The sequence below is a fragment of the Nakamurella sp. A5-74 genome, assembly GCF_040438885.1.
Lineage (GTDB): Bacteria > Actinomycetota > Actinomycetes > Mycobacteriales > Nakamurellaceae > Nakamurella.
Genome location: NZ_CP159218.1, coordinates 3,214,329 through 3,271,999, shown reverse-complemented (window position 1 = coordinate 3,271,999; position 57,671 = coordinate 3,214,329). Strand labels below are relative to the sequence as shown.

Annotated in this window: 47 protein-coding genes and 3 rRNA genes (2 of these 50 cut by a window edge); 42 read left to right on the top strand and 8 right to left on the bottom strand. The window is 68.4% G+C overall.

Going from position 1 to position 57,671, the window contains the following annotated elements; all coding sequences use genetic code 11:
- From pheT to ABLG96_RS15005, 11 genes are all read left to right on the top strand, one after another.
- On the top strand, positions 1-1,285 hold the 3' portion of the coding sequence (gene pheT / locus ABLG96_RS15055; protein ID WP_353648167.1) for a phenylalanine--tRNA ligase subunit beta. It extends 1,214 nt beyond the left edge of the window; 1,285 of the gene's 2,499 nt are visible here — the last part of the coding sequence; the start codon falls outside the window, past its left edge; the stop codon is at positions 1,283-1,285.
- 40 nt (positions 1,286-1,325) lie between these two features.
- Complete coding sequence (locus tag ABLG96_RS15050) at positions 1,326-1,922, top strand: DUF5998 family protein (protein WP_353648166.1); 597 nt, start codon at positions 1,326-1,328, stop codon at positions 1,920-1,922.
- A 7-nt stretch (positions 1,923-1,929) separates the two neighbouring features.
- A complete protein-coding gene (locus ABLG96_RS15045) occupies positions 1,930-3,093 on the top strand; it encodes a nucleotide pyrophosphatase/phosphodiesterase family protein (RefSeq protein ID WP_353648165.1) in 1,164 nt (387 codons plus the stop codon).
- 518 nt (positions 3,094-3,611) lie between these two features.
- Positions 3,612-4,652: an N-acetyl-gamma-glutamyl-phosphate reductase gene (gene argC / locus ABLG96_RS15040; protein WP_353648164.1), complete on the top strand. Its 1,041-nt coding sequence runs from the start codon at positions 3,612-3,614 to the stop codon at positions 4,650-4,652.
- Complete coding sequence (gene argJ, locus ABLG96_RS15035) at positions 4,649-5,809, top strand: bifunctional glutamate N-acetyltransferase/amino-acid acetyltransferase ArgJ (RefSeq protein ID WP_353648163.1); 1,161 nt, start codon at positions 4,649-4,651, stop codon at positions 5,807-5,809. Before argC ends, argJ begins: the two co-directional genes overlap by 4 nt.
- Complete coding sequence (gene argB / locus ABLG96_RS15030) at positions 5,806-6,798, top strand: acetylglutamate kinase (protein ID WP_353648162.1); 993 nt, start codon at positions 5,806-5,808, stop codon at positions 6,796-6,798. The genes argJ and argB overlap by 4 nt, the downstream gene beginning before the upstream one ends.
- Positions 6,795-8,033: an acetylornithine transaminase gene (locus ABLG96_RS15025; protein ID WP_353648161.1), complete on the top strand. Its 1,239-nt coding sequence runs from the start codon at positions 6,795-6,797 to the stop codon at positions 8,031-8,033. The genes argB and ABLG96_RS15025 overlap by 4 nt, the downstream gene beginning before the upstream one ends.
- A 55-nt stretch (positions 8,034-8,088) precedes the next feature.
- Positions 8,089-9,048, top strand: a complete 960-nt coding sequence (argF, locus tag ABLG96_RS15020; protein WP_353648160.1) for an ornithine carbamoyltransferase — start codon at positions 8,089-8,091, stop codon at positions 9,046-9,048.
- 2 nt (positions 9,049-9,050) lie between these two features.
- Positions 9,051-9,596 carry an arginine repressor gene (locus ABLG96_RS15015; RefSeq protein ID WP_353651527.1) on the top strand — a complete coding sequence of 182 codons (546 nt, stop codon included), beginning with the start codon at positions 9,051-9,053 and terminating at the stop codon, positions 9,594-9,596.
- A gap of 14 nt (positions 9,597-9,610) precedes the next feature.
- Complete coding sequence (gene argH, locus ABLG96_RS15010; RefSeq protein WP_353651526.1) at positions 9,611-11,053, top strand: argininosuccinate lyase; 1,443 nt, start codon at positions 9,611-9,613, stop codon at positions 11,051-11,053.
- Between the two features lie 10 nt (positions 11,054-11,063).
- Entirely contained in the window at positions 11,064-11,672 is a 609-nt protein-coding gene (locus tag ABLG96_RS15005) for a DNA-3-methyladenine glycosylase (RefSeq protein WP_353648159.1), read from the top strand.
- Here the strand turns inward: ABLG96_RS15005 and ABLG96_RS15000 are convergent, their stop codons facing one another.
- Both ABLG96_RS15000 and ABLG96_RS14995 read right to left on the bottom strand, forming a co-directional pair.
- Complete coding sequence (locus ABLG96_RS15000) at positions 11,673-12,941, bottom strand: MFS transporter (protein ID WP_353648158.1); 1,269 nt, start codon at positions 12,939-12,941, stop codon at positions 11,673-11,675. It abuts the gene before it with no gap.
- Between the two features lie 58 nt (positions 12,942-12,999).
- Positions 13,000-13,554, bottom strand: coding sequence for a DUF402 domain-containing protein (locus ABLG96_RS14995; protein WP_353648157.1), 555 nt, complete (start codon positions 13,552-13,554; stop codon positions 13,000-13,002).
- A gap of 42 nt (positions 13,555-13,596) precedes the next feature.
- Here ABLG96_RS14995 and tyrS point away from each other — a divergent pair, with 42 nt between their 5' ends.
- The 4 genes from tyrS (at position 13,597) to rrf (ending at position 20,931) form a co-directional block, all read left to right on the top strand.
- Positions 13,597-14,916: a tyrosine--tRNA ligase gene (gene tyrS / locus ABLG96_RS14990; protein ID WP_353648156.1), complete on the top strand. Its 1,320-nt coding sequence runs from the start codon at positions 13,597-13,599 to the stop codon at positions 14,914-14,916.
- A gap of 840 nt (positions 14,917-15,756) precedes the next feature.
- Positions 15,757-17,272: ribosomal RNA gene (locus tag ABLG96_RS14985) — 16S ribosomal RNA — on the top strand.
- Positions 17,273-17,612: 340 nt separating this feature from the next.
- Positions 17,613-20,715 (top strand): 23S ribosomal RNA (locus ABLG96_RS14980).
- A gap of 99 nt (positions 20,716-20,814) precedes the next feature.
- Positions 20,815-20,931 (top strand): 5S ribosomal RNA (gene rrf / locus ABLG96_RS14975).
- Together the 16S, 23S and 5S rRNA genes form the textbook arrangement of a ribosomal RNA operon.
- A gap of 649 nt (positions 20,932-21,580) precedes the next feature.
- Here rrf and ABLG96_RS14970 read toward each other — a convergent pair.
- Positions 21,581-22,339, bottom strand: coding sequence for a hypothetical protein (locus ABLG96_RS14970; RefSeq protein ID WP_353648155.1), 759 nt, complete (start codon positions 22,337-22,339; stop codon positions 21,581-21,583).
- 102 nt (positions 22,340-22,441) lie between these two features.
- Between ABLG96_RS14970 and ABLG96_RS14965 the strand changes: the two genes are divergently transcribed.
- The 19 genes from ABLG96_RS14965 to der all read left to right on the top strand — a co-directional run bounded on the left by ABLG96_RS14965 (position 22,442) and on the right by der (position 42,456).
- Positions 22,442-23,908, top strand: a complete 1,467-nt coding sequence (locus ABLG96_RS14965; protein WP_353648154.1) for a hypothetical protein — start codon at positions 22,442-22,444, stop codon at positions 23,906-23,908.
- Positions 23,905-24,972, top strand: a complete 1,068-nt coding sequence (locus ABLG96_RS14960; protein ID WP_353648153.1) for an HAD hydrolase-like protein — start codon at positions 23,905-23,907, stop codon at positions 24,970-24,972. The genes ABLG96_RS14965 and ABLG96_RS14960 overlap by 4 nt, the downstream gene beginning before the upstream one ends.
- 324 nt (positions 24,973-25,296) lie before the next feature.
- Positions 25,297-25,491, top strand: a complete 195-nt coding sequence (locus tag ABLG96_RS14955; protein WP_353648152.1) for a hypothetical protein — start codon at positions 25,297-25,299, stop codon at positions 25,489-25,491.
- A 1-nt stretch (position 25,492) separates the two neighbouring features.
- Entirely contained in the window at positions 25,493-26,314 is an 822-nt protein-coding gene (locus ABLG96_RS14950) for a TlyA family RNA methyltransferase (RefSeq protein WP_353648151.1), read from the top strand.
- Positions 26,311-27,246 carry an NAD kinase gene (locus ABLG96_RS14945; protein ID WP_353648150.1) on the top strand — a complete coding sequence of 312 codons (936 nt, stop codon included), beginning with the start codon at positions 26,311-26,313 and terminating at the stop codon, positions 27,244-27,246. Before ABLG96_RS14950 ends, ABLG96_RS14945 begins: the two co-directional genes overlap by 4 nt.
- 9 nt (positions 27,247-27,255) lie before the next feature.
- Positions 27,256-28,995, top strand: coding sequence for a DNA repair protein RecN (gene recN / locus ABLG96_RS14940; protein ID WP_353648149.1), 1,740 nt, complete (start codon positions 27,256-27,258; stop codon positions 28,993-28,995).
- A 282-nt stretch (positions 28,996-29,277) separates the two neighbouring features.
- A complete protein-coding gene (gene steA, locus ABLG96_RS14935; protein ID WP_353648148.1) occupies positions 29,278-30,447 on the top strand; it encodes a putative cytokinetic ring protein SteA in 1,170 nt (389 codons plus the stop codon).
- Positions 30,448-31,386: a copper transporter gene (locus ABLG96_RS14930; RefSeq protein WP_353648147.1), complete on the top strand. Its 939-nt coding sequence runs from the start codon at positions 30,448-30,450 to the stop codon at positions 31,384-31,386. It abuts the gene before it with no gap.
- A 288-nt stretch (positions 31,387-31,674) separates the two neighbouring features.
- The gene (locus ABLG96_RS14925) at positions 31,675-33,432 is read left to right on the top strand and encodes a CTP synthase (RefSeq protein WP_353648146.1); all 1,758 of its coding nucleotides are present in this window, start codon (positions 31,675-31,677) and stop codon (positions 33,430-33,432) included.
- Between the two features lie 8 nt (positions 33,433-33,440).
- Positions 33,441-34,070, top strand: a complete 630-nt coding sequence (locus ABLG96_RS14920; protein WP_353648145.1) for an NUDIX hydrolase — start codon at positions 33,441-33,443, stop codon at positions 34,068-34,070.
- Positions 34,071-34,155: 85 nt separating this feature from the next.
- A complete protein-coding gene (gene xerD, locus ABLG96_RS14915) occupies positions 34,156-35,076 on the top strand; it encodes a site-specific tyrosine recombinase XerD (protein WP_353651525.1) in 921 nt (306 codons plus the stop codon).
- Positions 35,077-35,210: 134 nt separating this feature from the next.
- Positions 35,211-35,942 carry a hypothetical protein gene (locus ABLG96_RS14910; protein WP_353648144.1) on the top strand — a complete coding sequence of 244 codons (732 nt, stop codon included), beginning with the start codon at positions 35,211-35,213 and terminating at the stop codon, positions 35,940-35,942.
- A gap of 259 nt (positions 35,943-36,201) precedes the next feature.
- The gene (locus ABLG96_RS14905; RefSeq protein WP_353651524.1) at positions 36,202-37,026 is read left to right on the top strand and encodes an AAA family ATPase; all 825 of its coding nucleotides are present in this window, start codon (positions 36,202-36,204) and stop codon (positions 37,024-37,026) included.
- A gap of 92 nt (positions 37,027-37,118) precedes the next feature.
- On the top strand, positions 37,119-37,925 hold the full coding sequence (locus tag ABLG96_RS14900; RefSeq protein WP_353651523.1) for a segregation/condensation protein A: 807 nt from the start codon (positions 37,119-37,121) through the stop codon (positions 37,923-37,925).
- Complete coding sequence (gene scpB / locus ABLG96_RS14895) at positions 37,922-38,671, top strand: SMC-Scp complex subunit ScpB (RefSeq protein WP_353648143.1); 750 nt, start codon at positions 37,922-37,924, stop codon at positions 38,669-38,671. The genes ABLG96_RS14900 and scpB overlap by 4 nt, the downstream gene beginning before the upstream one ends.
- Positions 38,664-39,482 carry a pseudouridine synthase gene (locus ABLG96_RS14890; RefSeq protein ID WP_353648142.1) on the top strand — a complete coding sequence of 273 codons (819 nt, stop codon included), beginning with the start codon at positions 38,664-38,666 and terminating at the stop codon, positions 39,480-39,482. Before scpB ends, ABLG96_RS14890 begins: the two co-directional genes overlap by 8 nt.
- Positions 39,479-40,186: a (d)CMP kinase gene (gene cmk / locus ABLG96_RS14885; protein ID WP_353648141.1), complete on the top strand. Its 708-nt coding sequence runs from the start codon at positions 39,479-39,481 to the stop codon at positions 40,184-40,186. Before ABLG96_RS14890 ends, cmk begins: the two co-directional genes overlap by 4 nt.
- A 125-nt stretch (positions 40,187-40,311) precedes the next feature.
- Entirely contained in the window at positions 40,312-40,857 is a 546-nt protein-coding gene (locus ABLG96_RS14880) for a lysophospholipid acyltransferase family protein (RefSeq protein ID WP_353648140.1), read from the top strand.
- A 108-nt stretch (positions 40,858-40,965) separates the two neighbouring features.
- The gene (der, locus tag ABLG96_RS14875) at positions 40,966-42,456 is read left to right on the top strand and encodes a ribosome biogenesis GTPase Der (RefSeq protein ID WP_353648139.1); all 1,491 of its coding nucleotides are present in this window, start codon (positions 40,966-40,968) and stop codon (positions 42,454-42,456) included.
- A gap of 127 nt (positions 42,457-42,583) precedes the next feature.
- On the opposite strand, the gene ABLG96_RS14870 is transcribed toward der, so the two are convergent.
- The gene (locus ABLG96_RS14870) at positions 42,584-44,110 is read right to left on the bottom strand and encodes a diguanylate cyclase (protein ID WP_353648138.1); all 1,527 of its coding nucleotides are present in this window, start codon (positions 44,108-44,110) and stop codon (positions 42,584-42,586) included.
- Positions 44,111-44,271: 161 nt separating this feature from the next.
- Here ABLG96_RS14870 and ABLG96_RS14865 point away from each other — a divergent pair, with 161 nt between their 5' ends.
- The 3 genes from ABLG96_RS14865 to ABLG96_RS14855 are packed head-to-tail and all read left to right on the top strand — an operon-like array spanning position 44,272 to position 47,404.
- Positions 44,272-45,384, top strand: a complete 1,113-nt coding sequence (locus tag ABLG96_RS14865; protein ID WP_353648137.1) for a glycosyltransferase family 1 protein — start codon at positions 44,272-44,274, stop codon at positions 45,382-45,384.
- Complete coding sequence (locus ABLG96_RS14860; protein WP_353648136.1) at positions 45,381-46,511, top strand: glycosyltransferase; 1,131 nt, start codon at positions 45,381-45,383, stop codon at positions 46,509-46,511. The genes ABLG96_RS14865 and ABLG96_RS14860 overlap by 4 nt, the downstream gene beginning before the upstream one ends.
- Positions 46,508-47,404 (top strand): SGNH/GDSL hydrolase family protein, encoded by an 897-nt coding sequence (locus tag ABLG96_RS14855; RefSeq protein WP_353648135.1) that lies wholly within the window; start codon positions 46,508-46,510, stop codon positions 47,402-47,404. The genes ABLG96_RS14860 and ABLG96_RS14855 overlap by 4 nt, the downstream gene beginning before the upstream one ends.
- Positions 47,405-47,456: 52 nt before the next feature.
- Here ABLG96_RS14855 and ABLG96_RS14850 read toward each other — a convergent pair whose 3' ends face one another.
- The 3 genes from ABLG96_RS14850 to kduI are packed head-to-tail and all read right to left on the bottom strand — an operon-like array spanning position 47,457 to position 49,930.
- Entirely contained in the window at positions 47,457-48,257 is an 801-nt protein-coding gene (locus ABLG96_RS14850; protein ID WP_353648134.1) for an IclR family transcriptional regulator, read from the bottom strand.
- A 5-nt stretch (positions 48,258-48,262) separates the two neighbouring features.
- Entirely contained in the window at positions 48,263-49,051 is a 789-nt protein-coding gene (locus ABLG96_RS14845; protein ID WP_353648133.1) for an SDR family oxidoreductase, read from the bottom strand.
- Between the two features lie 3 nt (positions 49,052-49,054).
- Positions 49,055-49,930, bottom strand: coding sequence for a 5-dehydro-4-deoxy-D-glucuronate isomerase (kduI, locus tag ABLG96_RS14840; protein WP_353648132.1), 876 nt, complete (start codon positions 49,928-49,930; stop codon positions 49,055-49,057).
- A gap of 240 nt (positions 49,931-50,170) precedes the next feature.
- Here kduI and ABLG96_RS14835 point away from each other — a divergent pair, with 240 nt between their 5' ends.
- From ABLG96_RS14835 to ABLG96_RS14815, 5 genes are all read left to right on the top strand, one after another.
- Positions 50,171-51,511, top strand: coding sequence for an extracellular solute-binding protein (locus ABLG96_RS14835; protein ID WP_353648131.1), 1,341 nt, complete (start codon positions 50,171-50,173; stop codon positions 51,509-51,511).
- Positions 51,512-51,522: 11 nt separating this feature from the next.
- Positions 51,523-52,446, top strand: a complete 924-nt coding sequence (locus ABLG96_RS14830; RefSeq protein ID WP_353648130.1) for a sugar ABC transporter permease — start codon at positions 51,523-51,525, stop codon at positions 52,444-52,446.
- A complete protein-coding gene (locus ABLG96_RS14825; RefSeq protein ID WP_353648129.1) occupies positions 52,446-53,426 on the top strand; it encodes a carbohydrate ABC transporter permease in 981 nt (326 codons plus the stop codon). Before ABLG96_RS14830 ends, ABLG96_RS14825 begins: the two co-directional genes overlap by 1 nt.
- 65 nt (positions 53,427-53,491) lie before the next feature.
- On the top strand, positions 53,492-56,242 hold the full coding sequence (locus ABLG96_RS14820) for a hypothetical protein (protein ID WP_353648128.1): 2,751 nt from the start codon (positions 53,492-53,494) through the stop codon (positions 56,240-56,242).
- The gene (locus ABLG96_RS14815) at positions 56,232-57,335 is read left to right on the top strand and encodes a glycoside hydrolase family 88 protein (protein ID WP_353648127.1); all 1,104 of its coding nucleotides are present in this window, start codon (positions 56,232-56,234) and stop codon (positions 57,333-57,335) included. Before ABLG96_RS14820 ends, ABLG96_RS14815 begins: the two co-directional genes overlap by 11 nt.
- 101 nt (positions 57,336-57,436) lie before the next feature.
- On the opposite strand, the gene ABLG96_RS14810 is transcribed toward ABLG96_RS14815, so the two are convergent.
- Positions 57,437-57,671, bottom strand: the final stretch of a protein-coding gene (locus ABLG96_RS14810) for an aminoglycoside phosphotransferase family protein (protein WP_353648126.1). Its footprint extends 593 nt past the window's final position; the window shows 235 of its 828 coding nt (coding positions 594-828); its start codon lies off the right edge, out of view — the gene reads right to left on this strand; its stop codon occupies positions 57,437-57,439.

The following is a 57,671-nucleotide window of genomic DNA, read 5'->3' as shown; positions in this document are numbered from 1 at the left end:
CCGGACCGAGGTCGGCACGGTTGTCGCCCCCGAGCCGGTCCGGATGAGCTTGTCCGAGCCGGAACGTCTGGTGGGACGGCCCTTCTCGGGCGAGACCGTGCAGCGCCGGTTGGAGCAGGTCGGCTGCACCGTCGAACTCGACACTGCGCCGGGATCCGTGGTGGCCACCCCACCCACCTGGCGGCCGGACCTGCTGCGTCCCGCCGATCTCGTCGAAGAGGTGGCCAGGCTCGAGGGCTTCGACACCATCCCCTCGGTGCTCCCCGGTGCGCCGGCCGGATCGGGGTTCACCCCTCGACAACGGCGGGCCAGGGCAGTGGCCGATCTGCTGGCCGACCGCGGGTTGGTGGAGTCGCAGTCGTTCCCGTTCATCGGGACCGCAGACCTCGACGCGCTGAACATCCCCGCGGGCGATACCCGGCGGCGCCTGGTGACGCTCGCGAACCCGCTGGACGCGGGCCGGCCGTACCTGCGGACGTCACTGTTGCCGGGCCTGCTGGAGGTCGTTCGTCGCAACCTGGCCAGGGGCGCGAAGTCGTTGGCGCTGTTCGAGATCGGGCAGGTGTTCCTGCCGCGGCACGGCGCACCGTCGATGCCGGATCTGCCGGTCGACCGTCGCCCGACGGCGCCCGAACTGGCCGTCGCCGAGGCTGCGCTTCCCGACCAGCCTCGTCGGCTGGGTGCCGTCCTGGTCGGCGACTGGGACCGCGCCGGTTGGTGGGGTCCTGGTCGCGCTGCCGACTTCTCGGACGCGATCGAGATCGCCCGGGTGGTCGCAGCGGCCTGCGGCCATGCCGTGCGGGTGGTCGCCTCAGATCTGGCGCCGTTCCATCCCGGCCGGGCCGGCGAGTTGCGGGTCGGCGACTGGCCGATCGGTGTTGCCGGTGAACTGCACCCAGCCGTCGTGGAGCGCCTCGGTCTGCCGCGTCGCGCGGTGGCGCTGGAGCTGACCCTCGACGCGATCCCCGACGCACCGCCACCGACGGCGCCTGCGGTCTCGCCGTTCCCGCCCGCCCTGGTCGACGTGGCACTCGTGGTTCCGGCGGGGGTGGCGGCCGCCGACCTGGCGCAGGCGCTCAGGGCCGGCGGTGGTGAGTTGCTGGAGTCCGTGCGGCTGTTCGACGTGTACACCGGTGGCCAGGTGGCGGCCGGTCATCGCTCGCTGGCCTTCGCCCTCTCGGTGCGCGCGATCGATCACACTCTGACGGCTGCGGAGGCCAATGCCGTTCGGGATGCGGCGATCCGGGCTGCGGCTGACGCCTTCGGCGCCTCGGTGCGCGAGTGATGCGCCATCGGCATGCCGCGGGGGATGAGAGGGTGAAGCGATGACCATCCAGTCCACCGGAGCGTCACCGCTCCCGACCGATCTCGTCGCCCGCATCCAGGCCGGCGGGTACTACCCGGATCTGGTGATCGACACCCTGGATGTCGCGGTGGCCGGGGAGGCCGTTCGCGCGCACCTCGTCCACGGGGAGACCACCTTCGACTCCGACACCGTGCGGCGTCATCTGTCGGTGATCGTGCTGACCGGCACCCGATTGATCTTCGTGCACGCGGACGACCACGGCGGTGACGAGGAGCACGGTAGCGCGCCGCACGGGTTCTCCACGTCCGAATCCGTTGCCCTGTCAGCGGTGCGCAGTGTGGCGGTGACCCATGTCGTGCCGGATCCGGTCACTTACGTCAGTGGAAGCCTCGGTCGGGAGATCACCCTTGGCATCAACTGGGGTGGTGCATCCCGGCTGGATCTCGAGCCCGCCGGGTGCCCCGACCCGGCGTGTGAAGCCGATCACGGGTACACGGGATCGATGCTGGCCGACGACCTCGCGCTGCGGATCAGCGCCGACGCCGAGGGCACCGATGCGGTGGGGGACGCGATCCGCTTCGCGCGGATGCTGTCCGCGGTGACGGCCGGGCTGTGAGCCACCGGTGACCCGGTCCGCTGAGCTCCCGGAGTCTGCCGGCTCTCCGGTGTCCGCCGAACTTCCGCTGCTCGCCGACTACGCCGGTGGATGGTTGGGTGCGGTGCTGCCCGGCGCTGCAGCTGCGCTGGGCGAGGACGTCGGTCTTCCGGGGGTGGACCTGCCCCGAGCGAGGAAGGTCTGCGTGGTGCTCGTCGACGGGCTCGGCGAGCATCAGTTGGCAGCCTCGGCGCGGCACGCCGGGTTCCTGTCCGGTCTCGACCGACGAATCCTGCGGGCCGGTGCGCCGACCACCACGGCCACCTCGATGGGCTCCTTCGGAACGGGGCTGCCTCCCGGCACCCACGGGCTGGCCGGCTACTCGGTGCTCGACCCGGATCGCGGTGTGCTGCTCAACGAGCTGAAGTGGCATCCGGACACCGACCCGCTCGCCTGGCAACCGGAGCAGACGGTCTTCGAGCGGCTGTCGGCACTGGGCCGCCGGACGGTGTCGATCGGCAATCCCGAGTTCGCCGGATCCGGGCTGACCCTCGCGGCACATCGGGGTGCGGAGTTCGTCGGCGTCCGCCGGTTGCACAAGCGGGTCGACACGGCGGTCGCGGCATTGACCGTCGATGACGGGCCGGACCTGGTCTACCTGTACTGGGGCGAGGTCGACGCTGCCGGTCATCGGCGCGGGTGGCAGAGCTCGCAGTGGCGCCGCTGCGTCCGTCATGTGGATCGCGAACTGCGCCGGTTGGCTGCAGCCCTGCCCACCGGCACCCTGCTGCTGGTCACCTCGGACCACGGGATGGTGGACACCGCGGCCGCCGACCGGGTCGACCTCGCCGAACACCCCGAGCTGACCGAGGGGATCCAGCTGATCGGCGGTGAACCGCGAATGGTGCAGCTCTACACCGAACCCGGTGCTGCGCCGGAGGTCGCTGCCCGTCTGAGCACCGCACTCGGCGACCGGGCCTGGGTGCGCCTTCGCGAGGAGGCCGACGACTGGTTCGGCACCATCGAGGAGCGGACCCGCGGACGGTTCGGCAACGTCGTGGTCGCCGCCCGGCGACTGTTCACCCTGGTCGACTCGGCGTCCATGAGCGCCGCCGAGCTGGGGCTGGTCGGCTACCACGGCTCGCTCACCGCAGCCGAGCAGGAGATCCCGCTCGCGATCCACCTCGTCTGACGTTGATGGTGAGGCCCGCCGCGGCTGTGCCCCGGGTCCCGCCCGGCGGGATCCGCGGGTTCGCAGGCTCTCCCGGCGGATGCCCGCCCATGCCCGAGCCACTCCCTGACCCGGGGCACCGCCGCGTCCTCCCGGCCGTGGTCGACAAGGAGGAAGAAACTCGCGCACCCGAGTCGTGGTCCCTCCATCACCCCGGCGATCACTGCGCGACTTTCTCGGTGATCGAGCAGCGAGGAACGAGCGTGTCGAGATCCCGTCACCTCGTCCGCCACACGGTGATCGAGTAGCGAGGAACGAGCGTGACGAGATTCCGCCAGGTTCTCGACCAGCGGAAGGTCACGGTGATCGAGCAGCGAGGAACGAGCGTGTCGAGATCCCGTCACCTCGTCCGCCACACGGTGATCGAGCAGCGAGGAAGGAGCGCGACGAGATCCCGTCACCCGCATCAATCGGACTCACCGTGGATGACTATGCAGCGACATGTATAGTATCCAGGTGCACACTTCGCAGGACAGTTCATGACCGCCCGGATCGCCGTCGCCGGCGCCACCGGCTATGCGGGCGGTGAGTTGCTGCGCCTGCTGCTGGCGCATCCCGGCGTGGAGATCGGCGCACTGACCGCCCACAGCAACGCAGGCAGCACTCTGGGTGAGCACCAACCCCACCTGTGGCCACTGGCCGACCGGGTGCTGGCTGCCACCGAGGTCGAGGTGCTGCTCGGACACGACGTGGTCTTCCTGGCGCTGCCGCACGGCCAGTCGCACGCCATCGCTGCCGCGCTGGAATCCGCAGCGCCCGACACCATCGTCATCGACTGCGGCGCGGACCACCGTCTCGTCGATCCCGCGCAGTGGACGAAGTTCTACGGCTCCGATCACGCCGGTACCTGGCCCTACGGCCTTCCCGAACTCCCCGGCCATCGCGAGGCGCTCCGCGGTGCGAAGCGGGTGGCCGTTCCCGGCTGCTACCCGACCGTCGGCTCGCTCACCATCGCTCCGGCGATCGCTGCCGGCCTCGTCACCGATCAGCTCACCGTCGTCGCGGCCTCGGGTACCTCCGGAGCCGGGAAGGCACCCAAGGTCGGTCTGCTGGGCTCCGAGGTCATGGGTTCCGCGTCTGCCTACGGTCTGGGCGGCGCACACCGGCACAACCCGGAGTTCCACCAGAACCTGGAACCCCTTGCCGGACATCCGCTCTCGATCTCCTTCACGCCGGTGCTCGTCCCCATGTCCCGCGGCATCCTGGCCACGGTGAGCGCTCCGCTCGCTGACCCGACGCTCACCGCAGAGCAGGCCCACGAGGTGTTCTCCGCGTTCTATGCCGACGAGAAGTTCGTGCGCGTATTGCCGATCGGCCAGTTCCCGGTGACGGCCGCAACCCTGGGCGCGAACACCTGCCTGATCGGGGTGACCGTCGACGCGGAAGCCGGCCGGCTGGTGGCCGTCGGCGCGATCGACAACCTCACCAAGGGAACGGCGGGCGCCGCTGTGCAGTGCCTCAACCTGGCGCTGGGTCTCGAGGAGACCCTTGGCCTACCGATGACGGGAGTGGCGCCATGAGTGTGACTGCGGCGCAAGGATTCCGGGCTGCCGGAGTGACGGCGGGCCTGAAGGCGTCCGGCACCCCGGACGTCGCGGTGGTGGTCAACGACGGACCGAACTTCGCAGCAGCCGGCGTGTTCACCACCAACCGCGTCACGGCGGCGCCGGTGCGCTGGACCGCCGCCGGCATTGCCGGAGCAGGTGCCGCGCGTGCGATCGTGCTCAATTCCGGCGGTGCGAATGCGTGCACCGGTCCGGCCGGCTACGACGACACCGTCGCCACGGCAACACATCTCGGGGCGACGCTCGCTGTGGCTCCCGAGCTCGTGGCGATCTGCTCGACCGGGCTCATCGGTGAGCGGCTGCCGATGGGTGCCCTGCTCGCAGGTGTTGACGCGGCAGTGGCAGCACTGTCCGGCGGCGTAGCGGCGGGGATCGCCGCGGCGACCGCGATCATGACCACCGACACCGTGCCGAAGACGTCGGTCGCCGACCTGGGCGGGTTCACCGTCGGGGGAATGGCCAAGGGCGCCGGCATGTTGGCGCCCGGCCTGGCCACCATGCTGGTGGTGCTGACCACCGACGCGATGGCCGATTCGGACGCGCTGGACGCCGCTCTGCGGCAGGCCACCAGGACGACCTTCGACCGACTCGACTCCGACGGGGCGATGTCGACCAATGACACGGTGCTGCTGCTCGCCTCCGGTGCCTCCGGGATCACGCCGGAGCAGGACCTGCTCGACGCTGCGGTCACGCAGGTCTGCGCCGATCTGGCTCACCAACTGATGGCCGATGCGGAGGGCGCCACCAAGGAGATCACCATCGAGGTGCGGCACGCCGCTTCCGAGGACGACGCCGTCGAGGTCGGCCGGGCGGTGGCCCGCAACAACCTGGTGAAGACCGCCTTCTTCGGTCAGGACCCCAACTGGGGACGGATCCTCGCGGCGGTCGGCACCACCGCGGCCGTCTTCGATCCCGACGAGCTGGACGTCGCGATCAACGGTGTCTGGATCTGTCGCAGCGGAGCGCCGGGTGAGGACCGCAGTGCCGTCGACCTCACCGGGCGGGCTGCACACGTCACCATCGACCTGCACGCCGGTGACGAGACCGCCACCATCCTCACCAACGACCTCTCGCATGCCTACGTGCACGAGAACTCGGCGTACTCCACATGAGCACCAGGACCGGACGTGACCCCGACTCGATCGGCGAGATCACCGCTCGCGCAGGTGTTCTCGCCGATGCGCTGCCCTGGCTGCAGCGGTTCGCCGGCCGGATCGTGGTGGTCAAGTACGGCGGCAACGCGATGACGGACGACTCCCTCAAGGCCGCGTTCGCCGCCGACATGGTGTTCCTGCGAACCGTCGGTGTGCTGCCCGTCGTCGTGCACGGCGGCGGACCGCAGATCAGTGCCATGTTGGCCAGGCTGGGGATCGCCGGCGAGTTCAAGGGCGGCTTCCGGGTCACCACCCCGGAGACCCTCGAGGTCGTCCGGATGGTGTTGCTGGGTCAGGTCGGGCGTGAGCTGGTCGGCCTGATCAACGCCCATGGGCCCTACGCCGTCGGGATGTCCGGTGAGGACGCGTCACTGTTCACCGCCGCTCGTCGTTCGGTGACGGTCGACGGCGCCGAGCACGACATCGGTCTTGTCGGCGACGTCGTCCGGGTGAACACCGACGCAGTACGGGATCTGCTGGCAGCCGGTCGCATTCCGGTGATCGCCACCGTCGCTCCGGACACGGACGGGGTGGTGCACAACGTGAACGCAGACACCGCCGCCGCGGCGCTCGCGATCGCTCTGCAGGCCGCCAAGCTGGTCGTGCTCACCGATGTCGAGGGGCTGTACGAGAACTGGCCGGATCGCGACAGCCTGCTGTCCACGATCAGTACCGCGGAGTTGCGAGAGTTGTTGCCGCGGTTGGAGTCCGGGATGGTACCGAAGATGGAGGGTGCGCTGCGGGCCGTTGAGGGTGGTGTCGCGGCGGCGCACGTCATCGACGGCCGGATCGCCCACTCCGTCCTGCTGGAGATCGTGACCAGCCAGGGCATCGGCACGATGGTCGTCCCCGACGACAGTCGCGGTCCCGAACCCGCACCACCACCCACCGTCCAGACCGTGCAGACCGAGACCGTGCAGACCGAGACCGTGGAGATGACGTCATGAGTACCGATCCCGACTCCGGGAACACCACCAACGCCGCGGCGGTCTCGCAGTACGGCCGCCTGTTCATGGACAACTACGGTGCGCCGCCCATCGAACTGGTCAGTGGCCGCGGCGCCGAGGTGGTCGACGTCGAGGGGAAGCGGTACCTCGATTTGCTGGGCGGTATCGCGGTCAACGCGCTCGGGCACGCCCATCCCGCAGTCGTCCGGGCGGTCAGCGACCAGATCGCGACGCTGGGCCACGTGTCGAACTACTTCACCCACCCGCGGGTGCTCGAGCTTGCCCGCCGCCTGCTCGAGATCTCCGGTGCAGCAGCGGATCCCGAGGGTGGTCGGGTGCTGTTCTGCAATTCCGGGACCGAGGCCAACGAGGCCGCATTCAAGATCGCCCGGCTGACCGGACGGCCGCGCATCATCTCGACCCACGGCGGGTTCCACGGCCGCACCATGGGCTCGCTGGCCCTCACCGGGCAGCCGGCCAAGCAAGCACCGTTCGGCCCGATGGTGCCCGGCGTGGAGTTCGTCGACTACGGCGACCTGGCGGCTCTCGAGGCAGTGCTCGACGACTCGGTCGCCGCGGTGTTCCTGGAGCCGATCCAGGGTGAGAACGGCGTGGTGGTGCCGCCGGACGGGTACCTCGCCGGCGTGCGTGAAGCGACCCGGCGCACGGGAACCCTGTTGGTACTGGACGAGATCCAGACCGGCATCGGCCGGACCGGGGCCTGGTTCGCCCACCAGCGGGACGGGATCACACCGGACGTCCTGACCTTGGCCAAAGGCCTGGGCGGCGGTCTGCCGATCGGCGCGGTCGTGGCCTTCGGGGCGGCCGGCGCGTTGCTGACCCCCGGCCTGCACGGTTCCACCTTCGCCGGCAACCCGGTCTGCGCCGCCGCAGCCCTCGCGGTGCTGCGCACGATCGAGCAGGATCACCTGCTGGATCACGTCCAGCTCATCGGCAAGCACCTCGCCGAGGCGATCGAGCAGCTCGGTCACCCGCTGGTGTCGCACGTCCGGGGGGCCGGCCTGTTGCTCGGCGTGGTCCTGACCGGCACTGCGGGCCCGGCCGTCGTCGCGGCGGCCAGGGACGCGGGCTTCCTGATCAACGCCCCCGCCGGGGACGTCCTGCGACTGGCCCCGCCGCTGATCCTGTCCCGCGACCAGGCCGACGCGTTCGTGGCGGCACTCGGCGGGATCCTCGACACAGCGACCAGGACACTCGACGCAGTGCCGTCCTGAATCCGCAGCGGCACATGACTTTTCCCCGTACCTTCCGCATCCGAGGAGTTCCCCGATGATCAGGCACTATCTGCGTGACGACGACGTCCAACCCGACGAACTGACCGAGATCCTCGACCTGGCCGACACCCTGGCCGCCGACCGCACCGGTCAACGGCCGCTGGAGGGCCGTGCGGTCGCCGTGGTGTTCGAGAAGAACTCCACCAGGACGAGGATCTCCTTCGAGGTCGGTATCCGTCAGCTGGGTGCGCAGCCGGTCATCATCGATGCCCGCACGTCACAGTTGGGACGCGAGGAGACCATCGAGGACACCTCCCGCGTGCTGTCGCGGTACGTGGACGCGGTGGCGATCAGAACCTTCGCCCAGCGGCGCATCGACGCGTTGGCCAGTGTTTCGAGCGTGCCGGTGATCAATGCGCTGACGGACGAGTTCCATCCGTGTCAGGTGCTGGCCGACCTCCAGACGGTCCGGCGTCGGCGGGGGAGCCTGGCCGGGACGGTGCTGACCTACCTCGGCGACGGCGCGAACAACATGTCGCACTCGTTGATGCTGGGTGGGGCCAATGCCGGAATGCACGTGCGGGTGGCTGCGCCGCAAGGTTTCGCGCCCGACCCGCAGATCCTGCTGGACGCCAAGGAACGGGCAGCGCAGACCGGTGGCTCGGTCGAGTTGATCACCGACCCCCACGCAGCCGTCGACGGCGCACACGTCCTGGCCACCGACACCTGGACGTCGATGGGACAGGAGAACGACGGTCTCGACCGGGTGGGACCCTTCCGGCCCTACCAGGTGAACGCCGACCTGCTGGCCCGTTCGGCGCCGGACGCGATCGTCCTGCACTGTCTGCCGGCCCATCGCGGCTGGGAGATCACCGACGACGTCATCGACGGCCCGCAGTCGGCGATCTGGGACGAGGCGGAGAACCGGCTGCACGCGCAGAAGGCGCTGCTGGTGTGGTTGGCGCAGCGGGCCGGCATCGAACCCGCGGTCGCGGGGGAGTCGGGCCGAGGGTGACCATTCCGTCGACGAAGGCTGCCCGGCTGGCCAGGATCACCTCGTTGATCAGCGATGCGGCCATCAGGTCGCAGACCGAACTGCTCGGACTGCTGGAGGCGGACGGGATCCAGGCCACCCAGGCCACCCTGTCCAGAGACCTGGACGAGCTGGGTGCGATGAAGCTGCGTGGAGTGGACGGGGGTGCCCCGATCTACCGGATCCCCGAGGACGGTGGTCCGCGTCCGATGACCGGGGGCACCGGACGGGTGGGGCGACTGGTCGGTGAACTGCTGGTGTCCTGGACCGCCTCGGGCAACCTCGCCGTGTTGCGGACCCCACCGGGGGCTGCACAGTTCCTGGCCTCGGCGATCGACCGGGCGGGTTTCGACGAGGTCGCGGGCACCATCGCGGGCGACGACACGATCCTGGTCGTGGCCCGGGAGGGAACCACCGGGGCTGACGTGGGACAGTTTTTGCTGGCTGCCGTGGCGCAGGACGCTGTCGGCCATGGCAGCGACCACCCGGGTACTTCCGGACGATCCGCACAGGTGGAGGAGCAGCAGTGACCGAGTCGGGCGATGTGCCCCAGAACGGCAGCCCCCAGGGCAGCATCCAACTGTGGGGCGGCCGGTTCACCTCGGGGCCTGCTCCCGAGATGGTCGCGTTGAGCGAGTCCACCCACTTCGACTGGCGGTTGGCGCCCTACGACATCGCCGGGTCGCAGGCGCACGCCCAGGCCCTGTACGCCGCAGGGCTGCTCACCGACGACGAGCTGGACCGCATGCGTGCTGCGTTGTCCCAGCTCGCGACCGATGTCGCAGCAGGCACCTTCACCGCCCGCCCCGGTGACGAGGACGTGCACACTGCGCTCGAGCGGGGGCTGCTCGATCGGGCCGGTGCTGAGCTCGGCGGCAAGCTGCGGGCCGGCCGCTCCCGCAACGACCAGGTCGCAACCCTGTACCGGCTGTACCTGCGTGATGCTGCTCGCCGGGTCGCCGGCCTGGTGCTCGACCTGCAGCAGGTGCTGCTCGAGCAGGCTGATCTGGTCGGTGACGCCGCGATGCCCGGCCGCACGCATTTCCAGCACGCCCAGCCGGTGCTGTTGGCCCACCACCTCGGAGCGCATGTCACGGCCCTCACGCGGGACGTCGAGCGGATCCGTGACTGGGACGCCCGGCACGCCTACTCGCCGTACGGCTCGGGCGCGCTCGCCGGCTCCTCGCTCGGCCTCGACCCGGCACTGGTCGCGAAGGAGCTGGGTCTCGACCGTCCGGCGGGCAACTCGATCGACGCGACGTCGGCGCGGGACTTCGCCGCTGAACTTGCATTCGTGCTGGCGATGATCGGCGTCGACCTGTCCCGCTGGGCGGAGGAGGTGGTGGTCTTCACCACCGCCGAGTTCGGCTACGCCCGCCTGCACGATGCTTTCGCCACCGGCTCGTCGATCATGCCGCAGAAGAAGAACCCGGACATCGCGGAGCTGGCCAGGGGCAAGAGCGGTCGGCTGATCGGCAACCTGACCGGCCTGCTGGCCACCCTGAAAGCGTTGCCGCTGGCCTACAACCGGGATCTCCAGGAGGACAAGGAACCGCTGATCGACTCGGTCGAGCAGCTGGAGTTGTTGCTGCCGGCGCTGACCGGGATGACGGCGACCCTGTCGTGGAACCTGCCGCGACTGCACGAGATGGCCTCGGCGGGGTTCTCGTTGGCCACCGACATCGCCGAATGGCTGGTGCGCCAAGGGATTCCATTCCGGGTTGCCCACGAGGTGGCGGGTGAATGCGTGGCAGCGGCGGAGGCCAGGGATGCGGAACTGCACGAGCTGACCGATCAGGAGTTCGCCGGGATCCACCCGGCCCTCACACCGGCTGTGCGCGAGGTGCTGACCGTCGAGGGATCGCTCGCCTCGCGGGACGGTGTCGGCGGGACGGCGCCGGTGCGGGTGGCCGAGCAGCTGTCGGCACTGGCGGCGACGGTGGCCACCGATCGTGCCTGGGCCTTGTCGGCGAACCAGGCGCGCTGAGCGGACCGTTGTGGGCACCCCGCTGCTGCCGCGCTCCTTCTTCGCCCGCCCGGTGCTCGAGGTGGCTCCGGAGTTGTTGGGCTGCTTGCTGATCGGGCGGACCGGGGTCACGGTCCGGGTCACCGAGGTCGAGGCCTACGAGGGACCTCTCGATCCCGCATCCCATGCGTTCCGGCGAACGCCGCGTAGCGAGGTGATGTTCGGTCCGCCCGGGCACCTGTACGTGTACCTGATCTACGGGATGCACTGGTGCGCCAACGTGGTGACGGGACCGGCAGGCACGGCCTCGGCCGTGCTGCTGCGGGCCGGCGAGGTGATCGGAGGGCAGCAGGCGGCGCGACTGCTCCGCCCTGCCTCGCGTGCTGACTCCCAGCTCGCACGCGGGCCTGCATCGCTGACGACGCTGCTCGGCCTCGACGGCGCGAACTCGGGTGACGACCTGTGCCGCGCCGGCCGACCGCTGCAGCTCAGGGCGGGGAGCCCGCCGGATCGGATCTCGTCCGGTCCACGGGTCGGCATCACCCGCGCTGCCGAACGCCCGTGGCGGTTCTGGCAGACCGGGTCCCCGACCGTGACGGCGTTCCGGGCGGGGGCCCCCCGTCGCACCGCAGCGTCCTGATCAGGGTTCGGGAAGCGGCGTCGGTTGGTCGTCGGCGTGCGCGATGTGGCGCAGCTGCCGCCAGATCAGCACCACGAACACGGCCGACCCGGCGAAGGCGAACCAGAACGGGGCGGTGAGGCCGGAGTGCTGGGCGAGCAGACCTCCGATGCCCGACCCGATCACCAGCCCGCCGAAGACGCCGACCAGGTTGACGCTGCCCACCCGACCCTGCAATGCCGCCGGGACAGCCCGCTGGCGCACCGTCACCGACGTCGTGCCCCAGATGAACGCGTGCGCGCCGAACACGAAGAAGATCGGCATCGCCACCCACGGGGAGGTGGTCAGGGCGAGCGCGAGATGGGTGAGCGTCTCGACGATCAGGCCGATCCGCATCAGGTTGCCCAGGCTGATCCGCCGGGTGATCCAGCCGTACGCGAGGGTCCCGATCAGGCCCCCGACGGCGCTGACCGTCGTCACCAGACCGAAGCCGATGGCGCCCAGCCCCAGTCGTTGCGTCGCGTACAGCACGAGGACCGACCAGGCCGCACCGAAGGTGATGTTGAAGGTGAAGATCGTCAGCACGAGCGTGCGTACCGCCGCGTGGTGGCGGACCCACCGGAAACCTTCGGCGATGTCGCGGTGGACCGATTTCTGCTCAGCGCCGCGATCGCGCGGGTGGGGAGGCATCACGACGCGGCTGATCAGCAGCAGTGCCGCCAGCACCAGCAGCGTCTGAGCGGCGAACGGCCAGGCCATGCCGGTGGCAAACAGGGCAGCCCCGACCGGGGGGCCGGCGAGCTGGTTGACAGTGACGAACCCGGTCTGCAGCCGGGCGTTGGCGATGGCCAGGTCGTCACGGTGCACAAGCATCGGCAGAATCGTCGCGGACGAGTTGTCCGCGAAGACCTCCGTGGTCCCCAACAGGAACAGCGCGACCAGGACCAGGCCGATGGAGATCCGGTCGACAGCGATGGCGATCGCCAGCGCGGCGATGATCAGCCCGCGCAGTGAGTCGACGGTGATGACGATCAATCGCCGATCGACCCGGTCGGTGAGCGCCCCGGCCCACAGCCCGAACAGCAGCGGCGGCGCCCACTGCAACAGGGACGCCAGAGCGACGAGGAATGCCTGGTCGGTGAGGGAGGCCACCAGGAGCGGACCGGCCGCCAGCGCGATCCCGTCACCGAGGTTGCTGACCCAGGACGACCCCACCAACCAGCGGAAGGGAACACCCAACCGGCGGGGGAGGACGATCTCGACGGTGCGGTTGAGGATCGGGCGGCTCACAAGCGCTGGACCCTAGTGCCCCGCCCGAGGACGGGACACCGGATATGGCCGCTTGCCGTCATCCCGGGGATCTCAGGGCAGCCTCGTGCCACCGACGCCAGACGCCGTCGAACGGTCCCTGCCGGCCGTTCATCATCGCCTCGATCGCGGCCGCCGTCCGGAGCGCCTGCTCGACGACCGGCTCCGGGTAACCGAGGTGGACCCTGCGCTCGTCGAATTCGTCCCGGTCCAGCACCTGCACTTCTCGATCGTCGAGCCGCTCGACGTCCAGGTCGAGATCGACGAACTCGATGAGGTGCGGGCCGTGGGCGGCCGGCGTGGTGATGTCGACGTACTCCTGCTGCGGGCGAGAAGTGGGTGTGCGACGGGGCACGAAGAACGCCGACCACCACGCGTCATCCGGCGGGAAGAGCCGGAGACCGCCGCTGGCGCACCAGAGCTCGTCACCACTGAGCACCGGCTCACCGTCCTGCATCCACAGCCAACGACCGTGTTCGTCGTTGCCCAGCTCGGTGGCCAGGTTGTCGCGGTGCGGCGAGCCGTCCCACTTCCGCGACCGGATCCGCACCCGTCCGTCGTCGCGCCGATCGCCGGATCCGGTGTTCGGAGTCATCCACCGATCATCTCGCTCGCGGCCGGATGGGAGGATCGGGAGGTGCCTTCCGAGACCGTGACGCCAGCCGCCGATTCTGATGACGCGGTCGCTCCGCGACCCACCTCCGTGCTGGACGAGCTGCAGTGGCGCGGCCTGGTCGCACTGAGCACCGACGAACGCGCACTCGCCACGACTTTGGCAGACGGGCCCGTGACGCTCTACTGCGGGTTCGATCCGACGGCGCCGAGTCTGCACTTCGGCAACCTGGTCCAGTTGATCGTGCTGCGGATCATGCAACGCGCAGGTCATCGGGTGATCTGCCTGGTCGGCGGATCGACCGGGCTGATCGGCGATCCGAAGCCGACGTCCGAGCGGGTGCTGAAGAGCAGGGAGCAGACAGCCGAGTGGGTCGCGGGGATCGAGCGCCAGGTGCGTCCGTTCCTGGACTTCGAGGGTGAGAACCCCGCGATCCTGGTGAACAACCTCGACTGGACGGAGCCGATCAGCGCCCTGGACTTCCTGCGCGACATCGGCAAGTACTTCAGGGTCAACACGATGTTGCGCAAGGACGCGGTTGCGGCCCGACTGAACAGCGACGAGGGGATCAGCTACACCGAGTTCAGCTACCAGATCCTGCAGGGGTTGGACTACCTGGAACTGTTCAGGTCCTATGGCTGCACGCTGCAGACGGGTGGTCAGGACCAGTGGGGGAACCTCGTGGCCGGTGTCGACCTGATCCGCAAGGCGGAGGGCGCATCGGTGCATGTCCTGGCGACGCCGCTGATCACCGACTCGCACGGGGTCAAGTTCGGCAAGTCCGAGGGGAACGCCGTCTGGCTGTCGGCGGAGCTGACGTCCCCGTACGCCTTCTTCCAGTACTGGCTCAACGTGGAGGACGCGTCGGTGATCCAACTGCTCCGGGTCTTCACCGACCGTGGGGCGCGGGAGGTCGAGGCGCTGGAACGGGCGACCCGGGAGCGCCCGCAGGCACGGGAAGCACATCGGGTGCTCGCCGCCGACGTGACGACGTTGGTGCACGGTGCTGCCGCGGCCGAGGCGGCGGCCACCGCGTCGGCTGCGCTGTTCGGCCGGGCCGAGATCGAGCAGGTGGACGAGCCGACCCTGGTTGCAGCGCTGTCGGAGGCCGGTCTGGTGGACGCCGCCCCGGGCACCTCGATCGCCGAACTGCTGCTCCAAAGCGGGCTGACGACGTCGCTGTCCGAAGCACGCAGGACCGTGAACGAGGGTGGCGCCAACGTCAACAACCGGCGTGTCTCGGATCCGAACTGGAGCCCGGACAGCGCTGACCTGCTGCACGGTCGGTACCTGGTGCTGCGTCGCGGCAAGCGCCAGGTCGCCGGCGTCCGCCTCACGGGATGACGCGTCCCGGGTGACGACCGCACGGCCCGTCACCACACGGCCCGTCACGACAGAGGTCCCCGCAAGGCTCCGGCCGGCGGGGACCTCTGTCGTTGCGCCGCAGTACGACGTCGTCGAACCCGGACGGGCGCCGCTGCGACGAGCGCCGAACGCGTTCTGCAACGAAAGGAGGACGCGTGTGGTCGGCGTCACTCCGTCCCGGTGGGAGCGGACCAGTCTGAACCAGGGCACCGTGACCATGCGTGACCTGCGTGAATGTCTCCACGACGGGTAGCTGACCTGCGGATTTGCGTTGGGCGTCATCCGCCCGTAACTTTATCGATGCCCCCGGGGAACCGGACAGGGAGCAGGACGAAGAGCCGAAAGGCTGGACGGAAAGCTTCTGGTCGGCCCAGGGTGCCACCCAGCAGTGATGACACTGTAGTCAGGCTGTCAGTCTGACGGACCAGTGCGATGGCCCTCGCCCAATGGCGGATGAGGGAGCCGGCAGGAGATCCCGATGGGGTCCACGCAGGACTGAATGGGCCGGGACGAGCGGGTTTGACACCGCGAATCGGACCGGGTAGCGTTGGTCAGGTTGCCCCCGAGAAGGCCGAGAGGCTGGATCAGGTGCGCATCCGCTCCTTGAGAACTCAACAGCGTACCGAAAGTCAGTGCCAAGTATTAACCCCTGGCCTGCTAGGACATCAGTCCGACATGCAGGCAAGGATTTCCTTTGGTACACAAAAACGAGCAAGCTAGCTCGGTCTTGTGAACCAGCGATCAGGTTCCCGCAGGGGAGCCGATCTTCATTTAGTCGATCGAGCCGCGCCTCTCGGGGCCGGCACGTTCATATGACATTCAATGGAGAGTTTGATCCTGGCTCAGGACGAACGCTGGCGGCGTGCTTAACACATGCAAGTCGAACGGAAAGGCCCTTCGGGGTACTCGAGTGGCGAACGGGTGAGTAACACGTGGGCAACCTGCCCCTAGCTCTGGGATAACTCCGGGAAACCGGTGCTAATACCGGATACACACTTTTTGAGGCATCTCAGGAAGTGGAAAGTTTTTCGGCTAGGGATGGGCCCGCGGCCTATCAGCTTGTTGGTGGGGTAATGGCCTACCAAGGCGACGACGGGTAGCCGGCCTGAGAGGGCGACCGGCCACACTGGGACTGAGACACGGCCCAGACTCCTACGGGAGGCAGCAGTGGGGAATATTGCGCAATGGGCGAAAGCCTGACGCAGCGACGCCGCGTGAGGGATGACGGCCTTCGGGTTGTAAACCTCTTTCAGCTCTGACGAAGCGCAAGTGACGGTAGGAGCAGAAGAAGCACCGGCCAACTACGTGCCAGCAGCCGCGGTAATACGTAGGGTGCAAGCGTTGTCCGGAATTATTGGGCGTAAAGAGCTCGTAGGCGGTCTGTCGCGTCGAATGTGAAAACACGAGGCTCAACTTCGTGCCTGCATTCGATACGGGCAGACTAGAGTTCGGTAGGGGAGTCTGGAATTCCTGGTGTAGCGGTGAAATGCGCAGATATCAGGAGGAACACCGGTGGCGAAGGCGGGACTCTGGGCCGATACTGACGCTGAGGAGCGAAAGCGTGGGGAGCAAACAGGATTAGATACCCTGGTAGTCCACGCCGTAAACGTTGGGCGCTAGGTGTGGGGGTCCTTCCACGACCTCCGTGCCGCAGCTAACGCATTAAGCGCCCCGCCTGGGGAGTACGGCCGCAAGGCTAAAACTCAAAGGAATTGACGGGGGCCCGCACAAGCGGCGGAGCATGCGGATTAATTCGATGCAACGCGAAGAACCTTACCAAGGCTTGACATGTAGAGGAAAGTTCCAGAGATGGTTCCCCCGCAAGGTCTCTACACAGGTGGTGCATGGTTGTCGTCAGCTCGTGTCGTGAGATGTTGGGTTAAGTCCCGCAACGAGCGCAACCCTCGTCCTATGTTGCCAGCACGTAATGGTGGGGACTCATTGGAGACTGCCGGGGTCAACTCGGAGGAAGGTGGGGATGACGTCAAATCATCATGCCCCTTATGTCTTGGGCTTCACGCATGCTACAATGGCCGGTACAAAGGGCTGCGATACCGCGAGGTGGAGCGAATCCCAAAAAGCCGGTCTCAGTTCGGATTGGGGTCTGCAACTCGACCCCATGAAGTCGGAGTCGCTAGTAATCGCAGATCAGCAACGCTGCGGTGAATACGTTCCCGGGCCTTGTACACACCGCCCGTCACGTCATGAAAGTCGGTAACACCCGAAGCCGGTGGCCTAACCCTTGTGGAAGGAGCCGTCGAAGGTGGGATCGGCGATTAGGACGAAGTCGTAACAAGGTAGCCGTACCGGAAGGTGCGGCTGGATCACCTCCTTTCTAAGGAGCATTTGGCCGGTCGGAGCAATTCGATCCGGTCCAATACCTGTTTCGCAGACGTTCGTTCTGCGGCAGGGAGCTCATGGGTGGAACACTGACCAGTTCGGATCTAGACAAGACGGTGGCGTTCAGTACAGCTCTCAGGAGCCGGAAAGAGTCACGCGCCAGGTCGATGGTCCGTAGGTACGCTGTTGGGTCCTGAGGGAGCGGGAACGCTTCTTCACCGGGCTCATCCATCACCGAACGGCCGGCACACACAATCGTGCCGGTGTCGCGGTGACCAAATGGATGAGATACGCCCGTACCTTGAGAACTGCACAGTGGACGCGAGCATCTTTGTAACTAAGTTATTAAGTGCACACGGTGGATGCCTAGGCACCAGGAGCCGATGAAGGTCGTAGGAGGCTGCGAAAAGCCTCGGGGAGCTGCCAACCGAGCTGAGATCCGAGGATTACCGAATGGGGAAACCCGGCAGGAGTCATGTCCTGTCACCCATGCCTGAACACATAGGGCATGCGGAGGGAACGTGGGGAAGTGAAACATCTCAGTACCCACAGGAAGAGAAAGCAACCGCGATTCCGTTAGTAGTGGCGAGCGAAAGCGGAAGAGGCTAAACCGATCGCGCGTGATAGCCGGCAGGCGTTGCGCGATCGGGGTCGTGGGATCATTCAGGAGAGACTGCCGTCTCCCCAGGGAGTAAGAAAATCTTGTGTTAGACGAAGGACATTGGAAAAATCCGGCACAGAGGGTGACACCCCCGTAGTCGAAAACACGAGATCTCCCGAGTGACATCCCAAGTAGCAGCGAGCCCGTGAAATTCGCTGTGAATCTGGCGGGACCACCCGCTAAGCCTAAATACTACCTGGTGACCGATAGCGGACTAGTACCGTGAGGGAAAGGTGAAAAGTACCCCGGGAGGGGAGTGAAATAGTACCTGAAACCGTGTGCATACAATCCGTCGGAGCGGTCCTCGTGGCTGTGACGGCGTGCCTTTTGAAGAATGAGCCTGCGAGTTAGTGGTACGTGGCAAGGTTAACCCGTGTGGGGAAGCCGTAGCGAAAGCGAGTCCGAATAGGGCGATTGAGTCGCGTGCTCTAGACCCGAAGCGAAGTGATCTACCCATGGCCAGGATGAAGCGACGGTAAGACGTCGTGGAGGTCCGAACCCACTTAGGTTGAAAACTGAGGGGATGAGCTGTGGGTAGGGGTGAAAGGCCAATCAAACTTCGTGATAGCTGGTTCTCCCCGAAATGCATTTAGGTGCAGCGTCGCGTGTTTCTTACCGGAGGTAGAGCACTGGATGGTCTAGGGGGCCCACAAGCTTACCGAAATCAACCAAACTCCGAATGCCGGTAAGTGAGAGCGCGGCAGTGAGACTGTGGGGGCTAAGCTTCATAGTCGAGAGGGAAACAGCCCAGATCGCCGGTTAAGGTCCCTAAGCGTGTGCTAAGTGGGAAAGGATGTGGAGTCGCAGAGACAGCCAGGAGGTTGGCTTAGAAGCAGCCACCCTTTAAAGAGTGCGTAATAGCTCACTGGTCAAGTGATTCCGCGCCGACAATGTAGCGGGGCTCAAGCACACCACCGAAACCGCGGCATTCGTATAGTGATCGGCCCTTCGGGGTCCAGTCGTACGGATGGGTAGGGGAGCGTCGTGTGGCGAGTGAAGCGGCGGTGTAAACCAGCCGTGGACGCCACACGAGTGAGAATGCAGGCATGAGTAGCGAATGAAGAGTGAGAAACTCTTCCACCGAATGACCAAGGGTTCCTGGGCCAGGTTAATCCGCCCAGGGTGAGTCGGGACCTAAGACGAGGCCGACAGGCGTAGCCGATGGACAACGGGTTGATATTCCCGTACCCGCGAAAGAGCGCCCATGACGAGCCCGGTGATGCTAAGCGCCCGAGCCGGCACTCTCCTTCGGGAGAGGCGCCGGGGAGCGCGCAACCCGAACCGGCAGTAGTCAAGCGATGGGGTGACACAGGAAGGTAGCTCCGCCAGTCAGTGGTAATACTGGTGTAAGGGTGTAGGTAGTTCCGATAGGCAAATCCGTCGGGATGTTGATCTGAGACCTGATGCATAGCCGATTGAGGCGAAGTAGAGTGATCCTATGCTGTCGAGAAAAGCCTCTAGCGAGCTCTGAGCGGCCCGTACCCCAAACCGACACAGGTGGTCAGGTAGAGAATACCAAGGTGATCGAGCGAACTATGGTTAAGGAACTCGGCAAAATACCCCCGTAACTTCGGGAGAAGGGGGACCGAGGTGTGTGAAGCCCCTTGCGGGCTAGCGCGTTTTGGTCGCAGAGACCAGGGAGAAGCGACTGTTTACTAAAAACACAGGTCCATGCTAAGTCGCAAGACGACGTATATGGACTGACGCCTGCCCGGTGCTGGAAGGTTAAGAGGACCGGTTAGTTCTTCGGAGCGAAGCTGAGAATTTAAGCCCCAGTAAACGGCGGTGGTAACTATAACCATCCTAAGGTAGCGAAATTCCTTGTCGGGTAAGTTCCGACCTGCACGAATGGCGTAACGACTTCTCTACTGTCTCAACCATAGGCTCGGCGAAATTGCACTACGAGTAAAGATGCTCGTTACGCGCGGCAGGACGGAAAGACCCCGGGACCTTTACTATAGCTTGGTATTGGTGTTCGGTTCGATTTGTGTAGGATAGGTGGGAGACTTTGAAGCGATCACGCCAGTGTTCGTGGAGTCAACGTTGAAATACCACTCTGATCGAATTGGATATCTAACCTAGGTCCGTAATCCGGATCAGGGACAGTGCCTGGTGGGTAGTTTAACTGGGGCGGTTGCCTCCCAAAGAGTAACGGAGGCGCCCAAAGGTTCCCTCAGCCTGGTTGGCAATCAGGTTTCGAGTGTAAGTGCACAAGGGAGCTTGACTGCGAGATCGACGGATCGAGCAGGGACGAAAGTCGGGACTAGTGATCCGGCACCACCTTGTGGAAGGGGTGTCGCTCAACGGATAAAAGGTACCCCGGGGATAACAGGCTGATCTTGCCCAAGAGTCCATATCGACGGCATGGTTTGGCACCTCGATGTCGGCTCGTCGCATCCTGGGGCCGGAGTAGGTCCCAAGGGTTGGGCTGTTCGCCCATTAAAGCGGCACGCGAGCTGGGTTTAGAACGTCGTGAGACAGTTCGGTCCCTATCCGCCGCGCGCGTAGGAGTTTTGAGGAAGGCTGTCCCTAGTACGAGAGGACCGGGACGGACGAACCTCTGGTGTGCCAGTTGTTCCACCAGGAGCACGGCTGGTTGGCTACGTTCGGAAGGGATAACCGCTGAAAGCATCTAAGCGGGAAGCTCGTTCCAAGATGAGAACTCCCACCCTTGATGGGGTAAGGCCCCCGGCTAGACCACCGGGTTGATAGGCCGGAAGTGGAAGCACGGCAACGTGTGCAGCTGACCGGTACTAATAGGCCGAGGACTTACTACAAAAATGCTACGCGTCCACTGTGCAGCTCTGGAGATACGGGACAATCGTATTGCCGGCCGAAAGGCCACCAGGCAATGCGACCCATGAACTCCATAGAGTTTCGGCGGTCATAGCGTTGGGGAAACGCCCGGTCCCATTCCGAACCCGGAAGCTAAGCCCTTCAGCGCCGATGGTACTGCACAGGCCACTGTGTGGGAGAGTAGGTCGCCGCCGGACAACCATTCCCAAAAGGGGGACCCATCAGGGTCCCCCTTTTGGCGTTTCCGGGTCCGAGCGCAGGTCGGTGCACCACCGATCTGTGGCACAGTGACCTGCAGCAATGCTCACAAGGAGAACAGTGATGGCCAGCCAGGACGACCGCCCCGACCGCACCAATCGAAGCAACGACGGCGAACGGCGCGGGCCGTTCCGTGGCGCGGCTGATCGTCGAGAAGGCAGCCGAGGTGGACAGACCGATCGGCCCGCGGCCCGTGGCCGAGGGGATCGGGACAGTGCAGCCGGCCGTGGCGCTTCGTCCTCGGGTGACAGGTCCAAGCCCTGGCAGGGATCGCGTGACAGCTCGTCCTCCCAGGAACGGTCGTCCCGCGACTCACGGGGTGCATCTTCATTCGGGCAGCGGCCCACCGATTCGCCGAGCTCGGGAGACCGTCGGCCGTGGACGCCACGAGAGGATCGCGCGACGGGTGGCGACCGTGACGGGCGTCGTGCGGGGCGTGGGGAGCGGCCCAACGACCGTGACGATCGAACCGGTGGTGATCGTCCGCAGCGCCCGTACCAGCGTGATGACCGCGTGCCCCGTACCGGCGGCGCCCGCGAAGACCGGCCGGATCGTGCAGGCGGCTCCCGCGATGATCGCCCGGCCAGGTCATTCGATCGGGACAGTCGTCAAGATCGTCGTCCGTCCGACCGCTCGGGTGGTGATCGTCCGCAGCGCCCGTACCAGCGGGATGACCGCGCGCCGCGTGCCGGCGGTGGGCGTGATGAACGTCCGGCCCGTTCGTTCGAGAGGGACGGCCGCAATGATCGTCCGGCTCGGTCGTTCGACCGGGACAACCGCGACGATCGGCGTCCCACCGATCGGTCGGGTGGGGACCGTCCGCAGCGCCCGTACCAGCGTGACGACCGGGCGCCCCGTACCGGCGGTCGCGATGATCGGCCGGCCCGCTCGTTCGATCGGGACAATCGTGATGACAGGCGTCCCTCCGATCGCTCGGGTGGCGATCGTCCGCAGCGTCCCTACCAGCGCGACGATCGGGCGCCCCGTACCGGCGGTCGTGATGATCGCCCGGCCCGGTCCTTCGATCGGGACAACCGGGATGACCGGCGGCCCGCTGCCGGCGGTGATCGTCCGCAGCGCCCGTACCAGCGTGACGATCGGGCGCCCCGTACCGGTGGCCGTGATGATCGCCCGGCCCGGTCCTTCGATCGGGACAACCGGGATGACCGGCGGCCCGCTGCGGGTGGAGACCGTCCGCAGCGCCCGTATCAACGTGACGACCGACCCGCGCGCTCCTTCGACGGCGCTGATCGGCCGCCTCGCTCCTTCGACCGTTCGGATCGTCCCGACCGGGGCGATCGGCCGCAGCGCAGCTTCGGGGGCGGGGACAAGCGGGACGACGGGCATCCGCCGCGGCGGGAGTTCCGCAGCGATGATCGGGGCAACGACCGCCGGGGTTCGGGATCCGGTGGGTACCAGTCCGGTCCGCGCCGGGATGACGACCGACCGGTGCGCCGTGAGCCCGACCGAGGTTCACGCGTCCGTGAGGAGGATCTCGGCGAGAGCTGGCCGGAGATTCCCGAATGGGCCTCGGTCGACGAGCTCGCCCCGGATGTGAAGCGTGATCTGCGCGGCTTGAGCAAGGAGGGCGCCGAATTCGTCGCGCTGCACCTCGTCGCCGCCGGCACCCTCGCCGAGGAGGAGCCCGAGCTTGCCTGGCGGCACGCTCGCGCCGCACGTTCCAAGGGAGGTCGAATCGCTGTTGTCCGAGAGACGGTCGGGCTCGTGGCCTATCGCGCGGGCGAGTGGGCGGAGACCATCGCCGAGCTGCGTGCCGCGCGACGGATGGGCGGTGGACCCGGTCATCTGGCCGTGATGGCGGACAGCGAACGGGCGCTCGGCAATCCGGAGAAGGCCATCGAGATGTCACGCTCCACCGAGGCGGCAGAACTCGACGACGACGGCAAGCTCGAGCTGACCATCGTGGTGGCCGGCGCGCGCGCCGACCTGGGCCAGATCGACACGGCTCTGGTCGTGCTCGAGGGCTCGGGTGTGCTCGAGGACGATGCCGACGCCCGGCTGCTGTACGCCTACGCCGATCTGCTGGCCGCGTCCGAGCGCACCGAAGAGGCGCTGGACTGGTTCATGAAGGCCCATGATGCCGACGAGGACGACGAGACCGACGCGGCAGAACGCATCGCGGAGCTCGCGGGCGGCGGCGACGCCGACGATGACGATGACGATGATGACGATGATGGCGACGACGACGACGACGACGACGATGACGACGACCACGACGACGACGACGACGACGATGACGACGACCACGACGACGACGACGCTGAAGTCGGTTCTGACCACGAGGCCCACGAAGTCGGTTCTGACGACACCGCGGGCTCGGACGAGTCCGCGGACTCCGCTGAGGGTTCGGAAGCCTCTGCCCTTGATTCCGTGGATGCCGATGATGAGACAGGCGCGGACGGTGGGTCGGAAGTCGAGGCCGACGACGAACAGGGTCTTACCGACGAGATCGATGCTGATTCCGATGCTGAGGACTCCGTCGACACGGAGTCCGACTCCTCCTCCTCTGATGGTGACGTCGCGGACGCGGACGACAACTCGGATGACGAGGAGTCGAATTCGGACGATGACGACTCGGATGACGACTCGGATGACGACTCGGATGACGACTCGGATGACGACTCGGACGACGACTCGGCGGACGACGACTCGGATGACGACGATTCGGCTGACGACGATTCGGCTGAGGACGATTCGGCTGAGGACGACTCGGCTGAGGACGTACTGGACGGCGACCATGATGGCGATGAGCCGGACGAGGCCGCAGCCGTGACGGATGAGGACTCACCCGGGCTCACCACGGACCCGGCTGCAGGTGCCATGGACCTTCCGTTGTTCAGCGACGACCCGAAGGATCCCCCGCTGTTCAGCGACGATCCGAACGAGCACCGATGATTCCTGCCGCACCGGAGGCAGCCCAGCCACTGTCGCGGCAGTTCGATGCAGCATTGCTCGATCTGGACGGCACGGTGTATCTGGGTGGCGTCGTCATCCCCGAGGTTCCGGCTGCTCTCGAGCGGGCCAGGACCGACGGGATGAAGTGTGTCTTCGTCACCAACAACGCATCGCGTCCTCCCGCTGTCGTCGCCGACATCCTCACCGCGATGGGGGTCCCGGCGACGGCGGAAGCAGTGCTCACCTCACCGGAGGCGGCGGCCGACATGCTGGCCGCCGCTCATCCGGCGGGGTCACGGGTGCTGATCCTCGGGACGCAACACCTGGTCGACTGCGTGCGTGCGGTCGGGCTGGAGCCGGTGCACACCGCCGCTGATGCCCCGGTCGCCGTGGTCCAGGGCCTCTCGCAGGAGCTCGGCTGGCCGCAGCTGGCCGAGGCGTGCATCGCACTCCGCACCGGGGCCGACTGGGTGGCGACCAACATCGACGCGACGCTGCCCACCGACCGGGGCATGCTGCCGGGCAACGGGTCGCTCGTCGCTGCGCTCGTCACCGCCACCGGTCTGCACCCGCGGGTGGCGGGCAAGCCCGAACGTCCTCTCCTCGACACCGCCATCTCCCGGGTCTCCTCGCAGCGTCCGTTGGTGGTCGGCGATCGGTTGGACACCGACATCGAAGCGGCCGTCACCGCGGGGATCCCCTCGCTGATGCCGCTGACCGGTGTCAACTCCGCCGCCGACGTCGTGACCGCACCTGCCGCCCGGCGTCCGACCCATGTCAGCTTCGATCTGCGTGGCCTCGTCGACCCGACCCGTGCGGTGGAGCTGGCGGCGACCTCGCCCGCACCGGGTTCCTGGTCGTTCGACACCGATCCCGCAGGCACCCGCGTCCACTCCTCGCCCGGGGCGCCGGAGCAACCGCACGAGGACGCCGTCGCGTTGTCGCTGCTCGCTGCTGTGACCCAGCGGGCCTGGCAGTCGGACGAGCCGGCAGCGCTTCAGATCTTCGTGGCCGGCGACGATCGGGCACGCGCCGCGCTCGTCCGCCTGGGACTCGGCGGCTGACGGACTTCGGACCCCCGACGAACCACACTCCCGACGAACCGCGCTGCCGACGAACCGCGCTGCCGACGAACCGCGCTGCCGACGAATCGCACGCACGACGAACCGCGCTGCCGACGAACCGCACGCACGACGAACCGCACGCACGACGAATCGCACGCACGACGAACCGCACGCACGACGAATCGCACGCACGACGAATCGCACGCCCGACCAACCACACGGGCGGACTCGGCAGCTGCCGGATCCGCGGCTGGGCTAGCGTGGAGTCGACGACCTGCGGCGCGCCCGGCGCCGCGTTTCCCTGCACCGGCACCGAGAGGCCCCATGGACCCCCGTCCGACGATCACCGATCCACTCGCTGCGGCGAAGGCCGACCTCGATGCGCTCGAGGGCGGGGAGTTCGGCCCGCCGCAGGACGAGGTCGAGATCTACGGGCGCGTCCATGCAGGTCTGGCAGCTGCGCTCGCCGGCGCGGCAGCCGAGCGCACCGGTCCGTCCGGGCCGGCACCCGGACGTTGAGATGCGCCGTGCACGTCTGGATGCCGAACTGGTGCGCCGTGGTCTGGCCCGCTCCCGCGAACATGCCTCCGAGCTGATCGCCGCCTCCCGGGTGACGGTGTCCGGGCAGCTGGCCGCCAAGGCGGCCACCGCCATCACTCCCGATACCCCGGTGCTGGTGCGCGGAGACCGGGCCGACGAGAACTGGGCGTCGCGCGGTGCACACAAGTTGATCGGCGCGCTCGATGCGTTCCCCGCCGTGAATGTGCAGGACCGCCGCATCCTCGACGCCGGCGCGTCCACCGGTGGTTTCACCGATGTGCTGCTGCGCCGAGGAGCGCGCGAGGTGGTCGCTGTCGACGTCGGCTACGGCCAACTCATCTGGCGGCTGCAGAACGACGAGCGGGTTCGCGTCCACGACCGCACCAACGTCCGCACGCTCACCCCGGAGGCGATCGACGGTCAGGTGGAGGTCACCGTGTCCGATCTCTCGTTCATTTCACTGCGACTGGTGCTGCCCGCGCTGACGACCTGCACCCGGGCCGACGGCGACCTCGTGCTGATGGTCAAACCGCAGTTCGAAGTAGGCAAGGACCGGATCGGCAGCGGCGGGGTGGTCCGCGATCTCGGGCACCGGGCCGATGCGGTCGCCGGCGTCGTCGATGCGGCTGCCGGTCTCGGCTGGGGGATGGCCGGGGTGGCTGCCTCGCCGCTCCCCGGTCCGAGCGGCAATGTCGAGTTCTTCGTCCACCTGCGCGCCGACCCCGCCGCCGCGCGCACCGACACTGCCGACAGCCCGTTGCGTCGGGCGATCGACACCGCCGTCCAGGAGGGACCACGATGACCGATCCCGAACCCGATCCCGATGTCCAGCCCGACGTCGTTCCCGATGTCACCCTCGAGGACGGGCCCCGACGTGTGCTGCTGGTCGCGCACACCGGCCGGACCGACATCGACCAGATCGTCAGCAGCGCGGGGTCCCGGCTTGCCGCTGCCGGCATCGAACTGGTGGCGCTGCCCGAGGAGGGTCCGGATCTGGACCTGACCGTCCACCGGGAGGAGTTCCCGGTGGAGATGGTGCTGGCGCTGGGCGGCGACGGGACCTTGCTGCGAGGTGCGGAGCACGCGAGACCACGCGGTATCGGAGTGCTCGGCATCAACCTCGGGAGGGTCGGGTTCCTGGCTGAGGCCGATGCAGACGGGATCGATGACGCGTTGGAGGCGATCATCGCCCGCCGGTACCGGTTGGTGGACCGGATGACCGTCGACGCCTTCCTGGAGACCCCCGAAGGCGGTGAGCAGTTCGTCGGCTGGGCGCTGAACGAGATCAGTATCGAGAAGGGCAGTCGCGAGCGCATCCTGGACGTGGTGGTGGAGGTCGACGGCCGCGGACTGTCCGCCTACGGCTGCGACGGCGTGCTGGTCGCGACGCCGACCGGTTCCACTGCCTACGCGTTCTCTGCGGGGGGGCCCGTGGTCTGGCCCGGTGTCCAGTCGCTGCTCGTCGTCCCGCTGAACGCCCATGCGCTGTTCGCCCGCCCGGCGATGGTCGGACCGGATTCAACCGTCACCATCCATCTGGACCCCGACGGCCCGCCCGCTCTGCTCGCCTGCGACGGGCGTCGCAGCGTGGCGCTGCCCGCCGGCACTCGGGTGCACGTGCGACGCGGGGCCCACCCGGTACGCCTCGTCCGGCTGGCGGACCAACCGTTCACCGATCGGCTGGTCCGGAAGTTCTCACTCCCGGTGCACGGGTGGCGGGACAAGCGGCACTAGCCTGGGGGCGTGCTGAGCGAACTGCGGATCACCGGGCTGGGGGTGATCCTCGACGCCGTGATCGAACCGGCGGCTGGGTTCACCGCAGTCACCGGTGAGACCGGCGCCGGCAAGACGATGGTGGTGACCGCACTCGGCCTGGCCGGCGGCGGTCGAGCCGATGTGGCCCGCGTCCGCACCGGCGCGGAGCGGGCCGTTGTGGAGTCCCGCTGGGAGGTGCCGCCCGGTCCGGCAGGGGAGCCGATCCTGGGTGCGGTGGCAGCAGCCGGCGGCAGCGTCGACGACGACGGCTCGGTGATCTGCGTCCGTACGGTGTCCGCGGAGGGCCGGTCGAGGGCGCATGTCGGCGGCCGTTCCGTCCCGTTGTCGGTGCTCACCGAGATCACCGAACCTCTGTTGGCAGTGCACGGGCAGTCGGAAGCGATCTCGTTGCTCCGTCCCGCGGCGCAGCGCGACGTGCTCGATGCTTTCGCCGGTGCCGGCGTCCCGCTCGAGCGCTACCGCTCCCTGAGGACGCAGTGGCAGAGCTGCGTCGCCGATCTCGCCGACCGGACTCATCGAGCCCGGGAGCGCGCCGAACGCGAGCAGGTGCTGCGGATGGGGCTGGCCGAGATCGATACGTTGGGGCCGCGTCCCGGGGAGGACGTCGCGCTGGTCGCGACAGTCCGGCGCTTGGAGAACACCGATGCCGTGCGGTCTGCCGCCCAGGGCGCGCTGTCGGCGCTGAGTTTCTCCATGGAAGCAGGACAGGACGCGCCGAACGTCAGCGCCTTGCTCGCCGAGGCGCGCAGGGACCTCGCCGGCAGTGGTGACCCCGACCTGACCCGCTGGGATACCACCCTGGCCGAGGCCGCGGCGGCGGTGAATGAGGTGGGATCGGAACTGTCCGCCTATCTCGACGGGCTGGACGCTGATCCGGCAGCGCTGGAGACCGCCCTCACGCGGCAGTCGGCGCTGCGCGCGCTGGGGCGCAGGTTCGGCGCTGATGCCGATGCCATCCTGGCCTGGGCCGACGACGCGCGCCGCGAACTCGAGCGCCTCGACTCCTCCGAAGGCACGATCGCGGCTCTCCGCGCCGAAGCGGAACGCCTCGCCGGTGAGGTGACGACCGCGGCGAAAGTGTTGTCCCGCAAGCGCATGGTGGCCGCGAAGAAGCTGGGAGCCGCGGCCACGGCCGAACTGGAACACCTGGCGATGGGACGAGCACGGATCAGGGTCGCCGTCACGGCTCGCGAAGCCGGCTCCGCCGACCCCGCCGATCTGCTGGTGGTGGACGGTACCCGGCTGCACGCAGGACCCGACGGCATCGACCACGTCGAGGTGCTGCTCACCGCACACCAGGGGGCACCCGAGCTGCCGCTGCAGCGCGGTGCCTCTGGCGGCGAGCTCTCCCGCGTCATGCTCGCCCTCGAGGTGGTGCTGGCCGGCGCCGACACGGTGGGGACGCTGGTCTTCGACGAGGTGGACGCCGGCGTGGGTGGCCGGGCCGCGACCGAGATCGGGCGCCGGTTGGCCGCCCTCGCCGCCACCCATCAGGTGATCGTGGTGACCCACCTGGCGCAGGTGGCGGCCTTCGCCGACGCGCACTTCGTGGTCGATGCGGGTGACGACGGCAGCGTCGGATCCTCCAGCGTCAGCCGCGTGCAGGACGACCGTCGGGTGGCTGAGCTCGCCCGGATGCTCGGCGGTACCGACACCGATTCCGCGATCGCCCACGCCGCCGATCTGTTGACCGCCGCGAGCCACTGAGCTGCGCCGCGCAGCAGGTCGGCCGGCGAACCTGGCGTCACAAACGACCGCTGGGTCCGCGAACCTGGCGTCACGAACGACCGCTGGGTCCGCGAACCTGGTGTCGTGGCGACCGCTGAGGCCGCGAACCTGAGGTCACAAACGACCGCTGGGTCCGCGAACCTGGTGTCGTGGCGACCGCTGGGTCCGCGAACCTGAGGGGCTGTTCGCAGCGACGAATCGCCGCAGGCCACACGCCGCGCCTCCATGAATATGACGCTGCGTGCTGACACGATGCGACTCATGAAACTTCTGTCCCGCCAGTCCCAGGCGTTGCCAGGTGTCACAGGAGTCGCCCGCGTCGCCCGACGCAGCGACGCCCTGTTGGGACGCGTCGGCCACGGGGACGTCGTCGTCTTCGAGCATCCCGACATCGATCGTGACACCGCTGATGCCCTGGTCAGAGCCGACGTGCGGGCCGTCGTCAACGCTGCGCCCTCGATCACCGGGCGTTATCCGAACCTGGGTCCCGAGATCCTGGCTGCGGCCGGGATCCCATTGATCGACCGGGTCGGCGAGAAGGTCTTCATCCGTCTCAAGGACGGAGCGCGGGTACGGGTGCACGAGGGCTCGGTTTTCGCCGGTGAGGAGGAGGTCGCCTCCGGGACGGAGCTGACCCCCGAAGTGGTCGCCGATCTGATGATCGAGGCCCGTTCGGGGATGGCCGCCCAGCTGGAGGCGTTCGCCGCCAACGCGATCGAGTACATGAAGCGCGAGCGCACGCTGCTGCTGGACGGTGTCGGGATCCCCGAGCTCGCCACCGTGATGACCGACAAGCAGGTGCTGATCGTCGCCGGTTCGCCGGACACCCAGGACGAGCTCAAGTCACTCAAGCGATTCATCCGTGACTACCGTCCGGTGCTGATCGGCGTTGAGACCGGCGCCGATGCCCTGATGGCCGCCGGATATTCGCCCGACATCGTCGTCGGCAACCCGGAGAGGATCGAGGACGAGACACTCAGGAGCCGCTGCGAGGTGGTGATCCCGGCGCACACCGACGGGCATGCTCCCGGCCTCGAACGGTTGCAGGACCTCGGCATCGGGGCTGTCACGTTCCCGGCGAGCGGCACCTCCGAGGACCTCGCGCTGCTGATCGCCAACGCCCACGGGTCTTCGCTGATCGTGACCGTCGGCATGCACGCTTCGCTGGCCGCGATGCTCGATCGCGGCCGCGGTTCGAGCGCATCCACCTTCCTGGTGCGCATGCGGGTGTCCGACAAGATCGTCGAGGCCGGGGCCGTCGCCGGGTTGTACCGACCGAAGGTCTCCTGGTGGGTGGTGGCCCTGTTGCTGCTGTCCGCGATCGTCGCCGTGGTGGCAGCGGTCTGGTTCTCCGGCGCAGGGCAGACCTACGCCGATCTCATCCGCGGCTGGTCCGCCGACGTCGCCAACTGGTTCAAGGGGCTGTTCTAGATGATCTCCATGCGGTACCACATCGTCTCCATCGCGGGTGTCTTCCTGGCGCTCGCGCTGGGGATCGTCCTGGGCGCGACCAAGGTGCAGGGGCCGATCCTGGCCGGTGCGACCGACGACCGCACCCAGCTCACCCAACAGCGCGATCAGTTGCAGTCCGACAACCAGTCGCTGCAGGTACAGCTCAACACCGGCGAGAAGTTCGCCGATGATGTGTCGGCGCTGGCCGTCCGCGGCACCCTGCCCAAGCAGACCGTCGTGCTGATCAGCACCCAGGACGCCGATCCCGGCGATCGTGACGCCCTGCTCGGGCTGCTGGCCCGCGCCGGCGCCACCGTCACCGCGCAGCTGGCGCTGACGGCGGACTTCACCGATCCGGCTCGCAGCAGCGAGCTGCAGTCGCTGGTGGCGAAGTCGCTGCCGGCCGGCGCCAAGCTCCCCGACGTCGCCTCCAGCGGCACCATGGCCGGCGTGCTGCTCGGCGCGGTACTGGTGACCGACAAGGACAACAAGGCGACCTCGCAGCCCGCCGAAGCGACAGCGGCGATGTCGGCGCTGTCCAGCGGCGGGTTCGTCACCGCAGACGGCACGCTCGCTCCCGGCCGGCTGGTCATCGTGCTCACCGGCGGAGCCCAGAGCGGCGGGTCGGAGACCGACCGCTCCGCTGTGCTCTCGGACCTGGCCTCCCAGTTGCGCAAGAGTGCCGGGGGTGTGGTCCTGGCCGGCTCCGCAGGGTCGGCGACCGAGACCGGTGTGGTGGGCACGCTGCGGGCCGACAGCACGGCGGCGAGCGCTGTGTCCACTGTCGACGACGTCGACTCCTCAGTCGGTCGGATCGGCGCGGTGCTCGCACTCGTCGAGCAGGCGGGCGGCGGCGTCGGCCAGTACGGCACCGGCAGCGGGGCAGCTGCCCCCATCCCGGTTCTGGCGGTCGGCTGACCCACCGGGGTCGGCCCTGTTCACCCACACAGCTGCACCGAAGATCCCCGGACGCCGGCGTCCGGGGATCTTCGCTGTCCACGCGATGCTCGGGGTGCCGAGCCCGAGCCCGAGCCTGACGAACGGCTCGCGCCCGATGTCTGGTCGGATCCCGCCGGGAGTCGGATAGGATGAAACCCCGTGGGGCGGACGGATTCGCTGATCGAGATCTGCAGTGCTCGATCAGTGGCCGACATCCGGTTCGCACAGTGGTTCTGATTTCTCGAGCACACGGACACGGGAGTTGCCTTGGCGCAATCGGCGCACGTCACCAAGCACATTTTTGTCACCGGCGGCGTCGCGTCGTCCCTGGGCAAGGGCCTCACGGCCTCGAGCCTGGGGCGGCTGCTCACCTCGCGTGGTCTGCAGGTCACCATGCAGAAGCTTGATCCCTACATCAACGTCGATCCCGGCACGATGAACCCGTTCCAGCACGGCGAGGTGTTCGTCACCGAGGACGGTGCCGAGGCCGATCTGGACATCGGCCACTACGAGCGCTTCCTGGACCGTGACCTGTCCGAGCGGGCCAACATCACCACGGGCAAGGTCTACTCCCGGGTGATCGCCCGCGAGCGCCGCGGCGAGTACCTCGGCGACACCGTCCAGGTGATCCCGCACATCACCAACGAGATCAAGGACCGCATCCGCGGGATGGCCCGACCGCAGCCAGGCGAACCGGCGCCGGATCTGGTCATCACCGAGATCGGCGGCACGGTCGGCGACATCGAGTCGTTGCCCTTCCTGGAGGCGGCCCGTCAGGTGCGGCACGACCTGGGTCGCGACAACGTGTTCTTCCTGCACGTCTCGCTGGTGCCCTACCTCGCTCCGTCGGGTGAGCTGAAGACCAAGCCGACCCAGCACAGCGTGGCCCAGTTGCGGAACATCGGCATCCAGCCGGACGCGGTGGTCTGTCGCAGCGACCGGGAGATCCCGGAGGCGCTGAAGCGGAAGATCTCGCTGATGTGCGACGTCGACAACGAGGCCGTCATCGCCTGCCCGGACGCGCCGTCGATCTACGACATCCCCAAGGTGCTGCATGCAGAGGGGCTGGACGCCTACGTGGTCCGGCGGTTGGGCCTGAGCTTCCACGACGTCGACTGGACGCAGTGGGGCGACCTGCTGGACCGGGTCCACAACCCGACCGAGACCGTACGGATCGCCCTGGTCGGAAAGTACGTCGACCTGCCTGATGCGTACCTGTCGGTGTCGGAAGCGTTGCGCGCCGGTGGGTTTGCCCATCGGGCGAAGGTCGAGATCGTCTGGGTACCCTCTGATGATTGCACCACCCAGGCCGGCGCGTCGGCGGCTCTGCGGGACGTCCAGGGAGTGTTGATCCCCGGCGGTTTCGGCGTGCGCGGCATCGAGGGGAAGCTGGGCGCGATCACCTACGCGCGGACCAACCGGATCCCCACCCTCGGCCTGTGTCTGGGCCTGCAGTGCATCGTCATCGAGGCCGCGCGCAACCTCGCCGGACTGGGCGGCGCCAACTCTGCCGAGTTCGACGCGCATGCCGCCGACCCGGTGATCGCCACCATGGTCGAGCAGACCGACGTGATCGCCGGGGAACGGGACATGGGCGGGACCATGCGGCTCGGCGCCTATCCGGCGGTGCTCACGGAAGGTTCCCTGGTTGCCGAGATCTACGGCGGGACAGAGGTTTCGGAGCGTCATCGTCATCGCTACGAGGTGAACAACGCTTACCGCGACCAACTCGAGGCTGCGGGCCTGCACCTGTCGGGCATCTCCCCGGATCGCTCGCTGGTCGAGTTCGTCGAGCTCGATCGCTCGCTGCACCCGTTCCTGGTCGCCACCCAGGCGCATCCGGAGCTCAAGTCCCGGCCGACCCGCCCGCACCCGCTGTTCGCGGCGTTCGTCGGAGCAGCGCTGGAGTACCTCAAGTCCGACCGGTTGCCGATGGATCCGGACGAGCGCGTCGACCGGGCGTCGGTGCCCACCGACGTGTCCACCGAGCTGCCGGACGACGTCAACAGCCCGGTCGGCGGCTGAGTCCCCGGATGTTCGAGACCCGTTCCAGCAACAGGGTTTTCGATGGCAAGGTCGTGCGGTTGCGGATCGACTCGGTGGTGATGCCCGACGGTGGGGTGGCCGATCGGGAGGTCGTCGAGCACGACCTCGCGGTCGCCGTCGTGGCCCTCGACGCCGCGCAGCGGGTGACGCTCATCGAGCAGTACCGGCATCCGCTGGGTCGCCGGATCTGGGAGCTGCCCGCAGGTCTGATGGATGTCCCTGGGGAGTCGGCCCTGCTCGCCGCCCAGCGCGAGCTGGCGGAGGAGGTCGGGCTACGGGCCGACCGGTGGGACGTGCTGGTCGACCTCACGGTGTCGCCCGGATTCACCACCGAGGCCGTCCGGGTCTACCTGGCCCGCGAGCTCACCGAGATCGACCGCCCCGGCGAGATCGTCCACGAGGAAGCAGATCTGCGTACCGTGCGCGTGCCCCTGCCAGACGCAGTCCGGGCGGTCCTGGCGGGCGACATCGTCAACGGTGCTGCGGTGGGCGGGATCCTGGCCACCGAGCTCGTGCTGCGCACCGGCGTCATCCCGCGATCCGACACCGCGTGGACGTCTGGTCCGGCACTCGAGGCGCAGCCGCGTCCGGACCTGGGTCGCGACCTGCGGTGGTGATCCGCCGGTGACGGTCACAGGATCGCCGGCACTCCCTGCCGGCGAAGATCTCCCTCCCGAACCCGCACCGGCCCTCACCGCAGCGGTGCGTTCCTTCCTCGACCATCTGGCGGTCGAACGCGGCGCTGCACGCAACACCCTGCTGTCCTACCGCCGGGACCTCGACCGCTACCTGCAGACCCTCACCGCGGCCGGGATCGACCGGGTACAGGCCGTCACGCCGGAGCTGGTCGCCGAACACCTCATGGCGCTGCGCGAGGGGACCCCCGGCCGGGCTCCGTTGGCCGCGTCGTCGGCGGCGCGTGCGGTGGTGGCGGTGCGGGGGCTGCACCGGTTCCTGATGGCCGAAGGCGTCATCGACCACGATCCGTCGGTGGACGTCCGGCCACCGACAGCGGCCCGTCGGCTGCCGAAGGCGTTGGACGTGCACTCGGTCAGCCGCCTGCTCGACGCTGTCACCGGTGACGATCCGCGGTCGCTGCGCGATCGGGCGCTGCTGGAGCTGTTGTATGCAACGGGGGCGCGCATCTCCGAGGCGGTGGGGCTGGACGTCGACGACGTGAGTGGCCTGTCGGCGAACCTCGCCGCTGACCGGAGCCCGGTGATCCGCTTGCGCGGCAAGGGGAACAAGGAGCGCATCGTGCCCGTCGGCTCGTATGCGGTCGCCGCCGTTGAGGCCTACCTGGTGCGCGGGCGTCCCGCGCTGGCGGCCGCCGGCCGCGGGCAGGGCGCCCTGCTGCTCAACCACCGGGGGAGCCGGCTGTCCCGACAATCCGCCTGGCAGGTGCTGCACGACACGGCGGAACGGATCGGCCTCGCCGACCGGGTCTCACCGCACACCCTGCGGCACTCGTTCGCCACCCATCTGTTGGAGGGCGGCGCCGACGTCCGCGCGGTGCAGGAGTTGCTCGGCCACGCATCGGTCACCACGACTCAGATCTACACCCTGGTGACGGTCGACTCGCTGCGGGAGGTCTACACGACCGCCCACCCGCGGGCCCGCTGACCGGGCGTTCGGCCGGCGAGGAAGTTTCGAGCCAAATGTCTCGAATCGCCTCCCACGGGCCGCGTGATGGCGGATCATCACGGCATCCGCTCCTCGCCCGTGCGTCACCACGCACCGCCCACCCAGGAACCGTCATGACCGTTCCCACCCGCTCCCTCGCGTCCCTCGTAGCCGCGCTGACGGCCTCCGCGCTCGCCCTGCTCGGCTGTTCCTCCGGTCCGACCGCTGCGCCGTCGACCGCAGCGCCGGCCCCGGCACCTGTCTCGGATTCGGCACCGGTGTCGGCCTCCCCGGCGACACCGGCAACGACCGGTTCCGAGACTGCCGACCCCGGGTCCTCCGAGGTCGGTCCCACCAGCGAGCCGGCTGGCAGCGAGCCGAGCACAGCTGAACCGACCACCGGCGAACCGAGCACCGGCGAACCGAGCACCGGCGAACCGAGTGACACCGCCGGCAGCGGATCGACCGGAGGGACGGCCAGGATCCAGGTGTCCGGAGCGATCTGCGACTTCCTGGAGAAGAAGATCCCGGTGTCCGAGATGGCCACACTCAGCGGTCAGGCCCTCGACCGCACGGTCGAGATGGGGGACGACTGGTGCATCTACGCCGCGAGCGATCCCGGGAGCATCGTGACGGTGCAGTACCAGGAGGACGCGAAGGGCGACTTCGACCTGATCGGCGTCGGCGGCACACCGTTGGACACCACCACGCTCGGGGTGCCGATGTATGCGGGCCAGGATCTGAACGAGGTCTATTTCCTCGACGGGACGACCCAGTGGACGGTCACGGTCGGCAGCTCGACCGACGGCGCGGACCCGGCGAAGAAGGCAGCCGCGGTCTCCATCGCGCGGAAGCTGCTCGGCTGATCGCGGGGCGTCGGTTGGAGCGGGGGGCGCCGAGCGCATACCCTGACCTGGTCGTCGGGAGGACGACGGGACGAGGAGCAGGTAGTTGAGCACAGAACGGGACACGGCGAGCCTGGTGTCCGGCGACGCCGCCGCAGCCACGCCCTCGCCGCAGGACGACGACTCTTCGGGAGTCGGACCGGCAGCACCGTCCGCCGACGGAGCTGATGAGCTGTTCCCGGTTCCCGCGTCTGTCGCCGACCGTGCCGCGGGCGCCGAGATGGGCCCGACTGCTCGTCCGATGCGTCCGGCGGTCGAACCACAGCCGCTCACCACGCACGGTCCCGCCAGGGTCATCGCCATGTGCAACCAGAAGGGTGGGGTCGGCAAGACGACGTCGACCATCAACCTGGGGGCTGCGCTCGCCGGGTTCGGTCGCAAGGTACTGCTGGTCGACCTCGATCCGCAGGGTGCGCTGTCCGCGGGGCTGGGAGTGCCGTCCCACGAGATGGACCGCACGATCTACAACCTGATGTTGGAGCGCTCGACGTCGATCACCGACGTGCTCGTTTCGACCAAGGTCGAGAACCTCGACCTGCTGCCGGCCAACATCGACCTGTCGGCGGCAGAGGTGCAGCTGATCAACGAGGTCGGTCGGGAGCAGACCCTGGCCCGGGCGCTCCGGCCGGTCCTGCATGCCTACGACTACGTCCTCATCGACTGCCAGCCGTCGCTGGGTCTGCTCACGGTGAACGCGCTGGCCTGCTCGGACGGCGTCATCATGCCGGTGGCCGCGGAGTTCTTCTCGCTGCGTGGTGTCGCGCTGTTGGTCGACACGATCGAGAAGGTGCAGGAGCGGATCAATCCCGATCTCGCGGTCGACGGCGTGCTGGTGACGATGTTCGACGGCCGCACCGTGCACGCTCGGGACGTCGTGGCGATGTTGGTGCAGCGCTTCGGGGATGACGTCTACGACACGGTGATCGCGCGCACCGTCAAGTTCCCGGAGACCACGGTCGCCGGTGAACCGATCACCAGCTATGCCCCGACCTCGGCTGCCGCCGATGCCTACCGTGCCCTGGCTCGGGAAGTGATCGCGCGGTGACCGGCGCCGGCACGGTGATCGCCGCGCCCGGCAGTGTTGCAGCGGCCCCGCCGCAGGTCCCTCACGAGTCGGTCGCTGCCCCCGCGGACGCCGTGGTCTCGGGCCGCCGCTTCCACGTCAGCCTCGACAACTTCGACGGGCCGTTCGATCTGTTGCTGCAGTTGATTTCTCAGCACCGGATGGACGTCACCGAGGTGGCGCTGCACCGGGTGACGGACGAGTTCCTGGTGCACGTGCGGGGGATGGGCGACAGCTGGGACCTGGAGCAGGTCACGGAGTTCCTGGTGGTGGCCGCGACCCTGTTGGACCTGAAGGCGGCCCGGCTGCTGCCCGACGCCGACGTGGAGAACCCGGACGATCTGGCGTTGCTGGAGGCGAAGGATCTGCTCTTCGCCCGGTTGCTCGCCTACCGGGCATACCAGCAGGTGGCCATGCTCTTCCGGGAGCTCGAATCTTCGGCGCTGCGCCGTTATCCGCGAGCCGTGACCCTGGAGGACCGCTACCTCGGGCTGCTGCCAGAGGTGCGGCTGGGGATGGACGCGGCGACCTTCGCGGAGCTCGCCGCTGCCGTGTTCCGTCCGAAACCGCCGCCGCCCACCGTCTCGCTCGACCACATCCACACCTCGACGGTGTCGGTCGCCGAACACACCCTGATCATCCGGTCGATGCTCGCCGAACACGGCCGACTCGACTTCACGGCGCTGGTCGCTGCCTGCACGAACACCCTGGAAGTGGTGGCCAGGTTCCTGGGGCTGCTCAACCTGTACCGCGAGGCCGTCGTCACCTTCGACCAACCGGAACCCCTGGGGGAGTTGACGATCCGCTGGACCGGTGAGGCCGATCCGGCCGCCGGCTCGATCGGCGCCGCCGGGATCGCCACCGACGAGGAGTACGAGTGAGTACCTGGCCCGACCGTGATGACGCCGGTCCCGCTGCTGCCGAGACGGTCGATCCCGCTGCAACGCCCCCCGCTGCAACGCATCCCGCCACCGATGCCGCTGCCACCGGATTCGACGGCACCGGGCTCGCAGCCGCCGGCGCCGCCGGCGGTCCGGTAGAGGTCGAGGATCTCGAGGAGATCCCACCGTTGCCGAGCCAGGGCGCGATCGAGGACGACGAGCTGGACGGCGCTCTGGAGGCCATCCTGCTGGTGGTCGACACCCCGGTTCCCGAGCAGTCGCTGGCGTCGGCGGTCGGACGCTCGCTCGCGGAGGTCCGCGGGCGGCTGATCGAGCTGGCCGGACGGTATGCCGAGGCCCGGTCGGGGATCGATCTGCGCGAGATCGGCGGCGGCTGGCGGTTCTACACCCGCGACCGGTTCGCGCCGGTCGTCGAGCGGTTCGTGCTCGACGGCCAACAGTCGCGGCTGTCGCGCGCGGCGCTCGAGTCGCTGGCCGTGATCGCCTACCGCCAGCCGGTGACACGCGCCAGGATCGCGGCGGTCCGCGGAGTGAACGTCGACGGCGTGATCCGCACCCTGGTCGCCCGCGGCCTGATCGAGGAGTCCGGGACCGACCCGGAGACCGGCGGTACCCGGTACCGCACCACCGAATTGTTCACCGAGCGACTCGGGCTCAACTCCCTGGAGGAGTTGCCCGACCTCGGACCCCTGCTGCCCGAAGTGGATGCGATCGACGATGTCTAACTCCCGTGATTCCGGAAAGAACCACTACCGGCACCCGGCCAAGAACTCCCAGGCCCCGAACTTCACCGACGAGGAGCGCTCCGACGGAGTGCGCCTGCAGAAGGTGCTCTCGGCAGCCGGGGTCGCCTCCCGCCGCAAGGCAGAGGAGATGATCCGGGACGGCCGGATCACCGTCGACGGCATCATCGTCCGCGAGATGGGGATGCGGATCGACCCCGAGAACGCGGTCGTGCACGTGGACGGCAGTCGCATCCAACTGCGTGCCGACCTGGTGCACCTCGCGCTCAACAAGCAGCCCGGCATGCTCTCGACGATGTCGGACGACGAGGGGCGCCCGCACATCGGCCGGCTCGTCGAGGACTGGGGCGTCACCACCCGGTTGTTCCACGTCGGTCGGCTCGACATGGATTCCGAGGGCCTGCTGATCCTCACCAACGACGGCGACCTGGCGCATCGCCTCACCCACCCGTCCTTCGGCGTCACCAAGACCTACATGGCCGAAGTACCCTCGCCGATCCCACGCGATCTGGGGCGACGCCTGCGCAAGGGCATCGAGCTGGAGGACGGGATCGTGAAGGTCGACCACTTCGACATCGTCGACGTCCACCATCAGCGGGCTGTCGTCGAGGTCGTCCTGCACGAGGGGCGCAAGCACGTCGTCCGTCGGATGCTCGCCGCAGCGGGACATCCGGTCTCCCGGCTGGTTCGCACGAAGATCGGCGAGGTCCAGCTGGGCCACCAGCCTCCCGGCACGCTGCGCAAGCTGAACCCGGTCGAGGTGTCGTTGCTCTACAAGGCGGTGGGCCTGTGACCACCACCCACTCAGCTGGCCACCCCGGCACTGCCCGCACCCGGTTCGTCATCGCGATCGACGGCCCGTCCGGTACCGGGAAGTCGACGGTGGCGAAAGAGCTGGCCAGACGGCTCGGCGCCGGCTATCTCGACACCGGCGCGCTGTATCGGCTCGTGGCGCTCGCTGTGCTGCGCGCCGGCGTCGCCCCGGAAGATCCGGCGGCCGTCGCTCCGGTGCTGGCAGGGCTGGAACTGCGCCCACCGCTGGATCCCGATGCCCAGCAGCACCTGCTCAGCGGTGACGACGTCACCGCCGACATCCGCGGCGTCCCGGTGACGCAGGCCGTCACCCCGATCTCCGCCCAGCCGCAGGTCCGGACCTGGCTGCACGACCTGCAGCGGGGGACCGCTCTCGGCGGACGCATGGTCGTCGAGGGACGGGACATCGGCACGGTGATCGTGCCCGAGGCCGACCTCAAGATCTTCCTCACCGCGGACGAGGCCGAACGCGCGCGCCGGCGGCACGGTGAGACCAGCGGGGCCGCAGGGGATGTCGCCGAAGTGGGCGCCGATCTGCGTCGGCGCGACCTGGTCGACTCGACCCGGGCGACCGCCCCGCTGCGCCCCGCCGACGACGCCGAGCATGTCGACTCCTCCTCGCTCACCGTCGAGGAAGTGGTGGCGAGGATCCTGGCGGCAGCGGGGAAGCGGGGAATACGGTGAAGTTCTTCCGACTCCCTGGGCAGGCGGATCCCACGCCGCCGCACGCCACCGGACGGTCTCTGGACCGCGGCAGGCGGATCGGCATGGTCCTGCGACACAGCCTGTACCGCAACAGAATTCGCGGGATGGAGCATGTCCCCCTGCGCGGTCCTGTCGTCTTCGTCGCCAACCACACGAACTTCATCGACGGCGCGGTGCTGTTCGGTCTGCTGCCCCGCCGGACCTCGTTCCTGATCAAGGCAGAGGCGGTCACGGGGGCGCTCGGCTGGCTCCTCGACCACGTCGGTCAGTACGCCATCAACCGCACCGCACCGCAGCGCGACCCGCTGCTCAAGGCGTTGGAACAGCTGAAGCAGGGCGGCTGCATCGGCGTGTTCCCGGAAGGCAGCCGCGGTGCCGGTCTGGTGGAGAGCGTGTTCAACGGTGCCGGCTGGTTGGCCGTCCGTACCGGTGCGGTGGTGGTGCCGATCGCGATCCGCGGGACCACCCGTCCGACCGGGTCCGGACGTCGGTTCCGCCCGTTCGTCGATGTCAGCATCGGGGAATCGTTCACCGTCCAGCCGGGTTCCGGTAAGCGGGCAGTCGATGCGGCCACAGCGCTGATCCAGCAGCGCCTCAGCGCCAGGGTCGCCGAACTCGACGCGCAGCTCGCTGCCCGGGATGCCGCATGACGACAGCCGGGGTCCTGCACCCACAGGAGATTCGCACCGGGGCGCGCAGCACGCCCCCGAAACCGCACCCAACACGCACCACCCACAGCAGCAAGTGACGAGGACGAGATGACGCAGTCTGACGACAGCGGTACCACCCAGGGCGCACCCGGCGCTGCGGGCGAGCAGAGCACGGTCGAGAGCACGTTCGAGGGGGACGGCAGCTGGACCGACGAGAGCGAGTTCGCCGGCTGGGAGGACGCCGACTCACTCGGCGCCGACGGACTCCCGGACGACGGCGGCCCGCTGCCGACGGTCGCCATCGTCGGCCGGCCGAACGTCGGCAAGTCGACGCTGGTCAACCGCATCATCGGACGGCGTGAGGCAGTCGTGCAGGACATCCCCGGTGTCACCCGCGACCGGATCGCCTACGACGGACTGTGGCGCGGTCGCCGGTTCTCCGTCGTCGACACCGGCGGCTGGGAACCCGATGCCAAGGGCCTGCAGGGCGCGGTCGCCGCGCAGGCCGAGACCGCCATGCGCATCTCGGACCTGGTCGTCGTGGTGGTCGACGCCTCGGTCGGCGCCACGTCGACAGACGAGGCGATCGCCCGGGTACTGCGACGCTCGAAGCGGCCGGTGGTGCTGATCGCGAACAAGGTCGACGACGAGCGCACCGAGTCCGACTCCGCCGACCTGTGGAACCTGGGGCTGGGTGAGCCGTATCCGGTCTCGGCGCTGCACGGCCGCGGCTCGGGCGACGTCCTGGACGTCATCCTGGACAAGCTGCCGACCGCTCCCGCCGAACGGTTCGGTGACGTCAGCGGACCACGCAGGGTCGCCCTGGTGGGCAAGCCCAACGTCGGCAAGTCATCGCTGCTCAACAAGCTCACCGGCGAAGACCGGTCGGTGGTCGACTCGGTGAGCGGCACCACCGTGGATCCGGTCGACTCGCTGGTCGACCTGGACGGCGAGATCTGGCAGTTCGTCGACACCGCAGGGCTGCGCAAGCGGGTCAAGACGGCCAAGGGCATGGAGTTCTACGCATCGCTGCGCACCGAGGCAGCCATCGAGACCGCCGAGGTGGTGATCGTGCTGATCGACGGCAGCGAGCCCATCAGCGAGCAGGACCAGCGGGTCATCACGATGGTCGCGGAGTCCGGCAAGGCGCTGGTGATCGCGCTCAACAAAGCAGACCTGGTCGACGGCGACCGGCGGATCGAGAGCGACCGCGAGGTGGACCGCGAGCTCAAACGGGTCCCGTGGGCAGAGGTCATCAACATCTCCGCGTCCTCCGGGCGCGGCGTCCATCGACTGGCGCCCGCGTTGCGTCGCGCACTGGCGTCCTGGGACACCCGCGTACCGACCGGCCAACTGAACGCCTGGCTGAAGGAACTGCTGCAGGCGACGCCGCCGCCGGTGCGCGGCGGCAAACAGCCCAGAGTGCTGTTCGCGACCCAGGCCAGGAACCGTCCGCCGACGTTCGTGCTGTTCACGACCGGGTTCCTGGAGGCCGGCTACCGACGGTTCATCGAGCGCCGGCTGCGGGAGGACTTCTCCTTCGCCGGATCCCCGGTCCAGGTCAACGTCCGGGTGCGGGAGAAGCGCGGCCGCCGCTGACGTTCGCGGACGTGACGGTCGTTTGCAACCTGCGTTCGCGGACGTGACGGTCGTTTGCAACCTGCGTTCGCGGACGTGACGGTCGTTTGCAACCTGCGTTCGCGGGCCTGGCGGTCCTCATCCGGGGTCAGGGCGAGAACGTGATGCGGTTGCGGCCCGCCAGTTTCGCCTCGTACAGCCCACGATCGACACGCTCCATCAGCTGCTCGACCGACTCGCTGCCGTCCCAGATCGCATAGCCGACGCTGCAGGTCTCCCCGTCGGGGACGGCGTCGCCGAGCACTCGCAGTGCAGGCTCGACGTCCTCGATGCGGTCCACGACCCGGGCGAGGGCGAACTCCTCTCCGCCCCAGCGGCTCAGCACGGACCCCGTGTCCTGATCGGCGGCGAGGGCTGAGCCGGCTGCCCGGCCGAACCTCCTGATCAGTTCGTCCCCGGCGAGATGGCCATGGGCGTCGTTGTAGGCCTTGAAGTGGTCGAGGTCTGCCAACCCGACCACGAGGATCCGTGCCGTGTCGCGCGCGGAGCTCATCAGCATCGGCAGGCGCTCGGTCCAGGAACGTCGGTTGGCCAATCCGCTGAGTTCGTCGGTCGTCGCGAGCAGTTCCAGCCGCCGCAGCAGGGTGGCCTGGTGGACGGCCATCGCCGTCTGCCCGGCCAGCAGCGGCATCATGCCGTGCGGATCGAGTCCACCGGGACCCGGTGCCGTCCGGCTCCCGACCAACAGCAGCGCGACCACGTCGGTCTCCAGTCGCACCGGGACCACGTCCACGGCCGCCAGAGCGATGTGGTGCAGGCGATCGCCGAGCTGCGGATCGGCCGCGATCGCTGCCGAGTCGAGCGTGCGGACCTCTCCCGACATCCAGGCGCGCCCCAAGCTGGAACCGGGCTCCCAGGGGAGGGTCGCGCCGACGGCGGGCGGAACGGTCGCGGCGGTGACGACCAGCGAGGCGTTCTCGTCACTGCGCTCGAGCAGCACGGCCCCGTCGGCATCGATCATCCGCATGGCCGCGTGGACCATCTCGTTGCGGAAGTCGCCCGCCGACGGGAGCGACCGGACGACATTGATCACCGTGCGCAACCGCTGCTCAGAGTCCCGCAGCAGCAGGTCCGCGGACTTGAGGTCGGTGACGTCCTGCATGTGGGCGATCGTCCACTCCTGTCCGATCGGGCCGCGGGTGTGCGAGATGGACATCCAGACCCATCTGACCTCGCCGGACGGCCGGACGAAACGCTTTTGGATCTGCGGGGCCTCGTGCGGACTGTTGCGGATCAGGGAACCGGCACCACTGTGCCCGGCCAGATCGTCGGGGTGGGTGAACGGGATGCTCGAACTGCCCAGCACCTGGTGGTCCGGCCGGCCGAACAGTCGGCACATGGCCGGGTTGACGGCGATGAACGCTCCGTGTTCGTCGGCCAGGCCCATCGCCACCGGGGAGTCGAAGAACATCTGCCGGAACGCGGTCGGAGCCGTCTCGATCGCGTCACCACGGATCTCCCGGGGGCGGGGCACCACGGATTCGCCGGGGCCGGACGAATCCTGACCGGCTGCCACCGCAGGTTCCCCCTCCGCAGGCCGGGGTGCGGGTACCTCCGTGTCCAGGACGGTCGGGCGCACGAGGCGCTTTCGCTCGACATCCTGGGCACGCTCCACCGGGCTGATCGTACTGGCGGGTACTCAAGCCGGCGCCGACACCGGCCCGGCTCACCCGGTCGACGACGCCCATTCGCGGAGCGAACGCCTGTCGACCAGTGTTGGCCCCGTATTCGTCCGATCGCGGCTACGTCGTCCCCTCCCTGTGGAGTGATGATCACGTGCGCGTTGCCGTGGTTGCGGAATCGTTCCTACCCCACCTGAACGGTGTCACCGGTTCGGTGCTCCGTGTCCTGGACCACCTGAGCGCCCGGGGTCATCCGGCGATGGTGGTCGCCGCCGGACATCGGGCCCCGATCAGCTACCGGGGGACGCCGGTGGTGCACGTGCCGTCGATGGGGGTGCCCGGGTATCCACAGGTCCGGATCAGTGTGGCCACCGCGCACCGACTGACCGAACTGCTGGGTGCGTTCGCGCCGGACGTGGTGCACCTGGCGTCACCGCTGCTGCTGGGCAACACCGCGACCAAGGCGGCGTCGACCCTCGACGTGCCGACGGTGGCCGTCTTCCAGACCGACGTGGCAGCATTTGCCGAGCGGTACGGCTTTCCCGGCTGGTCCATGAGGATCTGGAACCGCACCCAGGAGATCCACGGCGCCGCAGCGCGGACGTTGGCACCTTCGGCGCATGCCGAGCAGGCGCTGCACGAGAGGGGAGTGCCGCGGGTTCATCGCTGGGCGAGGGGCGTGGACGTGGAGCGATTCCGCCCCCGCACGTGCACCGTCGGTCGGTTCGCGGCCCCCGGCCGGGTGGTCGTCGGGTTCCACGGTCGCCTTGCACCGGAGAAGCAGTTGGAGGATCTCGCCGTCCTCGACGCCCTGCCGGCTGTGCAGTTGGTGCTGGTGGGTGACGGTCCGTCCAGGACGAAGCTGCGTGCGTTGCTTCCTGGTGCCATCTTCACCGGCAGTCTGACCGGCGACGACCTCGCCGACGCGGTGGCGTCCTTCGACGTGATGGTGCACCCGGGTGAATCGGAGACGTTCTGCCAGTCGGTGCAGGAGGCCCTGGCGTGCGGAGTCCCGGTGATCGCGCCAGCCGCCGGGGGCGTCCAGGAGCTGGTGGTGCCCTCACGCACCGGGTGGCTCTATGCTCCCGGTGATGTCGCCGGGCTCCGCGCCGCGGTGCTCGATCTGGTGGGTGACGGCGCGAAGCGGCGGGCCTTCGGTGCCGCGGCGCGGCAGGCGGTGCGAGGACGCAGCTGGGAGGTGTTGGGTGATCAGTTGATCGCCCACTACCGACATGCGATCCACGAGCACTCCGGGATCAGGCGATGAGCGCAGCGCCGCTGCACATCGTCCAGGTGGCGAACTTCTACGGCCCGCGTTCCGGCGGTCTGCGGACCTGTCTGCAGGCGTTGGGTCGGGGCTATCTGGCTGCGGGACATCACTTCTCGGCAGTGGTACCCGGAGAGCAGGACGCCAGGCTGGAGACCGACTTCGGCACCGTGTACACCGTGGCGTCCCCGGTGGTGCGGCTGCTCGGTGACTACCGGGTGATCGTCCGCACGCAGTCGGTGCGTCGGTTGCTGGAGCAGCTCGGTCCCGACCGACTGGAGGTCAGCGACCGGTCGACGCTGCACGGGCTGGGGACGTGGGCACGGCAGCGCGGCGTCCCGACGGTGTTCTTCGCCCACGAACGTCTGGACGGGGTGCTGGCGTCCGTCGGCATTCCGGCCGGGCCGGCGCGACGGCTGGCCGATCTGCGAAACCGCCGCACTGCAACATCTTTCGGTCAGGTGGTGGCCACGACGTCCTTCGCCGCTGTCGAGTTCGAACGGATCGGCGCGACCAACGTCCGACGCGTCCCGCTCGGCGTGGATCTCTCGGCGCAGGTGGCCGTTGATTCCTCGAGAGTTCCGGCCTCGGGTCGGAATCGAACGCTGGAGCTGCTGGTCTGCAGCAGGTTGTCGGTCGAGAAGCAGGTGGAGCTGGCAGTGCGGGCGCTGATCGTGCTGCGCCGGCGCGGCGTCGATGCCCATCTGACCGTGGTGGGCGACGGTCCGCAGCGGCAGCGCCTCGAGCGCCTGGCTGCCGGGCATCCGGTGCGGTTCCTGGGATTCGTCACCGACCGTGCCGAGGTCGCTGCCCGGCAACGCGCGGCCGACATCGCGCTGGCACCGGGACCGATCGAGACGTTCGGGCTGGCCGCGCTGGAGTGCCTGGCGGCCGGCACGCCGGTGGTGGTGAACGCCGCGTCCGCACTCCCCGAGGTGATCGGCGACGACCCGGCCGTCGGTCGCGCCGCTTCCGGCGACCCGGAGTCATTCGCTGACGCGGTGCTCACGCTCGCCGCCGCGGGCCGCTCGACTGCAGCGCGGGCGCGTGCCGAGCAGTTCCCGTGGTCCCGCACGATCGACGAGATGCTCAGCGTGCACCGGATCGGGTCGGAGCTGCGGGCATGAGCACATCGACCGCGCCGTCGCCTGCGCCCCTCGTGGACGTCGAGATCATCGCCGTCCCCGTGCGCGACGTCGATCGGCGGCTGCGGGCCCCGGGGCTGTGCGCGCTGGCGGCCGCGCCGTCGCGGCCGCGCATCGTCGCACTCGGGGACTCCGTGACGGTCGGCGTGGGTGACGTCGACGAGCAGGGCTGGGCCGTCCATCTGGCCCACGTGCTGGGCGGGACGCTCGTCAACCTCGCCGCCAACGGGGCCAGGGCGCACACGGTGATCACGGACCAGCTCGACGCGGCCATCGCGTCGCAGCCGGCGGTGGCGACCCTGATGGTCGGCGGGAACGACGTGCTCCGCGGCGACTTCGACTCGCGCGACGTCGGCTCAGCCGTCGAGCAGACCCTGCGGCGGCTGCTCGCCACCGGGTGCACCGTGGTGCTGCTGATGCCGCCGCCGGTCGGACGAGCCCTGCCGGCCCCGGCGATCGTGCGGCGGGTGCTGGCTCGCCGCATGGACCTGGTGCGAGCGGTGACTCTCGCTGCGGTGCAGCGGGTCTCACCGGCGGCTGGATTGCTGGTGCTCGACAGTACTCGGGTCCAGCAGGTCGGGGGAGATCGGGTCCTGCACATCGACCGCATCCATCCTTCCCCCCTCGGACACCGGTTGCTCGCCGATCAGGTGGCCGAGTTGTTGGGGGAGCGGGGGTTCGGGATGCAGGCAGTGATGTCACCGGTCCCGGACCCGCCGCCGCGGCGCGAGCGACTGTGGTGGCTGATCGTCCGGGGTACCCCCTGGCTGATCCGACGGAGCCGGGATCTGCTGCCGCGGTTGGTGATCACGGTACTGCGCGAGGAGCGGGGCAGGCGCGTCGAGCAGCGGAATGCGCGGCGGGTCATCGGCTGAATCGGTGGCCGGCCGGTCGGGCGTCCGTGTCCGGCGGGATCGGCGCCGGAGCTCAGTCGGCAGGTGCGGCGCCACCGAGAGCCGCGGTGACGGTACCGGCTGCCGCCGCGACCAACGGCCCGAGAACTCGCATCCGCCCGCGGTCGAGGTCGAAATCCAACGCGGAGACGGAGATCCCGGCGACGGGGAGCCCTCGGTGGTTCAGGATCGCGGCCGCCACGCAGCGCGTGTGCAGCTCGTTCTCCTCGAGGTCCTCGGCGTAGCCCCGTTGCCGGGTCGCGGCCAGTTCGGTGAGGAACGCCGGTGTGTCGATGATCGAGTACTCGGTGCGTGCAGCCATTCCGGTCCGCTCCAGCAGGGCTGTCACCTCGTCGTCGTCGCAGTGGGCGAGCATGGCCTTGCCGATCCCGGTGGTGTGGATCGGCACGACGACGCCGATCCGGGAGCGCATGTGGTACGACCGGCTCCCCTCGAGCTTGTCGAGATAGACGATCTCGTCACCGAGCCGCGATCCGAGGTGGACCGCGTGCCCGGTCTGGCTGTTGAGCAGCTGGAGCGCGCCCTTCGCAGCGCGCACGACGGCCGACTCCTGCGGTACCCGCCCGGCGATGGCCAGTACCCGTGGCCCGAGGGAGTACCCGCGGTCGTCGTCCTCCCGAGCCCAACCGAGCTGGACGAGCTCCTGCAGGATCCGGTGGACGGTCGAGGAGGTCAGCGAGGTCGCCGCACAGATCTCCACGACCCGCCGGTTGTCGGCCAGTGCTTCGATCACGGAGGTCATCTTGCCGATCGCGCTCGGCGCCGCCGCCCGGCCCGGATCGGACGGGGATGCCGGGGTCACGGTCGGCTGCACACCCCTCATCGTGACAGCCAACCGCCGTCGATCGCGATCACCTGTCCGTTGAGGTACCGCGCTGCGCGCGACGCGAGGAACACCACGGACGGCGCGATGTCCTGGGGGGTGGCCCACTCGCCGAGCGGGATCCGGTCGCGTAGTTGCGGTTCCCGCACCGGATCGGCGCGCAGCGCTGCCGTGTTGTTGGTGGCGACGTAGCCGGGAGCGACGGCGTTCACGGTCACGCCGTGTGGGCCCCACTCGTTGGCCAACGCCTTGGTCAGACCGGCGACGCCGTGCTTGGCGGCCGCATAGGAGGACACTCCGACCCCGCCCTGGAAGCTCAGCAGCGACGCGATCGAGATGATCCTGCCGCTGCCCCGTTCGACCATCGGGCCGCCGACCGCCTGGGTGATCAGGAACAGCGCATCGAGATCGACCGACAGCACGCGCCGCCAATCGGCGAACGAAACCTGTTCCGCGGGCTCCCGGTGGATGATCCCGGCATTGTTGACCAGCACGTCGATGCTGTTCTCTGCGGCCAGGCCGGCGGCCAGCTCGGCGACGGCGTCGATGTCCTCCAGATCGCAGCCGACCGGGTGTGCCTCGCGGCCCAGACCGCGGATCTCGTGCACCAGATCGGTGAGATCGGTCGCGTCCCTGGCCCAGAGCACCAGATCGGCGCCGGCGGCGGCCAAGGCCACCGCGCACGCACGACCGATGCCGGTGCGGGCGCCGGTGACCAGCGCGGTGCGACCGCTGAGACCGAACTGTTGGGTCAACCAGGGCTGATCCGCCGCGAGCTGGGCCATCGATCAGCGCAGCTCGGCAGTCGCGACCGAGTCCATGTCGTCGTAGGCAAGGTTCTCCCCGGCCGTCGACCAGATGAACTTGTACGGCGCGGTACCGGCACCGAAGTGCACCGACCACGGCGGGTTGATCACTGCCTGCCGGTCCGCGACGATCACGCTGCGGGTGTTGTCCGGCCGGCCGCACAGGTGTACCACCCGTTCGTCGGCGGGCAGGTCGAAGTAGAGGTAGACCTCCGTCCTGCGGTCATGGGTGTGGCAGGGCATGGTGTTCCACACGCTGCCTGGTTCGAGTGTGGTGATCCCCAGCGCCAACTCACAGGAGGCGATGCCGTCCTGGTGTACGTACTTGCGGATGGTCCTGGCACCGGCCTTCCCGGCGTCGCCGACGGGCACGGCCTCCGCCTCGTCCCGGGTGCGGACCACGGTCGGGTGCCGGCGGTGCGCCGGTGCCGAGACCAGGTAGAAGACGGCATCACCGGAGAGGGTGACCCGGCGGGTGCCCTGACCGAGGTAGGCGATCGACTCCGGCGCCATGGGCAGCTCGTCGTCATCGGCGGTGACAGTGCCGGATCCCGCCAGGCAGACCACCCCGAGCTCCCGCCGGTCACACAGGTGCTGGGCCTTGATCTCCTGCGGCGCAGTGACTTCCAGGCTGCCACCGGCGGGCATCGCACCGCCGATCAGAATCCGGTCGTGGTGCGAGAGCACGAACTTCAGCTCCCCGGGCACGAACAGATCGTCGACGAGCACCCGTGCTCGGAGAGCCGCGGGAGACAGCGTGTCCATGTCGTCCGGATGGGTGGTCAGCCTGACTTCCGTCGTCACGTCGGAGCCGGCGGCTCCGGGTGCGGCAGTGGCTCCGGTTGCGTCCGAGGTCATCGTCGATCCCCTTTCGATGCCGCCGCAGGACTGCCCGGCGTGGGTCGTGGTCGTCCGCATGCGTGGCGGACCTGGTGGTCCGGGCTGGACGGCGAGCGAAACCCCAGTGTTCATTGTCCCGTCAGGCGGGATGGTGTTCCCTTATGACGGGACGAACCCTAGCATCGGTGTCACGCCGAGGTCGACCCGCACGATGGGGTCGGGACGCATCGATCTCGGAGTCGAAAGGTCCTGCAGCTGATGCGATCTCCACTCCGACACCGTCTCCGTCCGATCCTGGGTCTGGCCGCGGGAGCGCTGGTGCTTGCTGCCTGTTCGCCGGGTGAGGTGGTCAGCGGATCGCAGTCCGCTGCCGCCCCGGCGTCCTCCGTAGCGCCTTCGAGCGTCGACCCGAAGAGCTTCGCCGGGCAGACCCTCACCTACGTGTACTTCACCGACGGTCCCGACGAGAAGGCCACCAGGACGGCCATCGCCGCGTTCGAGTCGGACACCGGCGCCAAGGTAAACCTGCAGATCGTGCCGTTCGCCGACCTGGAGAAGTCGTTGCAGGCCAGGCTCTCCGGCGGCGATTCGCCGGATGTGGCCAGGGTCGCCGACTGGCATCCGTACGATGACCAGCTCGTGGCACTCGATCCGTACGTCGGGTCGGCCTTCGCCGGCGAGTTCATCGAGGGCTCAGCCGCCGCATCGAAGAATGCGGCGGGTGCGATGGTGGCGGTGCCGAGTGATCTGACGATGAATGGGCCGCTCGTCAACACCGATGCCTTCACCAAGGCAGGCGTCGCGCTGCCCACCGCCGACAAGCCGTGGACCTGGGAGACGATGGTCGCCGATGCGAAGAAGGTGCAGGCGGCCAACAAGATGGAGTCCGCGATCGCGATCGACAAGTCGGGTCACCGGCTGAGCACGGTGCTGAGCCAGTTCGGCACCCGGATGATCGGCCCCGACGGCAAGCAGGCGCTGGACACCGCCAAGACCGAGAAGGCGCTCGGTCTGCTGTCCGGCCTGATGCAGGACGGCACCGTCCAGAAAGACTTCTGGCTCGAATCCGGCAGCCGTTACAAGGGCGCCAACGACATGTTCCTGGCCGGAGCCGTGCCGGTCTACATCTCCGGCAACTGGCAGGTCGCGCAGTTCAACTCGTCGGCGAAGTTCGGCTGGGCCGCCGTGCCGAACCCGTGCGAGGAGACCTGCGGCGGATTCCCGGGCGGCAAGTACATGGTCGCCTTCCAGGGCGGCAAGAACCCGGCGCTGGCAGCACATTTCCTCCAGTTCATGAACTCGAAGGAACAGCAGGCGCAGATCGATCCGGTGGCCGGTTGGCTGCCGACCCGCCGCGATCTCGTCGAGTCCGGTGTGACTTACCCGGAGCGCGGCGACGACATGAACGCCTTCCTCGCCGATGTCGCCAAGACACCGACGGAGGACTTCGCCACGGTGTCCAGCCCGGCGTTCAGCGCATCCGCCACCTCGTTGGTGGAACAGATGTCGGCGCTCGCCGCCGGTGAGGTCGACGTTCCGACCGCCGTCGCCGCGCTGCAGAAGGAGATCACCGGAAACGTCGAGAGCGCGGGCAAATGACGGTTGCGACCGTGTCTGCCCCCGCCGAGGCGAGCAGACCGCCGCGTCCCGTACGCGGCGGGTCGGTCACCAGGCGTCGTTGGTGGGTCCCGATCCTGTTCGTGGCGCCGAACATGATCGTCTTCGGCCTGTTCACGATCTGGCCGGCGATCAACGGCTTCAACATCAGCCTGTTCGACTCCAGCAACGGCCGGACCTTCACCCCGGTGGGGTCCCAGAACTACCAGGAGATCCTCTCCGACCCCGAGTTCCGGTCGGTGGTGCTGCACACCCTGATCTTCGTCGTGGGTTTCGTGATCGGGTGTGTGCTGTTCGGAACCGTGCTGGCGCTGCTGCTCAACGCGCAGCGACGGGGGCGCGGTCTGCTCCGCGCCGCCTACTTCCTGCCGGTGGTCATCTCGCCCGTCGTCGTCGGCCTGATCTGGAGTTGGGCGTTGACCCGGCAGAACGGCCTGGTCAACGCTGTCCTGTCGTCGTGGGGGCTGGGCAAACCGGGCTGGCTCAGCGAGCCGGGTCTGGCGATGATCTCGGTGGTGGGGGTCGGGTTGTGGACGCACGTCGGCTTCTACGCGATGATCCTGCTCGCCGGTCTCCAGTCCATCCCCGCCAACCTCAACGAAGCTGCCACGATCGACGGAGCCTCTGCGTGGCAACAGATCCGGCGGATCACCCTGCCGCTGCTGCGGCCGACGATGCTGGTCGTCCTGGTGCTGGCGACCATCAGCGGGTTCCAGGCCTTCGACTACATCTACACCCTCACCGGTGGCGGCCCTGTCGGGGCGACCACGCTGATCGTCCAGTACATCTACGAGAAGGCCTTCCAGTCACCGATCCAGTACGGGCTGGCGGCCGCCGGCGGAGTGCTGTTCTTCGTCGTCGTGTTCGCAGTGACGTTGATCAACTACTTCCTCGGACGACGTAAGGGAGCGGTGTGATGAATCGACGAGCTTCCAGGGCGGGCGACCAGCCCGGACCGACCGATGCCGAACTGGCGGTGCAGGATGCGGCGGACCGGCCCTCGGTGACGCGCACACTGGTCACGGCCGCACCGCCGCAGGACGGCCGTCGGCGGAGTTGGACCTCATCGACCGGTCGACGGCCACCGTCGACCTCCTCGATCATCCGCGGGACCGCGTTGACAGCCGGCGCGATCTGCATGGTGATCCCCATCGTGTGGGCAGTGCTGAGCTCGTTCAAGTCGCAGTCGGAGCTCGCGAAGAGCCCGCCGACGATCTTTCCGCAGAGCTTCACGCTGGACAACTACCGCGACGCTGTGGAGTCCTTCGCCTTCGGTCGGTACTTCCTGAACAGCGTGATCGTGACCTTCTCGGCGACGGCGTTGACCTTGCTGATCAACGCGATGGCTGCCTATGCGTTGTCCCGCTTCAACTTCCGTGGACGCAATTTCCTGTTCATCCTCACCCTGGCGACGATCATGATTCCGCTGCAGGTGATCCTGCTGCCGGTCTACCAGATGGTCTCCTCGCTCGGGCTGACGAACTCGTTGTGGGGTCTGATCATCCCGCCCGCTGCGACGCCGACCGGGGTGTTCCTGTTGCGTCAGTACATGTTGACGTTGCCGGACGAGACCCTGGAGGCGGCCCGGATCGACGGTGCGGGGGAGTGGCGGCTGTTCTGGCGGGTGGTGATCCCGTTGTGCAAGCCGGCCCTCGCCGTGGTGGCGATCTTCTCGGTGATCTGGCGCTGGAACGACTTCCTGTGGCCACTGATCGTCGCTCAGGACGATGCGGTCTACACGCTGCCGGTGGCGCTCGCGCAGTTCTCCAGCCAGCAGGTGATCCCGTTCAACCTGGTGCTGGCGGTCTCCGTGCTCTCGATCCTGCCGGTGATCGTGATCTTCCTGATCATGCAACGCCAGATCGTGCAGGGGATCGCACAGACAGGTCTCAAGTAGCGCAGCTGTCGCCATCCGCCGGGCGCGAGCACTTGCTTCACCCCTTCGACATTCCAGGAGAGCTGTTGAGCGAGCAGGTCGACCTACCGTGGGGACCGACCGGCAGGACGGTCCATCTCACCGATCCCACCGGGCTGGTCCGTGACTGGCTGGTCGTTCCGGCCTTCACCTGGCCCGTGCCGCAGGACCATCTCGCCGAACTGTTCGCCGACGCGGGTGACCCGTGGGGTGCCGGTCGGTGGGTGCTGACCAACGGCCCGGACGTCGCGCCCACCAAGGTCGCGTTGCATGCCCGACACCCGCTGGACAGGACCTGTCCGGACCTCGCCGCGGTGACCGAGGCCGGCCCGATGCAGCGGGTGACCCACGACGGAGCTGTGCGGGAGGGGAGTTGGCAGCGCAGGCACACCGGCCGGGACGGTCTCGTCGACTGGAGCCGCTTCTGCTACACACCCGAGTACTCCGAGGGGATCGCCGCCACCGCCGTCGAGGTCGACCAAGCAGAGTGGCGGACCGTCGAGATCGCTTGCACCGGACCGTATCTGCTGTGGATCGACGGCGAGCCCGTCGGCGAGAGCAGTGCGGTCAGCTACATGGAGCCGCTCGTCAGCCGGTACCCATGGCGCTTCCGCTCCGGGTCCAGCACGATCTTGATCGCGACCTGGCAGGTCGCCTTCAGGGAGGTCCGCCACGTGCTCCGGCTGCGGCTGGACGGTCCGCCGGTGCAGGTGGTGATCCCCAGCCCCGGTGCCGACGAGTACACCTCGGCCAGGGCCGAAGCATTGCTGGAACGACTGACGGTCGATCGCTGGGCCGTGGCCGGCGACGACGTCGAGCTGTCCGGTCCTGCCGGGCTCCGGCTGCTGGTGACCCCGGATCGGGGGGCGGTACGGACCGTTCGACTGGATGCTGTCGGCGCTGCGGTGCTGGCATTGGACGCGGAGACCGACGAGGTGCCCGCCTCGATGCTCACCACCAGCGAGCGACGATTCACCCTGTCGGTCGACGACCCGCGCAGCCCGGTGAACAGGGAGCTGGCGGTCGGCGTCCTGCCGAGGGCGCATCGCACGGTGCCGGTCGGCGACCCGGAACGGTGGCGGAGCGAGGTGCTGCGGCACGCCGCCGACTCCTCCGCCGGGACCGCCAGGGCGTTGGCGAGGTTCGAGCTGGACGGCGTCGGCCCGGATCCGCTGGATCTGGAACCGGCGCTGCGAATGATCACGTCGCGCAGTGACTGCGCCGACTTCGAGGCGGTCGGCCTGCTGAACCTCTGGCACCGCATTCCCGCGGAACTGTGGCCGGATGGCGGCCGCGGACAGGTTCGGGATGCCCTGCTGGAGTTCAAGTACTGGATCGACCAGCCGGGCCTGGACGCGATGTGCTATTTCACCGAGAACCATCAGTTCGTCTGGCACACCGCCGAGATCCTGGTCGGACAGACCTTCCCCGACGAACGGTTCGTCAACGCCGGGATGACGGGCCGCGAGCACGCCGCCCACGGCTCCGATCTCGCGCGGAAGTGGTTGCAGCGCAAACTGGTCGGCGGATTCAGCGAGTTCGATTCCAACGCCTACCTCGCCATCGACTCACTGGCGCTGGCGTCGCTGGTCGAGTGGAGCACCGACGACGCCCTGCGGGGCAAGGCCGAAGCGCTGCTGGACAAGATCCTGCTCACCCTGTCCGCCAACTCGTGGAAGGGCATCCACGGCTCGGCGCACGGCCGGTCCTACACCCCGACGCTGCGGTCGGGGAGGTTCGAGGAGACGGCCCCGATGATGTGGGCGCTCTGGGGGATGGGCAGCCTGAACTCGGCAGTGCTGCCGGTGACGGTGCTGACCACCGCCCGGCACTACCGGGTGCCTCCGGTGGTCAGGGCGATCGGCTCCGGGGACTGCGGGCCGGATGCCGTCTGGTCCGGTCGACAGGTGTACCGCGGCCGATATCGGCGGCAGCACGATCTGTTGGACCGCCCGTACGGCTCGGACGTGCATGTCTGGCGTACCCCCGACGTGATGCTCTCCAGCGTGCAGGACTACCGCAGCGGGCTGCCCGGTCTGCAGGAACACATCTGGGGCGCGACCCTGGGGGCCGAGATCCAGGTGTTCGCGACCAACCCGGCGACGGACTCGATCTCGCCGTCGGCGCGACCCAACGCCTGGGCAGGCCAACGGGTGCTGCCGCGGGTACGGCAGATCGGCAACGCCGTGATCGCACTGCACCGGTTGCCGGCGGACGACGTCGGCGGGACCCACCTGTGGTTCCCGCAGCCGCTGTTCGACGAGGTGCGCCCTGCAGGAGAGTGGTTGTGCGGGCGTTCGGGGGACGGATATGTGGCGGTGACCGCCGAGGGTGGCCTGGACGAGGTCCTGGTCGGTGACGGCGCGCATCAGTCGTTCACCCCGAACGGGCGCGGCGAGGCGTTCATCTGCGTCGTCGGCGGCCGCTCCACCCACGGCTCTGTCGACGAGTTCGTCGCGTCCCTCGGGTCGGTGGAGTACCACCCGCGGGCGACCGGAGAGCCCGGTGTGCTGTGGACTGCTGCGGACGGCACTCGCGCCGAGGTGACCTGGTCCGGCAGCCCGACGGTGGATGGGGTACCGATCGATCTGGACGCCACCGGGGTGGTCGCCGATCCGCTGCATCTGTCGAATCCGGCCTGCCGCAGTGCTTTCGGCGACGAGCAGCTGGTGGCCGAGTGGGCCGGGGAGCGCCTGGTGCTCGATCTGCGCCGAGGCCGGCGGCTGGAGCCGGCGTCCGCGGTCGGGACGTCGGGGCGATCGATGACGGGCACGGAGGGCGGCACCGATGGCCGGTGAGGACACCACCTCGGCGCAGCTGAGCGCTCCGCCGCGATCACCACTGCCGCCGCAGGACTGCACGCCGCAGGCGCTGCGCCGGATCGGTGACGAGGTGGTCGCGGCGACGCTGCAGCTCGGTCTGCCGCATTGGTTCTGGCCCGAAGGCGTGGCACTGACCGGGATGACGGAGTTCGCCTCCGTCTGCGGGAAGCCCTTTCCCGATGAGGTCTCCCGCTGGTTCGAGCAGTTCGCGACCCGGGGCCTGCTGCCGGACCACATCAACGACGTCGCACCCGGAACGGCTGCCGTCCGGGGAGTCGCTGCAGGCGCGGGGATCGACGCCGGGGTGCTCGAACGGTTGTACAACTGGCTGACCACCTCGCCGGCTGCCACCCGGGATGCCGATGGCACCTGGGAGCACTGGCCGGGTGGGGTCTGGGCGGACACCGTCTACATGGCCGGGCTCTTCGTGGGTGAGCTGGGAATCCTCTGGGAGAGAGCGGATCTGGTCGAGCTGTTCGGGCGCCAGTTGATGCTGCACCTGAAGCGGTTGCAGCACCCGACCAGCGGGCTTTGCGCCCACGGATCACACCGCGGGGAGACGATCTGGTGTCACTGGGGTCGGGCGAATGCCTGGATTGCATTGGCGGGTGTCGAGTACCTGCAGCTGGCACGGACAGCCGGGTTGGCGGAGCTCGACGTCACCGCGCAGGTGCGTGCTGCCCTGACCCGGCAGCTCCTTGCCCTGCTGGATCATCAGCCGCAGCAGGGTGTCTGGAGCGTTCTGGTGGACGACCAGGTCGAGAACGCCGGGATCATCGAGACATCTGCGGCGGCGGGGATCGGCGCGGCGATGATCCGGGCCGGCACCCTGGTGCCGGAGCTGCCGGTCGCGGTGGGCGCCGCCGGTGAGCTGGCGGTGCGCGGCGCCCTGGCATACGTGGACGACGGGATCCTCACCAGGGTGAGCGCTGGGACGGTGCTGCAGCTGGTGCCCTTCGGCTACAGCGTGATCCGCGATGACCGTCCCCAGTTGTACGGGCAGGGTTTGATGCTGCAGGGGATCTCGGCGCTGCTGCACCGAGTGGATCCCGTCGGTCCGGGGGTGTGACCGAGGTCGGTCACGGGTGTCCAGGGTGCACAGATGCCCCGGGTGCACAGGTGTTCAGGGTGCACCGGGTGTCCAGCGCTCCGGGGATCGGCCGCGCTGATTCAGTGGACGGTGCTGAGGCGTTGCAGGGCCATCGCCATGACGGTGTGCGGGAACGCGGCCTCTTCCGGATCGTCGTCCTGCAGGTGCCAGATCCCCGACACCCCCGACCAGGCGACGATCCACTCCAGCATCGTCCGTTCCCCGATCGCGGCCTGACGGCAGACGATCGCCAGTCTGGCATCGAAGTTTTCGGTCGCCTCGGGAAGCGTCCAGTTCGTGAAGATGTTCGCGTGA

Bases quoted from the DNA above. Each gene is read 5' to 3' on its own strand.
- ABLG96_RS15050 (WP_353648166.1), top strand. From the start codon at position 1,326: ATGACCATCCAGTCCACCGGAGCGTCACCGCTCCCGACCGATCTCGTC.
- argC (WP_353648164.1), top strand. From the start codon at position 3,612: ATGACCGCCCGGATCGCCGTCGCCGGCGCCACCGGCTATGCGGGCGGT.
- argJ (WP_353648163.1), top strand. From the start codon at position 4,649: ATGAGTGTGACTGCGGCGCAAGGATTCCGGGCTGCCGGAGTGACGGCG.
- argB (WP_353648162.1), top strand. From the start codon at position 5,806: ATGAGCACCAGGACCGGACGTGACCCCGACTCGATCGGCGAGATCACC.
- ABLG96_RS15025 (WP_353648161.1), top strand. From the start codon at position 6,795: ATGAGTACCGATCCCGACTCCGGGAACACCACCAACGCCGCGGCGGTC.
- argF (WP_353648160.1), top strand. From the start codon at position 8,089: ATGATCAGGCACTATCTGCGTGACGACGACGTCCAACCCGACGAACTG.
- ABLG96_RS14995 (WP_353648157.1), bottom strand. From the start codon at position 13,554: ATGACTCCGAACACCGGATCCGGCGATCGGCGCGACGACGGACGGGTG.
- ABLG96_RS14970 (WP_353648155.1), bottom strand. From the start codon at position 22,339: ATGCCCGTCGTCCCGCTTGTCCCCGCCCCCGAAGCTGCGCTGCGGCCG.
- ABLG96_RS14960 (WP_353648153.1), top strand. From the start codon at position 23,905: ATGATTCCTGCCGCACCGGAGGCAGCCCAGCCACTGTCGCGGCAGTTC.
- ABLG96_RS14955 (WP_353648152.1), top strand. From the start codon at position 25,297: ATGGACCCCCGTCCGACGATCACCGATCCACTCGCTGCGGCGAAGGCC.
- ABLG96_RS14950 (WP_353648151.1), top strand. From the start codon at position 25,493: ATGCGCCGTGCACGTCTGGATGCCGAACTGGTGCGCCGTGGTCTGGCC.
- ABLG96_RS14945 (WP_353648150.1), top strand. From the start codon at position 26,311: ATGACCGATCCCGAACCCGATCCCGATGTCCAGCCCGACGTCGTTCCC.
- steA (WP_353648148.1), top strand. From the start codon at position 29,278: ATGAAACTTCTGTCCCGCCAGTCCCAGGCGTTGCCAGGTGTCACAGGA.
- ABLG96_RS14930 (WP_353648147.1), top strand. From the start codon at position 30,448: ATGATCTCCATGCGGTACCACATCGTCTCCATCGCGGGTGTCTTCCTG.
- ABLG96_RS14920 (WP_353648145.1), top strand. From the start codon at position 33,441: ATGTTCGAGACCCGTTCCAGCAACAGGGTTTTCGATGGCAAGGTCGTG.
- ABLG96_RS14910 (WP_353648144.1), top strand. From the start codon at position 35,211: ATGACCGTTCCCACCCGCTCCCTCGCGTCCCTCGTAGCCGCGCTGACG.
- ABLG96_RS14905 (WP_353651524.1), top strand. From the start codon at position 36,202: ATGGGCCCGACTGCTCGTCCGATGCGTCCGGCGGTCGAACCACAGCCG.
- ABLG96_RS14890 (WP_353648142.1), top strand. From the start codon at position 38,664: ATGTCTAACTCCCGTGATTCCGGAAAGAACCACTACCGGCACCCGGCC.
- ABLG96_RS14880 (WP_353648140.1), top strand. From the start codon at position 40,312: ATGGAGCATGTCCCCCTGCGCGGTCCTGTCGTCTTCGTCGCCAACCAC.
- der (WP_353648139.1), top strand. From the start codon at position 40,966: ATGACGCAGTCTGACGACAGCGGTACCACCCAGGGCGCACCCGGCGCT.
- ABLG96_RS14860 (WP_353648136.1), top strand. From the start codon at position 45,381: ATGAGCGCAGCGCCGCTGCACATCGTCCAGGTGGCGAACTTCTACGGC.
- ABLG96_RS14855 (WP_353648135.1), top strand. From the start codon at position 46,508: ATGAGCACATCGACCGCGCCGTCGCCTGCGCCCCTCGTGGACGTCGAG.
- ABLG96_RS14845 (WP_353648133.1), bottom strand. From the start codon at position 49,051: ATGGCCCAGCTCGCGGCGGATCAGCCCTGGTTGACCCAACAGTTCGGT.
- kduI (WP_353648132.1), bottom strand. From the start codon at position 49,930: ATGACCTCGGACGCAACCGGAGCCACTGCCGCACCCGGAGCCGCCGGC.
- ABLG96_RS14835 (WP_353648131.1), top strand. From the start codon at position 50,171: ATGCGATCTCCACTCCGACACCGTCTCCGTCCGATCCTGGGTCTGGCC.
- ABLG96_RS14825 (WP_353648129.1), top strand. From the start codon at position 52,446: ATGAATCGACGAGCTTCCAGGGCGGGCGACCAGCCCGGACCGACCGAT.
- ABLG96_RS14815 (WP_353648127.1), top strand. From the start codon at position 56,232: ATGGCCGGTGAGGACACCACCTCGGCGCAGCTGAGCGCTCCGCCGCGA.